The organism is Roseomonas sp. SRI_022 (genome assembly GCF_057586215.1).
Genome location: NZ_JBYCZL010000001.1, coordinates 56,610 through 114,280, shown reverse-complemented (window position 1 = coordinate 114,280; position 57,671 = coordinate 56,610). Strand labels below are relative to the sequence as shown.

The 57,671-nt window shown below is 68.7% G+C and carries 46 protein-coding genes (2 of these 46 cut by a window edge); 17 read left to right on the top strand and 29 right to left on the bottom strand.

Features of this window, described 5'->3' with window-relative positions; all coding sequences use genetic code 11:
* Both AC2YHJ_RS00465 and AC2YHJ_RS00460 read right to left on the bottom strand, forming a co-directional pair.
* A protein-coding gene (locus AC2YHJ_RS00465; protein WP_487393331.1) for an LLM class flavin-dependent oxidoreductase crosses the window boundary here: on the bottom strand, window positions 1-588 show its start. 759 nt of this gene lie to the left of the window's left edge; the window shows 588 of its 1,347 coding nt (coding positions 1-588); its start codon is at window positions 586-588; its stop codon lies beyond the left edge, outside the window.
* 142 nt (window positions 589-730) lie between these two features.
* Window positions 731-1,474, bottom strand: a complete 744-nt coding sequence (locus tag AC2YHJ_RS00460; protein WP_487393330.1) for a TetR/AcrR family transcriptional regulator — start codon at window positions 1,472-1,474, stop codon at window positions 731-733.
* Between the two features lie 185 nt (window positions 1,475-1,659).
* Here AC2YHJ_RS00460 and AC2YHJ_RS00455 point away from each other — a divergent pair, with 185 nt between their 5' ends.
* Together AC2YHJ_RS00455 and AC2YHJ_RS00450 are read left to right on the top strand one after the other, a co-directional pair.
* Window positions 1,660-3,237, top strand: a complete 1,578-nt coding sequence (locus AC2YHJ_RS00455; RefSeq protein ID WP_487393329.1) for an ABC transporter substrate-binding protein — start codon at window positions 1,660-1,662, stop codon at window positions 3,235-3,237.
* Window positions 3,234-5,534 (top strand): penicillin acylase family protein, encoded by a 2,301-nt coding sequence (locus tag AC2YHJ_RS00450; protein ID WP_487393328.1) that lies wholly within the window; start codon window positions 3,234-3,236, stop codon window positions 5,532-5,534. Before AC2YHJ_RS00455 ends, AC2YHJ_RS00450 begins: the two co-directional genes overlap by 4 nt.
* Before the next feature lie 3 nt (window positions 5,535-5,537).
* On the opposite strand, the gene AC2YHJ_RS00445 is transcribed toward AC2YHJ_RS00450, so the two are convergent.
* A complete protein-coding gene (locus AC2YHJ_RS00445) occupies window positions 5,538-6,770 on the bottom strand; it encodes an aminotransferase class III-fold pyridoxal phosphate-dependent enzyme (protein WP_487393327.1) in 1,233 nt (410 codons plus the stop codon).
* A 119-nt stretch (window positions 6,771-6,889) separates the two neighbouring features.
* Between AC2YHJ_RS00445 and AC2YHJ_RS00440 the strand changes: the two genes are divergently transcribed.
* Window positions 6,890-8,335 carry an amidase gene (locus AC2YHJ_RS00440; protein ID WP_487393326.1) on the top strand — a complete coding sequence of 482 codons (1,446 nt, stop codon included), beginning with the start codon at window positions 6,890-6,892 and terminating at the stop codon, window positions 8,333-8,335.
* A 2-nt stretch (window positions 8,336-8,337) separates the two neighbouring features.
* Here the strand turns inward: AC2YHJ_RS00440 and AC2YHJ_RS00435 are convergent, their stop codons facing one another.
* The 4 genes from AC2YHJ_RS00435 to AC2YHJ_RS00420 all read right to left on the bottom strand — a co-directional run bounded on the left by AC2YHJ_RS00435 (window position 8,338) and on the right by AC2YHJ_RS00420 (window position 14,442).
* Window positions 8,338-10,437: a hydantoinase/oxoprolinase family protein gene (locus tag AC2YHJ_RS00435; protein WP_487393325.1), complete on the bottom strand. Its 2,100-nt coding sequence runs from the start codon at window positions 10,435-10,437 to the stop codon at window positions 8,338-8,340.
* 5 nt (window positions 10,438-10,442) lie between these two features.
* Entirely contained in the window at window positions 10,443-12,098 is a 1,656-nt protein-coding gene (locus AC2YHJ_RS00430; protein ID WP_487393324.1) for a hydantoinase B/oxoprolinase family protein, read from the bottom strand.
* 115 nt (window positions 12,099-12,213) lie between these two features.
* Window positions 12,214-12,978 (bottom strand): citryl-CoA lyase, encoded by a 765-nt coding sequence (locus AC2YHJ_RS00425; RefSeq protein WP_487393323.1) that lies wholly within the window; start codon window positions 12,976-12,978, stop codon window positions 12,214-12,216.
* Window positions 12,979-13,050: 72 nt separating this feature from the next.
* The gene (locus AC2YHJ_RS00420) at window positions 13,051-14,442 is read right to left on the bottom strand and encodes an amidase (protein WP_487393322.1); all 1,392 of its coding nucleotides are present in this window, start codon (window positions 14,440-14,442) and stop codon (window positions 13,051-13,053) included.
* Window positions 14,443-14,680: 238 nt separating this feature from the next.
* Here AC2YHJ_RS00420 and AC2YHJ_RS00415 point away from each other — a divergent pair, with 238 nt between their 5' ends.
* From AC2YHJ_RS00415 to AC2YHJ_RS00375, 9 genes are all read left to right on the top strand, one after another.
* Complete coding sequence (locus AC2YHJ_RS00415; protein ID WP_487393321.1) at window positions 14,681-16,078, top strand: efflux transporter outer membrane subunit; 1,398 nt, start codon at window positions 14,681-14,683, stop codon at window positions 16,076-16,078.
* Window positions 16,075-17,430 (top strand): efflux RND transporter periplasmic adaptor subunit, encoded by a 1,356-nt coding sequence (locus tag AC2YHJ_RS00410; RefSeq protein ID WP_487393320.1) that lies wholly within the window; start codon window positions 16,075-16,077, stop codon window positions 17,428-17,430. Before AC2YHJ_RS00415 ends, AC2YHJ_RS00410 begins: the two co-directional genes overlap by 4 nt.
* A gap of 10 nt (window positions 17,431-17,440) precedes the next feature.
* Entirely contained in the window at window positions 17,441-20,575 is a 3,135-nt protein-coding gene (locus tag AC2YHJ_RS00405; protein ID WP_487393319.1) for an efflux RND transporter permease subunit, read from the top strand.
* 4 nt (window positions 20,576-20,579) lie between these two features.
* A complete protein-coding gene (locus AC2YHJ_RS00400) occupies window positions 20,580-23,690 on the top strand; it encodes an efflux RND transporter permease subunit (RefSeq protein ID WP_487393318.1) in 3,111 nt (1,036 codons plus the stop codon).
* A 75-nt stretch (window positions 23,691-23,765) separates the two neighbouring features.
* Window positions 23,766-26,072, top strand: a complete 2,307-nt coding sequence (locus AC2YHJ_RS00395) for a xanthine dehydrogenase family protein molybdopterin-binding subunit (RefSeq protein ID WP_487393317.1) — start codon at window positions 23,766-23,768, stop codon at window positions 26,070-26,072.
* A 38-nt stretch (window positions 26,073-26,110) separates the two neighbouring features.
* Complete coding sequence (locus tag AC2YHJ_RS00390) at window positions 26,111-27,010, top strand: LysR substrate-binding domain-containing protein (RefSeq protein ID WP_487393316.1); 900 nt, start codon at window positions 26,111-26,113, stop codon at window positions 27,008-27,010.
* A gap of 128 nt (window positions 27,011-27,138) precedes the next feature.
* Window positions 27,139-28,053: an aminotransferase class IV gene (locus AC2YHJ_RS00385; RefSeq protein WP_487393315.1), complete on the top strand. Its 915-nt coding sequence runs from the start codon at window positions 27,139-27,141 to the stop codon at window positions 28,051-28,053.
* On the top strand, window positions 28,043-28,360 hold the full coding sequence (locus tag AC2YHJ_RS00380; protein WP_487393314.1) for a TetR family transcriptional regulator: 318 nt from the start codon (window positions 28,043-28,045) through the stop codon (window positions 28,358-28,360). The genes AC2YHJ_RS00385 and AC2YHJ_RS00380 overlap by 11 nt, the downstream gene beginning before the upstream one ends.
* Before the next feature lie 14 nt (window positions 28,361-28,374).
* Window positions 28,375-28,572 (top strand): hypothetical protein, encoded by a 198-nt coding sequence (locus tag AC2YHJ_RS00375; RefSeq protein WP_487393313.1) that lies wholly within the window; start codon window positions 28,375-28,377, stop codon window positions 28,570-28,572.
* Between the two features lie 40 nt (window positions 28,573-28,612).
* Here AC2YHJ_RS00375 and AC2YHJ_RS00370 read toward each other — a convergent pair whose 3' ends face one another.
* From AC2YHJ_RS00370 to AC2YHJ_RS00325, 10 genes are all read right to left on the bottom strand, one after another.
* Window positions 28,613-29,803 (bottom strand): CaiB/BaiF CoA transferase family protein, encoded by a 1,191-nt coding sequence (locus tag AC2YHJ_RS00370; protein WP_487393312.1) that lies wholly within the window; start codon window positions 29,801-29,803, stop codon window positions 28,613-28,615.
* A 7-nt stretch (window positions 29,804-29,810) separates the two neighbouring features.
* On the bottom strand, window positions 29,811-30,776 hold the full coding sequence (locus AC2YHJ_RS00365; RefSeq protein WP_487393311.1) for a Bug family tripartite tricarboxylate transporter substrate binding protein: 966 nt from the start codon (window positions 30,774-30,776) through the stop codon (window positions 29,811-29,813).
* Window positions 30,777-30,842: 66 nt separating this feature from the next.
* Window positions 30,843-31,826: a Bug family tripartite tricarboxylate transporter substrate binding protein gene (locus AC2YHJ_RS00360; RefSeq protein WP_487393310.1), complete on the bottom strand. Its 984-nt coding sequence runs from the start codon at window positions 31,824-31,826 to the stop codon at window positions 30,843-30,845.
* 40 nt (window positions 31,827-31,866) lie between these two features.
* Entirely contained in the window at window positions 31,867-33,387 is a 1,521-nt protein-coding gene (locus AC2YHJ_RS00355; protein WP_487393309.1) for an acyl-CoA synthetase, read from the bottom strand.
* Complete coding sequence (locus AC2YHJ_RS00350) at window positions 33,384-34,247, bottom strand: MaoC/PaaZ C-terminal domain-containing protein (protein WP_487393308.1); 864 nt, start codon at window positions 34,245-34,247, stop codon at window positions 33,384-33,386. Before AC2YHJ_RS00350 ends, AC2YHJ_RS00355 begins: the two co-directional genes overlap by 4 nt.
* A gap of 15 nt (window positions 34,248-34,262) precedes the next feature.
* The gene (locus AC2YHJ_RS00345) at window positions 34,263-35,144 is read right to left on the bottom strand and encodes an HpcH/HpaI aldolase/citrate lyase family protein (RefSeq protein ID WP_487393307.1); all 882 of its coding nucleotides are present in this window, start codon (window positions 35,142-35,144) and stop codon (window positions 34,263-34,265) included.
* Window positions 35,141-35,593, bottom strand: coding sequence for a MaoC family dehydratase (locus AC2YHJ_RS00340; RefSeq protein WP_487393306.1), 453 nt, complete (start codon window positions 35,591-35,593; stop codon window positions 35,141-35,143). The genes AC2YHJ_RS00345 and AC2YHJ_RS00340 overlap by 4 nt, the downstream gene beginning before the upstream one ends.
* Before the next feature lie 10 nt (window positions 35,594-35,603).
* Complete coding sequence (locus tag AC2YHJ_RS00335) at window positions 35,604-36,038, bottom strand: Zn-ribbon domain-containing OB-fold protein (protein ID WP_487393305.1); 435 nt, start codon at window positions 36,036-36,038, stop codon at window positions 35,604-35,606.
* Window positions 36,035-37,219, bottom strand: a complete 1,185-nt coding sequence (locus AC2YHJ_RS00330) for a thiolase C-terminal domain-containing protein (RefSeq protein WP_487393304.1) — start codon at window positions 37,217-37,219, stop codon at window positions 36,035-36,037. The genes AC2YHJ_RS00335 and AC2YHJ_RS00330 overlap by 4 nt, the downstream gene beginning before the upstream one ends.
* A 28-nt stretch (window positions 37,220-37,247) precedes the next feature.
* The gene (locus tag AC2YHJ_RS00325) at window positions 37,248-38,405 is read right to left on the bottom strand and encodes an acyl-CoA dehydrogenase family protein (RefSeq protein WP_487393303.1); all 1,158 of its coding nucleotides are present in this window, start codon (window positions 38,403-38,405) and stop codon (window positions 37,248-37,250) included.
* A gap of 42 nt (window positions 38,406-38,447) precedes the next feature.
* On the opposite strand from AC2YHJ_RS00325, the gene AC2YHJ_RS00320 reads away from it, so the two are divergent.
* The 4 genes from AC2YHJ_RS00320 to AC2YHJ_RS00305 are packed head-to-tail and all read left to right on the top strand — an operon-like array spanning window position 38,448 to window position 42,310.
* Entirely contained in the window at window positions 38,448-39,653 is a 1,206-nt protein-coding gene (locus AC2YHJ_RS00320; RefSeq protein ID WP_487393302.1) for an acyl-CoA dehydrogenase family protein, read from the top strand.
* 2 nt (window positions 39,654-39,655) lie between these two features.
* Window positions 39,656-40,846, top strand: a complete 1,191-nt coding sequence (locus AC2YHJ_RS00315) for a CaiB/BaiF CoA transferase family protein (RefSeq protein ID WP_487393301.1) — start codon at window positions 39,656-39,658, stop codon at window positions 40,844-40,846.
* Between the two features lie 13 nt (window positions 40,847-40,859).
* Complete coding sequence (locus tag AC2YHJ_RS00310; RefSeq protein ID WP_487393300.1) at window positions 40,860-41,822, top strand: Bug family tripartite tricarboxylate transporter substrate binding protein; 963 nt, start codon at window positions 40,860-40,862, stop codon at window positions 41,820-41,822.
* Entirely contained in the window at window positions 41,819-42,310 is a 492-nt protein-coding gene (locus AC2YHJ_RS00305; RefSeq protein ID WP_487393299.1) for a MarR family winged helix-turn-helix transcriptional regulator, read from the top strand. The genes AC2YHJ_RS00310 and AC2YHJ_RS00305 overlap by 4 nt, the downstream gene beginning before the upstream one ends.
* Window positions 42,311-42,355: 45 nt before the next feature.
* On the opposite strand, the gene AC2YHJ_RS00300 is transcribed toward AC2YHJ_RS00305, so the two are convergent.
* Window positions 42,356-43,306: an NAD(P)H-dependent flavin oxidoreductase gene (locus tag AC2YHJ_RS00300; protein WP_487393298.1), complete on the bottom strand. Its 951-nt coding sequence runs from the start codon at window positions 43,304-43,306 to the stop codon at window positions 42,356-42,358.
* Between the two features lie 461 nt (window positions 43,307-43,767).
* Here AC2YHJ_RS00300 and AC2YHJ_RS00295 point away from each other — a divergent pair, with 461 nt between their 5' ends.
* Window positions 43,768-44,631: an isocitrate lyase/PEP mutase family protein gene (locus tag AC2YHJ_RS00295; RefSeq protein WP_487393297.1), complete on the top strand. Its 864-nt coding sequence runs from the start codon at window positions 43,768-43,770 to the stop codon at window positions 44,629-44,631.
* 53 nt (window positions 44,632-44,684) lie between these two features.
* Here the strand turns inward: AC2YHJ_RS00295 and AC2YHJ_RS00290 are convergent, their stop codons facing one another.
* The 11 genes from AC2YHJ_RS00290 to AC2YHJ_RS00240 form a co-directional block, all read right to left on the bottom strand.
* Complete coding sequence (locus AC2YHJ_RS00290; protein WP_487393296.1) at window positions 44,685-46,355, bottom strand: hydantoinase B/oxoprolinase family protein; 1,671 nt, start codon at window positions 46,353-46,355, stop codon at window positions 44,685-44,687.
* Window positions 46,352-48,424, bottom strand: a complete 2,073-nt coding sequence (locus tag AC2YHJ_RS00285) for a hydantoinase/oxoprolinase family protein (RefSeq protein WP_487393295.1) — start codon at window positions 48,422-48,424, stop codon at window positions 46,352-46,354. The genes AC2YHJ_RS00290 and AC2YHJ_RS00285 overlap by 4 nt, the downstream gene beginning before the upstream one ends.
* A gap of 37 nt (window positions 48,425-48,461) precedes the next feature.
* Window positions 48,462-49,289: a helix-turn-helix domain-containing protein gene (locus AC2YHJ_RS00280; protein ID WP_487393294.1), complete on the bottom strand. Its 828-nt coding sequence runs from the start codon at window positions 49,287-49,289 to the stop codon at window positions 48,462-48,464.
* On the bottom strand, window positions 49,289-50,275 hold the full coding sequence (locus AC2YHJ_RS00275; protein ID WP_487393292.1) for a Bug family tripartite tricarboxylate transporter substrate binding protein: 987 nt from the start codon (window positions 50,273-50,275) through the stop codon (window positions 49,289-49,291). The genes AC2YHJ_RS00280 and AC2YHJ_RS00275 overlap by 1 nt, the downstream gene beginning before the upstream one ends.
* Window positions 50,276-50,407: 132 nt before the next feature.
* Window positions 50,408-52,111, bottom strand: coding sequence for a dipeptide ABC transporter ATP-binding protein (locus AC2YHJ_RS00270; RefSeq protein WP_487393291.1), 1,704 nt, complete (start codon window positions 52,109-52,111; stop codon window positions 50,408-50,410).
* On the bottom strand, window positions 52,108-53,253 hold the full coding sequence (locus tag AC2YHJ_RS00265; RefSeq protein WP_487393290.1) for an ABC transporter permease: 1,146 nt from the start codon (window positions 53,251-53,253) through the stop codon (window positions 52,108-52,110). The genes AC2YHJ_RS00270 and AC2YHJ_RS00265 overlap by 4 nt, the downstream gene beginning before the upstream one ends.
* Entirely contained in the window at window positions 53,253-54,239 is a 987-nt protein-coding gene (locus AC2YHJ_RS00260) for an ABC transporter permease (protein WP_487393289.1), read from the bottom strand. Before AC2YHJ_RS00260 ends, AC2YHJ_RS00265 begins: the two co-directional genes overlap by 1 nt.
* 6 nt (window positions 54,240-54,245) lie before the next feature.
* Window positions 54,246-56,183: an ABC transporter substrate-binding protein gene (locus AC2YHJ_RS00255; RefSeq protein ID WP_487393288.1), complete on the bottom strand. Its 1,938-nt coding sequence runs from the start codon at window positions 56,181-56,183 to the stop codon at window positions 54,246-54,248.
* A gap of 104 nt (window positions 56,184-56,287) precedes the next feature.
* On the bottom strand, window positions 56,288-56,875 hold the full coding sequence (locus tag AC2YHJ_RS00250; protein WP_487393287.1) for a thiamine pyrophosphate-dependent enzyme: 588 nt from the start codon (window positions 56,873-56,875) through the stop codon (window positions 56,288-56,290).
* Window positions 56,872-57,411 (bottom strand): thiamine pyrophosphate-binding protein, encoded by a 540-nt coding sequence (locus AC2YHJ_RS00245; RefSeq protein ID WP_487393286.1) that lies wholly within the window; start codon window positions 57,409-57,411, stop codon window positions 56,872-56,874. The genes AC2YHJ_RS00250 and AC2YHJ_RS00245 overlap by 4 nt, the downstream gene beginning before the upstream one ends.
* Window positions 57,412-57,584: 173 nt before the next feature.
* Window positions 57,585-57,671 carry the end of a 5-oxoprolinase subunit C family protein gene (locus AC2YHJ_RS00240; RefSeq protein ID WP_487393285.1) on the bottom strand. It continues 858 nt past the right edge of the window, so the window shows 87 of its 945 coding nt (coding positions 859-945); its start codon lies beyond the right edge, outside the window — the gene reads right to left on this strand; the stop codon is at window positions 57,585-57,587.

The window sequence follows — 57,671 nt, the reverse complement described above, 5'->3', positions numbered from 1 at the left end:
ATGGTTCAGCACATGCATCCGCGACGGATCCCAGAAGATGCCGCTGTCCACGTCGCGGATGAAGGCATCGTCGGCGAAGCTGTCCCACAGGCCAGTGACGACATCGTAGAACTCGCGGGCGCGCTTGTAGCGTTCCCCATGCGCCATGTGCTCGTCATGGCCGAAATTCATCGCCGCGTCGGGATTGGCGGTGGTGACGACATTCCACCCCGCGCGGCCTTCCGAGATGTGGTCGAGCGAGGCGAACTTCCGCGCCACGTGATACGGGTCGTTATAGGTGGTCGAGGCGGTGGCGATCAGCCCGATGCGTTCCGTCACGGCGGCGAGCGCAGGCAACAGCGTCAGCGGGTCGAAGGAGGTGACGGTGTGGCTGCGCCGCAGCGCCTCGATCGGCATGTTCAGCAGCGCCAGGTGATCGGCCATGAAGAACGCGTCGAACTTCCCCGCCTCCAGCCGCTGGATCAGATGCTTCAGGCGCGGGAAGCTGAAATTGGCGTCCGGCCAGGCGCCGGGATAGCGCCAGGCGCCGGTGTGGATCGACACGGGCCGCATGAAGGCGCCCAGATGCAAGCGGCGACGGCTGGACATGGGAAGGCTCCTGTTCAGGCGCCGGCCGCTGGCGGCGGCGCCCCGCATGGCTTCGGGTATGGTGGCCGATAGGCCCTTGCGGCAGGAGGTGGGGTCGCCGCGCGCCCGCGCAACGGTGCCGGGGCGCCCCGCGGGGCCGGCGCTACGGCCGTGCCCGGCCTTGGTTCGGCAGCATGAGGATGCCGCTCAGCATCATGTCGCAGAAGCGCTCCGCGATGTCCGCCGCCGGCAGCTCGCCCTTCGGGTCGTACCAATGCGACATCCAGTTGATCGCGCCGAGAATCATGCGTCCGGCCACTGGCACGTCGATGTCGCGGATCTCGCCGGCGGCGACGCCGGCCGCAAGGATCTCGCGCGCCAGCTGTTCGTATCGGTCGCGCCAGGCAATCCGCTCGCGGCGGGCGCGGATCTGCGGATCGTTCCAGAAGCTTGTGGAGGAAGCGATCCAGGCCCAGCGGTGGCGTTCGAAGAAGCGCGCCGTCTCGCCAACGTATCGCCGCAACCGTTCGGACGCACTGAGCGACGGATCGTCGAGCTGCGCGACATACAGGTACAGCGCCTTGGACACGCCCATCGCCAAGGGACGCAGCAGCGAATCCTTGTCGGGGAAGTAGTGATAGAGCGTGGCCTTGGAGATCCCGCATTCCTGCGCGATGTCGCGCATCGACACGCCGTCGAAGCCCTTCACTGCGAAGAGTCGGCAGGCCACCTCGAAGATCTGTACGACGCGCCCTTGGGCCGGCTGCCCGTGGCCGCCGAGTTCCAGCAGCGAGACCAGCCCTTCCGTCTGCATGGCGGCGGCACTTCGCGCCCGCGGCTTCGCCACGGCACCGGTCGTCGCGGTGGCCTTGTCGTCGGGTTTCGGCTTCGGCGCGGAGCGTGCCACCGCGTTCCTCCGGCGTGTTGCAGGTCGGCAGGCTGCATCCTCTCACGCCGCGCGGGATCGGCAAGCCTCCCTTGCCGATGGCAGGCCGGTGTCCCGACCGTTCGGTCGGCACGGCGTCCGGGGCCATTTCCACCTCCGTGGAAACCGCTCTAGGCTTCACCAAAACCAGGGTGAAGGAGACGGGCATGCTGCAACAGGGCACGGGCCGGCGGGCCATCCTTGCTGGAGGGGCGGCACTCGCGACCACCGGCATCATCCGCCCGCGCGAGGCCCGCGCCGCCGGCACGCTCGACATCGTGCTGGAATCGGAGGTGGTGATCCTCGACCCGCATGTGATCACCGCCGCGATCACCCGCACCTTCGCAACCCATATCTTCGACACGCTGTTCGCCATGGACGATCGCGGACAGATCCGTCCGCAGATGGTCGAGGCGTGGGAGACCTCACCCGATCGCCTGACCTGGCGCTTCCGGCTGCGTGACGGGCTGACATGGCATGACGGCGCGCCGGTGACCGCGGCCGAATGCGTCCTGTCGCTGAAGCGCTGGGCGCCGCGCGATCCGCTGGGCCGCATGCTGGACGCCGCGACGGCGTCGCTGGAAGCGACCGATGCGCGGACCTTCGTGCTGACGCTGAAGGAACCCTTCCCGCTGCTGCTGCAGGTCCTCGGCAAGCCTAACGCGCCGCTGCCGGTGATGATGCCCGAACGGCTCGCACGCGTACCGGGTACGCAGCGGATCACCGAGATCATCGGCTCGGGCCCCTTCCGCTTCCGTGCAGATATCTGGCGCCCCGGCAGCCTGATGGTGCTGGAACGCTTCCCCGGCTACGTGCCGCGGCAGGAGCCGCCGGATTTCCTCGCCGGCGGCAAGGTGGTGAAGGTCGACCAGCTCAACCTGCGGGTCATGCCGGACCAGACCACCGGCGCGAACGCCCTGATGCAGGGCGAGATCCACTACATGCAGTACCTGCCCTTCGACCTGCTGCCGCGCCTGGAACGCGCGCGGGGGGTGCAGTTGCTCGGCCTCGGCGGGCTGCACCAGTTCCAGGGCAATTTCCGGCTGAACCACGCGGCGCCGCCGTTCGACAATCCCGCGGTGCGGCGCGTGCTGTGGAAGCTGGCCGACCAGGGCGCGATCCTGACCGCGATCGGCGTGCCGGAACGCTTCCGCGCGCCGCAATGCCCGTCCTTCTGGATGTGTGATGCGCCCTATTCCACTGATGCGGGTGGTGCCGGGGCACGAGTGGACATCGCGGCCGCGCGCGCCGAGCTCCGCGCCTCCGGGTATCGCGGCGAGCCGGTCATCGCGATGGAGGTGGCGGGATCGATCAGCCAGACCGCCTCCATGGTGCTGGTGCAGAACATGAAGGAAGCCGGCTTCACCGTGGACCAGCAAGTCATGGACTGGGGCACGGTGCTCGCACGTCGCGTGCGGCGCGACGGGTGGTCGATGTTCTCCGTCTATTCGAACGGCACGGACATGTTTTCCCCGCTGACGCATTTCTACGTCGCCTCCACCTGCGCGGATTTCCCGGGCTGGTCCTGCGACGATCGCATCCCTCGCCTGCTGCAGGCCTTCGCGAAGGCCGAGGACGAGGCTGCGCGCGCCCGCGTCGCCGCTGAGATTCAGACCATCTCCTACGATCTCACCCCGGCGGTGATGTGGGGGCAGTTCACCATCCCGGCCGGCTACCGGACGTCCCTGCGCAACCTGGTACGATCCTCCTACCCGATGTTCTGGAATGTGGAGTTGGCCGCTTGACGCCCGAGACGCTGCGCGCGGCGCTGCCCCCAACCGACGGGACGCTGCGCGTCGCCGGGCTTGCCGGACCGGTCGAGGTGCTGCGCGATCCGGAGGGCGTGCCGCATATCCGCGCGCGCAGCCAGGATGACGCCTTCCTGGCGCAGGGCTTCGTCCATGCGCAGGACCGGCTGTTCCAGATGGAGCTGAACCTGCGGCGTGCGCTGGGGCGGAGCGCCGAATGGCTTGGCGCGCCGGCCTTCGAGATGGACGCACTGTGTCGTCGCCTCGGCATGGAGGCGGCGTGCCGGCGGGACTTCGCGGCACTCGGCGACGAGGCGCGCGCGATGCTCGAATCCTATGTCGCCGGTGTGAATGCGTTCCTGGGGTCCGGCGCGCCGCTGCCGGTGGAGTACGGCCTGCTGGATGCGACGCCGCTACACTGGGAGGCGTGGCACCCGATCGCGGTGATGCGCCGGCTCGGGCTGCTGATGGGCTCCGTCTGGTTCAAGCTGTGGCGTGCCGCTGCATTGCCGCGCATCGGCGCTGCGCAGGCGGCGAAGCTGCGGTACGAGGATGGCGGCATCGACCTGCTCTGCATCCCACCCGGCGTCGAGGCGGCCCGCTGGACGGCGACGCTCGGTGACCTCGCGCCGTCGGTCGAGGCGTTGCTTGGGCAGGCCGCGCCCGATGCCGCAGGTGGCGGCAGCAACAACTGGGCGCTGTCAGCCGCGCGCAGCGCCACCGGGCGACCCTTCCTGTCCGGCGATCCGCATCGCGTCTTCGAGATCCCGAACATGTACGCGCAGGGTCATCTCGCCTGCGATGCCTTCGACGTCATCGGCCTGACGGTGCCGGGCGTGCCGGCCTTCCCGCATTTCGCGCATAGCGACCGCGTGGCGTACTGCGTGACCCACGCCTTCGTGGACATCCATGACCTCTTCATCGAACGCTTCGACGCGGGGGCCGCGCATCATCGCTTCCGCGACGCCTGGCTGTCGGTGGCGCGACGGCGCGAGACCATCGCCATCCGCGGCGCGGCGCCGCACGAGATCGAGGTGGTCGAGACGTCGCACGGCCCGGTGATCGCAGGCGATCCGGCGCGTGGGCACGCCATCGCCCTGCGGTCCGTACAGTTTGCCGAGACCGACCTGTCCTTCGACTGCCTGCCGCGCATGCTGCGCGCCGGCAGCGTCCCCGCGCTGTTCGAGGCGACGCGCGGCTGGGGCCTGATCGACCACAACCTCGTCGCCGCTGATACTGATGGACGCATCGGCCATCTGGTGCGCGCGATGGTGCCACGCAGGCCGCGCGAGAATGGCTGGCTGCCGGTGCCCGGCTGGACCGGCGAGCATGAATGGGATGGCTGGATCCCCTTCGAGGCCATGCCACGGCAGATCGATCCGGCGGGCGGCATCATCGTCACCGCCAACAACCGCGTCGTCGCCGATGGCGGCCCGGATTATCTCTGCACCGACTGCCATCCGCCCAACCGCGCGCGGCGGATCATGGAGATGCTGTCGCTGCCGCCCACGGATGCGGAAGCGCAATCCGCGGCGATCCATGGCGACACGCTCTCGGTCAATGCGCTGCTGCTGCGGGATCGCCTCGCGGCGCTGCCGGTGCCGGCGGATGCGGGTGCCGCCGCACTGCGCGAACGCCTGCTCGGCTGGGATGGGCGGATGGCGGCGGGCAGTGTCGCGGCTGGCGGCTACATCGCTCTGCGCCTGGCGCTGACGCGCATCCTGGCGGAACGTAGTGGCCTCGGCGGGCTCGCGGGTGATCCCTTGCTCGCCGTGCCGCCCGGCGTGGTGCCGCTGAACCAGTTGTGGTGGACCTTGCCGGCGCTGCTGCGCGCGGATGATGCCTCGCTGCTCGGCGGCTGGGGTTGGACGCAGGCGATCGGGGCGGCGCTTGCCGTTGCCGCGACCGATCCCGTCGCCGCTCAGCCCTGGGGGGAGGCGCATCGCCCGCGCTTCGCCCATCCGCTCTCCGCGCTGTTCCCGGAGGCGGCCGCGCTGCTGGACCCGACCGCGCAGGCCATCGGCGGCGATGGCGACACGGTCTTCGCCAACGGGTTGCTGCCGGCATCCGGCCCGCGCGCGACCTATGGCGCGCTGGCGCGCTACGCCTTCGATGTGGGCGCGTGGGAGAATTCGCGCTGGACGGTCTTCCACGGCGCCTCCGGCCATCCCGGCAGCCCGCACTACGCGGACCAGCATCAGGCCTGGGCGGAAGCGCGCATGGTGCCGATGCGCTACGGCTGGGAGGGCATCGGCGCAGCGGCAACCGCGCGCCAGGCCCTCATGCCGGGCTGACCATCAGCCCATCCGCGCGACGGCAGCGAGGCCCGCATCGGCCGCCTGCAGCGCAAGGTCGATATCGGCCGGCTGATGCGCGAAGGAGAGGAACATGTTGTGCCGCGGGTGGAAATACGCGCCGGCCCGCAGCGCGGCCGCGCAGAAGGCGTTGCCCTTGCGCATGTCCGTATCGTCCTCGAACAGCACCAGCGGCATCTGCGCCGGGCCGGATTGGCGGATCCCGACGCCATGGCGCGCGGCGAGCGCATCGAGCCCGACGCGGAACCGTTCCCCCATCGCCCGCATATGCGCAGGTCCGTCGATGCGTCGCAATTCGTTGACCGTCGCGACCGCCGCCGCCATCGACACCGCCGCGCACCAGAAGGAGCCCGTGGTGTAGATGCGCGTCGCACCTCCCCGGAATCGCTCGGTGCCCGTCACGGCGGCAAGCGCGTGCCCATTGGCGATCGCCTTGCTGTAGGCCGCGAGGTCCGGCCGCACGCCGATCCATTCCCAGGATCCGCCCAGGTCCAGCCGAAACCCCGCGCGCACATCATCGAGGATCAGCGCGGCGCCGGTCGCGTCGCAGATCTCGCGCGCCGCCCGGCCGAAGGCGGGATCGGGCAGTTCCAGGTCGCGGCCCATGTCGTGACGGAAGGCGGTGACGATGACCGCGGCGAGGTCGCCCTTCGCCTGGTCCGCCGCCGCCTGCAGCGACGCTGCGTCGTTGTAGTCGAAATGCAGTAGATGGGCGCGGTCTTCCACCGTCACGCCGGCGAGGGAGGGCGTGCACCACGGCGCGGCACCGTGATACGACCCGCGCGCTACCAGCACCTTGCGCCGCCCCGTGCCGGCGCGTGCGATGGTGACGCAGGCCGTGGTCGCATCGGTGCCGTTCTTCTGGAACAGGCACCAATCGGCGTGTGGGATCATGCCGACCAGTGTTTCCGCAAGTTCGACCAGCACAGGCGCCGGGCCGTTCATCGCGTCGCCCTGCGCGGCCTGGCGGCGCACGGCTTCCTCGACCACCGGGTTGCGGTAGCCGAGCACCATCGGACCCCAGCCGCACATGAAGTCGATGAACTCGCGGCCATCAGCGTCGCGCAGGCGACAACCCTCGGCGGAGACGAAGAATTGCGGATAGCCATCCGGCAGGTTGGCGGCGTTGAGATGCCCCCACAGCCCGCCCGGAATGACCCGGCGCGCCCGCGCGCGCAGCATCGCATCGGGGCTGTTGGCAAGGTCGTTCGGCATCGCGGAGGCTCCATCAGGCGCGATGAAGCCTATCGCCGCCGCGCGCGGCGCGCCAACCGTGCGGTCGATTGCCGAAATGCGCGCCATGCGCTGTGCTGTCACAGTTCCGGAGGATGTCCATGTCCACTGACGACCTGCTGTTCATGTCAGCCACGCGTGCCGCCGCGCTGATCCGCCGCGGTGATCTCTCGCCCGTCGCCTACGTCGATACGGTGCTCGCGGCGATCGCGCGCGCGCAGCCCTTGCTGAATTGCTTCGCCATCGTGGATGAGGAAGGCGCCCGCCGCGACGCCGTCGCGGCCGAGAGCGCCGTTGCCTCTGGCGTGCCGCTTGGCCCACTTCATGGCGTGCCCGTTCACATCAAGGACCTGATCGACGTGGCTGGGCTGCGCACGCGGCACGGATCCGCGATCTACGCCGATGCCGCGCCGGCGGCGCAGGACAATATATTGGTCGCGCGGCTGCGTGCGGCCGGGGCGATCATTGTCGGCAAGACGACCACGCCGGAATTCGGCGTGAAGGGCCTGACGGACGGGCCTGCCTTCGGCACCACGCGCAATCCGTGGAATCTCGAACGCACCTCGGGCGGGTCCTCGGGCGGCGCAGCAGCGGCCGTGGCGGCGGGGCTTGGGCCGATCGGGCTCGGCACGGATGGCGCGGGGTCGATCCGCGGGCCGGCAGCCTGCTGCGGATTGGTGGGGCTGAAACCGACGCTTGGCGCGGTGCCGGCGGATACGGCTCGCGACGCCTTCGCCAACAACACCTATGCCGGGCCTCTGGCGCGCACGGTGACGGATGCCGCGGTGATGCATGCGGTCCTCACCGGCCCGAGCGCGCAGGATCCGTGGAGCCTCGGTGGGGCGGGCGCGGCGCGCCCGTTGTCGCCGACGCTGATGGGCGATGACCTGTCTGGCCTGCGCATCGGCTACATCCCCCGCTGCGCCAATCCACGCGTCGCCGCGGATGTCGCGGCGAATACCCGCGCCGCGCTCGACGCCTGGGCAGCGATGGGCGCGGTGGTGGAGGAAGTGACCGAGGCAATCGACTGGATCGAGTATGAGGGGCGCGTGCTCTACCAGGCGAATTTCGCTGTCTTCTGCGCGCCGCACCTGCCGCAATGGCGCGACCGCATGGATCCCGTAACGGTCGCCTTCATGGAACGCGGCGCGGGCTTCACCCTCGCCGATTTCCGCAACGCCGAGTTCGCGCGCACGCGACTGTTCCGTGCCATCCAGGCGCTGTTCGGCCGCTACGACATGCTGGTGACGCCGACCATGGCGCGCACTGCACTGCCCGCGGCCTTCGATGCCGCCAATGACGACGTCATCATCGACGGCATCAAGTGCGGCATCACCCGGCAGGGTTGGACCTCTCCGCAATATCCCTTCAACCTGACCGGCCATCCCGCGGCGACACTGCCATCCGGCTTCGGCGATGACGGCCTGCCGACCGGCGTGCAGGTGGTCGGGCGCTGGGGCGCGGAGGCGGATATCCTGCGCGTGGGCGCGCTGCTGGAAACCGCGCGCCCCTGGGTGGACCGCCGGCCCGTGCTGCCGGTGGCCTGACGTCAGGGCAGGTCGATGACGAGGTTCAGGAAGTCATCGACCACCACACCGCTGTCCGGGCCGACGACGCAGGTGGATTCGCGTTCCTCGATCAGGACCGGGCCCTGCAGCCGGGCGCCAGTGCGCAAGGCGTAGCGGTCATAGACCGGGCAATCCTGCCAGCCCGCGCCCTCGAACAGCACGCGCCGGTGGGTACGCGGCGCCAGCGTCGCGGAGGCGTCGGTGCGCGGCACGGCGCCGGCCAGGTCGATGGTCCAGCCGGGCGCGGCGCAGGACAGGCGCCAGCTCAGCGCCTCGATCGGGCTCTCCTCGACCACGCGTTCGAAGCGGTCGCGGTAGATATCGAAGAAGGCGGTACGGATCGCGGGGACATCGGCATCCGAGAGTTCCAGGCCCGGCAGCGGCACCGGCACCTCGAAGCCCTGGCCGACATGGCGCATCTCGGCGACGGGGCGGAAGGTGATGGTATCGGCCTTCGCGCCGGCTTCGGTCAGCAACTGCGTGCCGATCTGCTTCATCTCGGCGAAGAGCCCGTTGACCCGCGCCCAGTCGATACGTTCCAGCCGCGCGACATAGGACCGCACCATGTCGGTCGCCGGTGGCGCCACCAGGAAGCCAAGCGCGGAGGCAACGCCCGCGCCCAGCGGCACGACCAGCCGCTTGATCTTCAGCAGCCGCGCGAGGTTCCAGGCATGCACCGGCCCCGCGCCGCCGAAGGCAATCATGGTGTAGCGGCGCGGATCCTTGCCTTTCTCAGCAAGGTGCATGCGCGTCGCGGAGGCCATGGTCTCATCGACGATGCGCTGCACGCCGAGCGCGGCCTGTTCGACATCGATGCCGGTCTCGGCGGTGATGCGCGCCTCGAACGCGCGGCGAACCGGATCGAGGTTCAGCGCCATCTCGCCGCCGAGAAAGTAAGCGGGATCGAGCCGGCCGAGCACGAGGTCGGCATCCGTCACCGCCGGCTCCGTACCGCCGCGCCCGTAGCAGACCGGCCCGGGCTTCGCGCCCGCGCTGCGCGGACCGACCTTCATAAGCCCCGAGCCGGGATCGATACGCGCGAGGGACCCGCCGCCCGCACCGATCTCGATCATGTCCACCACCGAGACCTTCAGCGGCAGGCCCGATCCCTTCTGGAAGCGGCGCACGCGACCGGCCTCGAAGTCGAATTTGTGGTTGGGCTCGTGGTGGTCGACCAAGCACATCTTCGCGGTGGTGCCGCCCATGTCGAAGGACACGACATGTTCGAGCCCGGCGAGGCGCGAGATGAAGGCGGAGGCCATCGCGCCCGCCGCCGGGCCGGATTCGATCAGGCGGATCGGGAAGTCCTTCGCCTCCCGGACGGTGGTGATGCCGCCGCCCGAGAGCATGATGTAGAGATTGCCGCGGAAGCCCGTCGCTTCCAGCGAGGACTGCACGCGGTCGAGGTAACGCGCCATCAGCGGCTGCACATAGGCATTGGCGCAGGCGGTCGAGGTGCGTTCGAACTCGCGGATTTCCGGTGCCACTTCCGCAGACAACGAAATCGGCAGCGACGGATAAAGGCTGCGAATGATCTCGCCCGCACGCTTTTCATGCTGCGGGGCGTGGTAGGAATGCAGGAAGCCGACGGCGATGGCCTCGGCCCCTTCGGCTTCCACGAGCTGCCTCGCGGCGGTCGCGACGGCCGCCTCGTCCAGCGGCTTCAACACGCGACCATCGGCGGCGATGCGTTCTGGGATTTCGAGGCGCAGCGCGCGCGGCACCAGCAGCGCCGGGGTTTCCAGGAACAAATCGTAGAGGTCGTAGCGCGTCTCGCGCCCGATCTCGATGCTGTCGCGGAAGCCGTCGGTGGTCAGCAGACCGACCGTCGCACCGGTGCGCTCGATGATGGTGTTGGTCACCAGCGTCGTGCCGTGAATGACGCTGTGCACATCCCCGGGCTGGAGGCCGGCCTCGCGCAGGATGCGCGCAATGCCGGCGAGGATCGCCTCGGAAGGGTCGTCCGGCGTGGTGAGCAGCTTGCCGGTGCGCACGATATTGCGGACGGGATCGTGCAGCACCAGGTCAGTGAAGGTGCCGCCGACATCGACGCCGACGCGCGCGGAAGCGGTGGTGGTCATGCGCGTCACTCCACGCCGTAGATGGTCTTGGCCGCCGCGGCGGTGATGTAGCCGTGGCGAAGGTCGTCCTTCACCGCCTCGCGCGACCGCTTCCTCGGGTCGCCGTATCCGCCGCCGCCGGCATAGAGCAGCAGCACCGACTGGCGTGGCTCGATGGAGGTGCGCGACTTTGGATGCGGCTTTGTTCCGTCGCCGAAGGTGATCACCGAAGGTCCGCCGGCCAGGCCGCCCAGGATGCCGCCGGCCGGATTGTCGTGGCGATCGGACAGCAGCGAGAGCCGCGCCGCCGTGTCCGTGTCGAGTTCGAGCTCGATCTCCTGCCCCAGCCCACCGCGGAACGTGCCGGGGCCGCCGGAATCCACGCGCAGGCGTTTCCTGCGCACGATGATGGGCGCGACCGATTCATAGGCCTCGATCGACCCCGCGCCGACATTGGTCGGGAAGGCGGTGGCCGACATGCCGTCCTTGTGCGGGCAGGCGCCCATGCCGCCGGAGGCGAACAGCACCTGGGAGAAGCTGTCCCCATCCGGCTTGGTGCCGCTGAACAGCGCACGCATGGTTGGCGCGCCGCCGCAATCGGCGATGACTTTGTTCGGGATGATCTGCGCCAGCGCCTGATAGATTGCGCCCGCGAGCAGATGACCGGTCAATTGCCGCGCGCTGACCGGCGCGGGATAGAGCGGGTTCAGGATCGAGCGCTCAGGCGCGGCCACCGTGATCGCCTGGTACGACCCCTCGTTCCGCGGCGTGAAGGGGTCGAGCGCGCATTTCACCGGATAGACCGAGTAGGCATGCGTGTAGTTCATCACGCAATTGATGCCGCGATCGATCTGCGGCGAGGTTCCGGCGTAGTCGATATGCATCGTCTCGCCCTTCACCGTCACGGTGCAGACGATGCGAGTGTGCTTGTCGTCGAAGCCGTCGGCGGTGATCTCGGAGTGCCAGGTGCCGTCGGGGACTTCCGCGATGGCGCGGCGCATCGCGCGATCGGCGCGCTCGGACAGCGCGGCGGACAGCTCCTGCAGGTCGGGCAGGCCGGTATCCTCGAGGAATTCCGCGACGCGGCGCGCGCCGACTTCGGCCGCGACCACCTGCGCCTGCAGATCGCCGAGCACCTGGCGCGGCACGCGCACATTGCCGAGCAGGATGTCGAGCAGCTGCTGGTTCCACTGTCCTTCCCGCAGCAGACGCGCGGGCGGGATGCGGATGCCTTCCTCGAAGATCTCGCGGCAATCGGCCGACCACAGGGACCCGCCGACATCGGGCGAATGGGAGATGGACCCCGAGAAACCGACCAGTCGACCGCGATGGAAGATGCCGGTCACCACCGTGAAGTCCGGCAGGTGGCCCGTCGCGAGCCAGGGGTCGTTGGTGACCACGGTGTCGCCCGGCTTCCAGGCGTCGGCCGGGAAGCGCTTCAGGAAATCCTTCGTGGTGCGCGGCAGGATGCAGGAGAAGGAGGCAAGGCCGCCGGTGTTCTCGCTGACGGAATCGCCGTTGCGATCCATCAGCACCGTGGCGAAGTCGTTGGATTCCCGAACGATGGTCGAAAAAGCGGTGCGCAGGAGGCCGGTGGCGGCCTCGTCGGCCGCGGAGATCAGCCGGTTCCAGTAGATCTCCAGGGTGATGGGGTCGAGGGCGGCCGCCTGCGGTTCTGACATCGCATCCATCCGGTCATGCTGCTGTGCGATGTCAATCTTAGGGATGGCTGGCCGCGCCTCGCCAATATGACTTACGTTGGTATCCAGATGTTCTGCGAATGAATGAGACCCAGCGCTACTCGGCCGGCGGGTCGCGATAACGCACATTCTGCTTGGCGAGCTTCTCGACCAGCCGCGCCGACCCGCTCTGCCTCTCCTCCGCGATATGCGCGACCAGCCCGCCGCTGCGCGAAACCACGGCCAGGCCGCGCATCACATCCGGCGCGAAGCCGATGTCGGAGAAGGCCGCACCGATCGCCCCCGTGGCATTGATCGTGATGTGCTTGCCGGCGGCGCGGTCCACCTCCTCCGCCAGGATGCGCAGCATGGCGATGTGTGGCCCGGCGGCGCCCGCCTCCTCGGCGATCTGGAACAGGCGCGCGGACCGCGGGTCATCCGGCTTGTGGAAGCGATGGCCGAAGCCGGGCACGGCCTTCTTCTCAGCACGGTGCTTCGCGACGACCTCGGCACAGTAAGCACGCGGATCGCCGCCCGCCTTCACCCCAGCCTGCAGGATACGCGCGCAGCCTTCCATGGTGCCCATGAAGGTGTCGCCGATGGTCATCAGGGACGCCCCCATCGCCACCTGCATCTGGTCGGGCACCGCGCTGGCGACGAAGCGCGCCGTCAGGGTGTTCAACGTCAGCCCGTGCTCCATCAGGATCACCAGGCAGGCATCCAGCACGCGGGTTTCCGCGGCACTCGGCACGCGGCCGCGCAGCAGGAAGAACACCATCTCCGTATAGGTCAGGTGGCCGACCAGCTCGTTCACCAGGTCTTTGCCGCGGATGGTGATCGATGTCTCGTCGGTTGTGCAGAGATAGGTCGTGTCGCTGTCCATGGCGTTCCCCCGTATCGGTCGTCGTCGGGCAGTCTCGGCCCGCCCCGCTGCATCGACAACCCGCGCCGAGCGTCAGGTCGACGCGAAGGGCACCGTCTCGAGCATCCAGCGCGCGATCGCCGTCACCGCGGCATCGGAATGCGGATGGCCCATCACCTGGATGCCCATCGGCATGCCGCCCACCGCCGTCATCGGCACCGTCACCACCGGCGCGCCGAGTGCCGAGCTCGGCGTGTTGTAGACGGCATCGCCGGTCGGCCGCTTCACCTGCGGCTTGCCCGGCACGTCGCCGGCCCAAAGCGGCGCCGGACCGGGCGAGGCAGGGGCGATGAGGGCGTCAACCATGGGCGCCAGAGCCTCATGGCTGCGACGCATTTCCTCGCGCTTCAGGATGGCGGTACGATAATCGTCGGGCGTCTGCTTCTCCGCCGCGGCGAGCACCGCCTTGGTCCGCGCGCTGACGCCATCGGGGTTGTTCGCGACCAGGTTGCGGATGCCCCAATGGTTCTCCCAGCCGGTGATGACGCTGGTCAGCGCCTGCACGCCCTCCAGCGCCTGCTCGAAGGATTCGACCAGCGGATGGTCGGCGCGGCGCAGCACGGTCACACCCTGCGCGCGCAGCCCTGCCACGATCTCTTCGAACGCGGCACGGCTGGCGTCGTCCATCACGCGCCATCCTTCCGCCTCCATCACCGCGAGCGTCATCGGCCGGCGCGCCGGCGGCGGGCTCGCCGGCCCGAACAGGCCGAGCCGGCCGGGATCGCCGCCGGCGCGCCGCGCGATCTCGATGGCGAGCAACCACATATCCTCGATCGAGCCGGCATGCGGGCCATGCGTGCTCATGCTGGTGGCTTGGCGCTCGCCGCGGTTGATCGCGCCCTGGGTCGGCTTCAGCGCGAAATTGCCGCAGTAGCTCGCGGGTCGGATGATCGACCCGCCCACCTGGGTGCCGATCGCCGCCGGCACCATGCGTGCCCCGACCGCCGCCGCCGAGCCGGAGGAGGACCCGCCCGGCGTGCGCCCCTGGTCGAAGGGGTTGGTGGTCGGGCCGGGATGCGCGCCGCCGAGTTCGGTCGTCACGGTCTTGCCCAGCACCACCGCGCCGGCGCCGCGGAGCGCCCAGACGGCGGCGTTGTCGCGCTTCGGGAAATTGCCGCGCCAGGCCTCGCAGCCCATCTGCGTCGGCATGTCGCGTGTCTCCAGCAGGTCCTTGATGCCGACCGGCATGCCATCGATGGCCGACAAAGGCCGGCCGGACTTCCAGCGCGCCGTGCTGGCATCCGCCGCCTCCCGCGCGCCGGGCTGGTTCATCACGACCCAGGCGCGCACCACGGATTCGCGCTGCGCAATGGTCTCCAGGCAGCGTTCGAGAAATGCGCGGGGCGTGTCGGTGCCGTCGGCAAAGCGCGACGTGGCATCGTGGAAGGTCAGCGCGCGGAAATCCGCGGGCGAATACGTGGTCATGGCGCGTCGGCCCCCTCATGGTCGCGGCATTGATGCGCGGCGGGCGGGCCGCGTCCAGCCGGGGACCGGCCCTGCAACACCCGGTTGCCATTCGATACTGGCGGTGCGGGCCGCGCCGGGCCAAGAAGGACACGAAGGGGTGTGCCCATGGACGCGTCGCAGCCTGATGTTTCGTTCCGCGAGTTCCGTTTCGTTGCCACCGAGCCTGGGCCCTTCGGGCTGCGCGGTCCTGCTGGCCGTGGCCCTCGCCGCCTGCGCGCTGCCCATCGAACCGGCTGAATCCGGCGTCGTTGCCCCGGAACGTTTCGTCGCAGGCGCCGCAGCGCCGGTGGCCGCACCCGCGCCCGATCCGGGCTGGTGGCGAGAGTTCGGCGCGCCGGACCTCGACCGCCTCATGGCCGCGGCGATGGACGGCAATCTCGACCTCGCCGCAGCGACCGCCCGCCTGCGCCAGGCGGATGAGACGCTGCGCATCGCCGGGGCGCAGCTTTTGCCGCTGGTCGAGGGCAGCGTCTCGGTCGGCCGCGCCCGCGGAACCTCCGCAACGCCCGGCACGCCCGCCAATGCGGGGCGGTTCTACGGCGCCACCCTCCAGGCCAGCTACCAGGTCGATTTCTGGGGCGGGCTGAGCGCACAGGAACAGGCCGCCCGCGACAGCGTTACCGCTGCTGCCTTCGGCATCGGCACCGTTACCCTCGCCACGCAATCGGCCGTGGCCACCACCCTGTTCGACCTGCTCGGTGCGCAGGAGCAGCTGGCGACGCAGCGCGACAACCTGCGTATCGCCGAACGCACGCTCGGCATCCTGCGCCAGCGGCTGGCGGTCGGCACCGCGACCGGCCTTGACGTCGCGCAGCAGGAAGCCGTGGTCGCGCAGCAACGTGCGCAGATCCCGCCACTGCAGCAGACGGTCGAGGCAAATACCTTCGCCCTGGCGACCCTGGCCGGGCTGCGGCCGGCGGAGATCATCGTGAACGGGCAGCGCCTCGCCGCGATCCGTGTGCCGGAGATCGCGCCCGGCCTGCCCTCCGCCGTGCTGGTCCGGCGGCCGGATGTGCGTCAGGCAGAGGCCAACCTCGCCGCCGGCAGCGCCGACGTGACCGCCGCCCGAGCCGCGCTGTTCCCCACCATCGCCCTGACCGCCGAGGGTGGTTTGCAGAGCATCGCTTTGCAGACCCTGCTGCGCCCTGGTGCGACGATCTACAGCATCGCCGTCGGGCTGACCCAGACACTGTTCGATGGCGGTGCGCTGCGGGCACAACTGGCGCTGACTCGCGCAAGACGGGAAGAATTACTGGCGAATTATCGCCGCGCGATCCTTTCCGCGCTTCAGGATGCTGAAACCAGCCTGTCGGCGCTGCAGCGCAACAGAGAACTGGTCACCTTGCAGACGGCCCGCGTGGAAGCCGCGCAACGCGCCTATACTGTTGCCGAGGCGCAGTTCCGCGCCGGCACGATCGACCTGCTGACGGTGCTCAACACGCAGACGACCCTGTTCAATGCCCGGCTCGCGCTGGCGCAGGCCCAGGCATCGCGGCTCCAGGCAGCCGCCGCGCTGTTCACCGCCCTCGGCGGCGGCTGGACGGTCGAAAGCCTGCGCGCCGCCCAGGCCGCCGCCGGGGGTCCCGCGCCATGAACGAATTGCCGCGCCCGCCGGTGCCCGAGGCGCCGCGCACACTGGAGACGCCGGCCGCGCCGCGCCGCCGTCGCGCCTGGCGCTGGCTGTTCCTGCTGGCGCTCCTTGGCGGTGGGGGCTGGTATGCTTGGCAGCGCGGCTGGTTGCCTTGGCTGCCGCAGCCGCAGCCTGCCGCGACAACGCAGCCGGCGGGCTTCGGCCCATCTGGCGGCCCGCGCGGACGCGGCGGACTTGCCGTGCCGGTCAGCGCGGCGGAGGCATCCGTCGCCAACGTGCCGATCGTGCTCGACGCGCTCGGCACCGTGCAGGCGTTCAACACCATCGCCATCGTGCCGCAGGTGACCGGGCGAATCACGGAAATCGCCTTCACCGAAGGTCAGGATGTGAAGGCCGGGGATGTGCTGGTGCGGCTGGATCCGCGCGCCTTCCAGGCGGCGCTGGACCAGGCGGTCGCGACCAAGGCGCAGCGGGAGGCGCAGCTCGCCAATGCGCGGCTCGACCTGCAGCGCTACATGACGCTGGTGCGTGGCCAGGGGGCATCGCAGCAGACGCTCGACACGCAGCGCGCGGCCGTCGCGCAGCTCGAAGCCCAGGTGCAGTACGACCAGGCGACCATCGAGAATGCGCAGGTGCAGCTTGACTACACCGTCATCCGCGCGCCGGTGGATGGCCGCGTCGGGCTGCGGCAGGTCGATATCGGCAATCTGGTGCAATCCAGTTCCAGCGGCATCGTCACCGTCACGCAGATCCGCCCGATCAGCGTCACTTTCACCCTGCCGCAGCAGGCGCTGCCGCAGGTCATGCAGGCGATCGCCGCCGGCCCCGTATCGGTTGAGGCGCGCCTGCCCGACCCGGCGATCCCGCGCCAGGACGGCGCGGCAGCGCCCGCCAATCCGGTCGGCACGCTGGTCACGCTGGACAACCAGGTGGACCAGGCAACCGGCACGATCCGGCTCAAGGCCACCTTCGCCAATGACGACCGGCGCCTGTGGCCCGGCGCCTTCGTGAATGTGCGGCTCCAGGTGGCGATGCTGACCGGCGTCACCACCGTTCCGCTGGTGGCGGTGCAGCGCGGGCCGGACGGACCCTTCGCCTTCGTGGTGAAGGCTGACAGCACGGTGGAACAGCGCCCGCTCGTGCTCGGCATCGTCTCGGGCACCCAGGCCGTGGTGCAGCGCGGGCTGCAGCCCGGTGAACGGGTGGTGACCTCTGGCGCGCTGCGGCTGACGGCCGGGGCAGCGGTGCAGGTGGCCGAACCGGTCCGCCCGCCGGCCGGGGGCACGCAGCCGCAGCGGCGGCGGCAGCAGCAACAGACGCCGCAGGGCGCCGCGCCGCCGCCACCGCCGCGGTGAGCCGCGGCGCATGAACATCTCCGCCCCCTTCATCGCGCGGCCGATCGCCACCTCATTGCTCGCGATCGCCGTGCTGCTGGCAGGTCTCTATGGCTATTTGCGCCTGCCGGTCTCCTCGCTGCCGGAGGTCGATTTCCCGACTATCCAGGTGACGACGCAGCTGCCCGGGGCCTCGCCGGACACCATCGCCGTGCTGGTCACCGCCTCGCTTGAACGGCAATTGGCGCAGATCTCCGGGTTGAACGAGATCGTCTCGGTCAGCGGGCCGGGGGTGAGCCGCATCACGCTGCAGTTCAATCTCGGCCGGGACATCGACGACGCAGCACAGGACGTGCAGGCGGCGATCAACGCGGCGCGCGGCACGCTGCCGTCGTCCCTGCCCTACCCGCCGACCTACGCCAAGGTGAACCCGGCGGACCCGCCGATCCTGACGCTCGCGCTGACATCCGACACGCTGCCGGTGGCACGACTGTCGGATGCCGTCGATACGCTGTTGGCGCAGCGGCTGGCGCAGGTGGGCGGCGTCGGGCGGGTGGCGGTGCAGGGCAACATGCGGCCCGCCGTGCGGCTCCAGGTCGATCCGCGCCGGCTGGCCGCCTACAACCTTGGGCTCGACGATGTGCGGACCGCCATCGTCGCTGCGAATGTGGCCGGGCCGAAGGGCTCGGTCGATGGGCCGCAGCAGGCTTCCGCGGTCATGGCCAATGACCAGCTCACGGCGCCGGCATCCTTCGAGAATGTCGTTGTCGCCTGGCGCGGCGACGCGCCGGTACGGCTCCGCGACGTCGGCACGGCGGTCGAGGGCCTGGAGAACACCCTGACCGCCGCCTGGTACAACGGACGGCCGGCCGTTCTGGTGGATGTGCAGCGCCAGCCCGGGGCGAACATCGTCGCCACCGTCGCGGCGCTGCGCGCGCAGTTGCAGTCCTTGGAACGCGCCCTGCCGGCTGGGACGACGCTGTCCATCGTCGCCGACCGCACCGAGATGATCCGTGCCTCGGTCGAGGAAGTGCAGCTGACGCTGATCATCGCGATCGTGCTGGTGGTCCTGGTGATCTTCCTGTTCCTGCGCACGGCGCGCGCCACGATCGTGCCGGGTATCGCCCTGCCGCTGTCCATTGTCGGCACCTTCGGGGTGATGGCGTTGTGCGGCTATACCATCGACAACCTGTCGCTGATGGCGCTGGTCATCGCCACCGGCTTCATCGTCGACGACGCCATCGTGATGATCGAGAACGTCGTCCGACTGGTGGAGAAGGGCCTGCCGCCACTGGAAGCCGCCTTCGAGGGCGCGCGGCAGATCGGCTTCACCATCGTCTCGCTGACCGTCTCGCTGATCGCGGTGTTCATCCCGCTGCTGTTCATGGAAGGCGTGGTCGGGCGTCTGTTCCGCGAATTCGCCATCGTGCTGTCGGTGTCCGTGCTGGTGTCGATGGTCATCTCCCTGACGCTGACGCCGATGATGTGCGGCTATCTGCTGCGTCCCGCCGCGGAGGAGAAGCCCGGCGTCATCAACCACGCCTTCGAGGCCGGTTTCGAGGCGCTGCGTCGCGGCTATGCGGTGACACTGGCCTGGGCGCTGCGGCGGGAAGGGCTGATGCTGCTGCTCGCGGCACTGACGCTGGGCGGCACGGTCTGGCTCTATGTCGCCATGCCCAAGGGCTTCCTGCCGCTGCAGGACACCGGGATCATCGCCATCACGACGGAGGCGCCGCAGGATGTCTCCTTCCGGCGCATGTCGGCGTTGCAACGCGGTGTCGCCGAGATCGTGGCGCGCGATCCGGAGGTCGCCGCCGTCACTTCCGTGGTCGGCGCGGGCACGATCAACCAGGCGCAGAACAGCGGCCGGCTGACCGTCGTGCTACGTCCACGCGCCGAACGGCGGGACGACACCCAGGCGGTGCTCGACCGGCTGGCGCCGCAGCTGGCTGCGCTGCCCGGCATCGTCGCCTATCCGCAGCCGGTGCAGGACATCCAGATCGGCACGCGGGCCTCGAGCACACAATACCAGTACACGGTGATGGATTCCTCTGCCGTCGAGTTGGCGACCTGGGCGCCGCGTTTGCTCGATGCGTTGCGCGCCCTGCCCGAGCTGCGCGACGTCGCGACCGACCAGCGGGAGGACGGGCTGCGTTTGTCGCTCAATGTCGATCGCGGGCGCGCCGCCCGGCTCGGCGTGTCGATGCAGGCGATCGACGACGCGCTTTACAGCGCCTTCGGCCAACGCCAGATCAGCACCATCTATGGCCAATCCAACCAGTATCGCGTGGTGCTGGAGATCGACCCGGCGCTGGCCGGCGACCCCACGGTGATCGGGCAGTTGCGCGTGCCCGGCAGCACCTCGGTCACGGTGAATGGCAATACGACAACCACGGCAGCGCAGGTCCCGCTCGCCGAGCTTGCAACCATCACCCGCGTGCCCGGGCCGCTGACAGTGACGCGGCAGGACCAGTTCCCCGCGGTGACGCTCAGCTTCAACCTCGCCCCTGGCGTGTCTCTGGGGGAGGCCGTCGCGGCCATCGCGCGCGCCGAGCGGCTGCTGAGCATGCCCGACACCATGGTTGGCAGCTATGGCGGCGACGCGGCGGAATTCATGCGTTCCCTGGCCGGACAGGGCTGGCTGATCCTCGCCGCCATCATCGTCATCTACATCGTGCTCGGCGTGCTCTATGAGAGCGTGATCCACCCGATCACCATCCTCTCGACCCTGCCCTCGGCGGGCATTGGCGCGCTGCTGGCGCTGCGGCTGTTCGGCCTGGACCTGAACGTGGTTGGGCTGATCGGCATTGTGCTGCTGATGGGCATCGTCAAGAAGAACGCCATCATGATGATCGACTTCGCGATCGAGGCGCAGCGCGAGCACGGCATGACCCCGCGCGAGGCGATTACCGAAGCCTCCATCCTGCGCTTCCGTCCGATCATGATGACGACCATGGCCGCGCTGCTCGGCGCCGTGCCGCTGGTGATCGGCCATGGTGCGGGCAGCGAGCTGCGCCTGCCACTCGGCATCTCGGTGATCGGCGGGCTGCTGCTGAGCCAGGTGATCACGCTCTACACCACGCCGGTCATCTACCTGGCGATGGAGGCGCTGCGCGCCCGCGTCACAGCCCTCACCCACCGCCCGCGGCCGCAGCCGGCCGAGTAGCGCCATGGCGATCTCCGCCCCCTTCATCGCACGACCGATCGGCACCTCGCTGCTGGCGATCGGCCTCGCGCTGGCGGGGTTCGTCGCCTATTTCAACCTGCCGGTCGCGCCGCTGCCCAAGGTGGATTTCCCCACCATCGCGGTCAGCGCCAACCAGCCCGGCGCCGACCCGGTCATCATGGCATCCTCCGTCGCCGCGCCGCTGGAACGGCGCCTCGGCGAAATACCGGGCGTCACCGAGCTCACCTCCACCTCGAGCCTCGGTACGACGAACATCATCGTGCAGTTCGACCTGTCGCGCTCGATCGCCTCCGCCGCGCGGGACGTGCAGGCCGCGATCAACGCGGCAGGGCCGGATTTGCCATCGGGCCTGACGGCGCCGCCGTCCTTCCGCAAGCTGAACCCGGCCGATGCGCCGGTGCTGATCCTGGCCCTGACCTCGGCGACGGTGGCGCCGGGCGCGATATACGATGCAGCCGACAGCATCCTCGGCCCGCGCATCGCGCAGGTGCCGGGCACCGCCCAGGTCAGCCTGGCCGGCGCCGAGCAGCCGGCCATCCGCGTCGCCGTGGACCCCGCTGCCGCCACCGCGGCCGGGGTGTCCTTCGACCAGATCCGCACCGCCATCACCGGCGCCAACGTCACCCAGGCGACCGGCCTGATCGACGGGGAGGAACAGGCGGCGACCATCGCGGTGAACGACCGCTTGACCACACCGGGCGAGTTCGGCGCCGTGGTGGTTCGCAGGTCGGGCGACGCACTCGTCCGTCTGGACGGTGTCGCCCGCGTCGAACAAGGGCCGCGCGACCGCCGCCAAGCTGGGCTCTACAACGGGCGGCCCGCCGTCATCGTGACGGTCTACAAGCAATCCGACGCCAATGTGCTGGAGGTCGTGGACAGCATCCGCGAGTTGCTGCCGGACCTGCAGCGCTGGATGCCGGCGGGTATCGACGTCACCATCATGCGCGACCGCTCCCAGACCATCCGCGCCAGCGTGAAGGAAGTGGAGCACGCCCTTCTCATCAGCATCGCGCTGGTCGTCCTGGTCGTCGCCGCCTTCCTGCGGCGCAAATCAGCGATCTTCGCCGCTGGCGTGGCGGTGCCGCTGTCGCTGCTCGGCACACTCGGCTGCATGTGGCTGGCGGGCTTCTCGCTCAACAACTTCACGCTGATGGCGCTGACCATCTCGGTCGGCTTCGTGGTGGACGACGCCATCGTCATGATCGAGAACATGGCCCGCTTCACCGAGCGCGGCATGAAGCCGATGCAGGCCGCGCTGGAAGGGGCGCGCCAGATCGGCTTCACCGTGGTCTCGATCAGCCTGTCGCTGGTCGCGGTGTTCATCCCGCTGCTGTTCATGGGCGGACTGGTGGGGCGCATGTTCCGCGAATTCGCGGCGACCCTGACCATCGCGGTTGCCATATCGGCGGTGATCTCGCTGACCGTCACGCCGATGCTCGCCGCGCATCTCGCCAGCGCCACGCCAAGGCCGCCCGGCTGGTTCGGCCGATTGTTCGAGGCAGGGATGGATCGCCTGATCGCGGGCTATATGCGCAGCCTCGCGGTCGCGCTGCGCTGGCGGCGATCCATGCTGACGCTGACCCTCGGACTGATCGGGCTGACGGTGTGGCTCTATACGGTAGTGCCGCGGGGCTTCTTCCCGGACCAGGACAGCGGCCTGATCTTCGGCTTCGTGCAGGCGCAGCCCGATACGTCCTTCCAGCAGATGACCGTTTACCAGCAGCGGGTGATGGATGTGATCCGCGCCGACCCGGCGGTGGAAAACGTCTCCGCCGCGGTCGGCGGCGGTGGCTTCTTCGGCTCCTCGGCCTCGGTGCGGCTGCAGATGACGCTGGTGCCGCAGGACCGACGCCCGGGGATCAAGGCGAACGACGTCATCAACCGCCTGCGCCGGCCACTCGCCGGCGTGACGGGCGTGCAGACCTTCATGCGGCCGGTGTCCGACATCGTTGTCGGCGGGCGACAGGGCAATGCCTCCTATCAATATGTGCTGCTGACGCCAGACATCGATGAGCTGTTCACCTGGAGCGAGGCTCTGGTGCGCCAGCTACGCACCGTTCCGCAGGTCGAGGACGTGTCGAGCGACCAGCAGCGCACGGGGCTCGTATCGCGGCTGATCATCGACCGCGACGCGGCGGCGCGGCTCGGGATTTCCGTGCAGGCGCTGGATGCCGCGCTGAACAACGCCTTCGCGCAGCGCCAGGTCTCGACTATCTACCGCCCGCGCAACCAGTATCGCGTGGTGCTGGAGGTCGATCCGGTCCTGACCGAGGCGCCGGAGAACCTCGACCGCATCTTCCTCGCCGGCCGCGACGGACCGGTGCCGCTCGGCGCGGTGACGCGCCTGGAACGCGGCATCTCGCCGCGAAGTATCACGCATCAGGGCATGTTCCCCGCGGCCACCATCACCTTCAACCTCGCCGAGGGCGTCTCGCTCGGCGAAGCGGCGGCGGCGATCGAGAAGGCGGCGCTCGACATCCAGATGCCGGCCTCGGTGCGCGGCGAGTTCGCCGGCAATGCGCGCGCCTTCCAATCCTTCCAGTCCGGCCTGCCGCTGCTGATCCTGGCCGCGGTGCTGGCAATCTACATCGTGCTCGGCGTGCTGTATGAAAGCCTGATCCATCCACTGACGATCATCTCGACGCTGCCGACGGCGGGGATCGGGGCGCTGATCGCGCTGCTCGCCACCGGCCTGTCCTTCACGCTGATCGCGCTGATCGGCGTCATCCTGCTGATGGGCATCGTGAAGAAGAACGCCATCATGATGGTGGATTTCGCGTTGGAGCACGAACGGGCTGGCGGCGAGGGCGGCATGCAGGCGATCCTGGAGGCCTGCCGCGAGCGCTTCCGCCCCATCCTGATGACCACCCTGGCAGCGCTGTTCGGCGCCATCCCGCTGGCCTTCGCGACCGGTCCGGGGGCGGAGCTGCGCTCGCCACTCGGCGTCACCATCATCGGCGGGATGCTGCTGTCGCAGGTGCTGACGCTGTACACGACGCCGGTCGTCTATCTCGCGCTGGAACGGCTCGCCACGACGCGGCGAGCGCCGCTGCGCCGGCTACCCCGCAGCAACGCAGGCCATCAGGGCGTCTGATTGCCGCGCCCCGCCCGGGATATCGATCCCGGCGCCAGCCCGTGCGACACTGGCCGACCAGGCGAGAGAGGCACGATGACGGCGCGAGCGACGGAAGGCGGGACGTCCCGCCGGCGAATCGAGGATGATCGCTTCCTGCGCGGTGCCGGCCGCTTCGTGGACGACATCGCGGCACCGGGTGCGCTGCACGGCTTCGTCCTGCGGTCGCCGCACGCCCATGCGCGGATCACCGCCATCGACACCGCCGCCGCCACTGCGATGCCCGGCGTGCACGCGGTCCTCACCGAGGCCGACCTGCGGGCGGAGGGCATCGGCCCGCTGCCCTGCATCGCCAAGGTGGCAACCGTCGCGCCGCTGATCATTCCGGTGCGGCCCGCCCTGGCCGATGGCGTCGTCCGCCATGTGGGCGACCCCGTCGCTTTCATCGTCGCCGAGACCCCGGCCCAGGCGCGCGACGCGGCCGAGGTGATCGCCATCGACTACGATCCGCTGCCCGCGATCACCGATGGTGCGGCGGCGCTGTCGCCGAACGCGCCCCAGCTCTGGCCGGAAGCGCCGGGCAACCTCGCCTTCCGCTTCCGCAAGGGCGACGCCGCGGCCGTGGAAGCGGCGCTGGCCGCCGCGGCGACGATCGTCACGCTGGATCTCGTGAACAATCGCGTCACCGCCGCCCCGATGGAACCGCGCGCGGCGATCGGTTGGCATGATGCGGCGACCGGCGCCTTCCTGCTGGAGGTCAGCGGCCAGGGCGTGCACGGCATCCGCGACCAGCTCGCCGATCATATCTTCCACCTGCCGCGCGACCAGGTGCAGGTGGTAGCACCCGATGTCGGCGGCGGTTTCGGCGCGAAGAACTTCCTGTTCCCCGAGTATGCGCTGCTGCTCGTCGCCGCGCGCCGGCTCGGCCGGCCCGTACGCTGGGTGTCGGAGCGGATGGAGGATTTTCTCAGCACCGCGCATGGCCGCGACAACCGCACGCGGGCTCGGCTCGGCCTCGATGCCGATGGCCGCTTCCTTGGCCTGCACGTCGACACCGTCGCGAATATGGGCGCCTATCTCTCGACCAGCGGGCCGGGCAGCTCGACCAATGCGCCGGGCACCGCCATGGGCGGCCTCTATGACATTCCGGCCGTCCACATGGATGTGCGCGGCGCCTTCACCAACACCGTGCCAATCGATGCCTATCGCGGCGCGGGCAAGCCCGAGGCGAACTACGTCATCGAGCGACTGATCGACCTTGCCGCGCGGCAGACGGGCCGCGATCCGGTGGAGTTGCGCCGGCGTAACCTGATCGGTGGCTTTCCCTACCGCACCGCGATGGGGATGACGATCGACTGCGGCACCTTCCAGGCCAATCTCGACGGCGCGCTGGTCGCGGCCGATGTCGCGGGATTCGGCAGGCGGCGTGATGCGGCACGCGCGCGGGGAACGCTGCGCGGGCTTGGCGTCGCCTGCTTCCTGGAGACCTCACGCGGAGCGCCAGGCGAATGGGCCGCGGTGCGGTTCGAGGCCGATGGCCGCGTCGCGCTGGCAGTTGGCACGCAGTCGAACGGCCAGGGTCACGAGACGAGCTTCCCGCAATTCGCCTCCGATCTGCTTGGCCTGCCGGTCGAGACCTTCCGCCTGGTTCAGGCCGATACGCGGCATGTCGCGCGCGGCCACGGCCATGGCGGCGCGCGGTCCCTCCATATGGGCGGCGAGGCGCTGGTGCGCGCGATGGACGCGGCATTGGCGAAGGCCCGCACATGGGCCGCGCAGTTGCTGCAATGCCCCGAAGCAGCGCTGGACTTCGCCGAGGGCCGCTTCAGCCTGGCCGGCGACACTGCGGGTCGCGGCATCGGTCTGCTGGACGTGGCGCGGGCGGCGCGCGAGGCCGGCGGGTCGATCGATGCCGAGGTGGACAGCGACCTCGACCTAGTCACCTTCCCCAATGGCTGCCAGGTGGCGGAAGTCGAGATCGATCCCGACACCGGTGCCCTGCGGCTAGAACGCTATGTCGCGGTCGATGACTATGGCCGGCTGATCAATCCGATGCTGACGATCGGCCAGGTGCAGGGCGGGCTGGCGCAGGGCATCGGCCAGGCGCTGTTCGAGGAAGTGTCCTACGACGCGGCATCGGGACAGATCCTCGCTGCCTCGCTGATGGATTACTGCCTGCCGCGGGCGGAGGACCTGCCGCCGCTTGAGGTCACCTGCGTCGAGGTGCCAACCGCCTCCAACAGGCTGGGCGTGAAGGGATCGGGCCAGGCGGGCTGCATCGGCGCGCCGCAGACGGTGATGAATGCCGTGCTCGACGCCCTCACGCCGCTCGGCATCCAGGCGATCGACATGCCCGCCACGCCAGTCAAGATCTGGCAGGCCATCCAGGATGCCAGGCGGTGACCACCAGGCGCTGACATCCCCATTCGACGAAGGGCGCCATGGAACTCCGCCATCTCCGCTATTTCGTCGTGGTGGCCGAGGAGCTGCATTTCAGCCGCGCGGCGGAACGCCTCGGCATCTCGCAGCCACCACTCAGCCAGCAGATCCGTGCGCTGGAGGAGGAGTTGCAGGTACGGCTGCTCGACCGGACCAGCCGCACCGTGGCATTGACGGAGGCGGGCCGGCTGTTCCTCGAGGAAGCGCGCGCCACGCTCGACCAGGCCGACCGGGCGCGGCTGACCGCGACGCGGGCGCATCGGGGGGAGATCGGCGAGCTGACCGTCGGGCTATTCCCCTCCGCGCTTCTGGCCGAACCGGTCGCTTTGGCCGTCCTGGGTTTCCGGCGCAGGCACCCGCGCGTGCGCCTGGTGCTGCGGGAACGCGCCGTCTACGCGGCGGTACGCGAACTGGCGGCGGGCAGCATGGAGATCGCCTACCTGCGCTATGCCACGCGGCCGGAGGTGCCACCCGGCTTCGCGCTGACGGAGGTGATGCGCGAGCCGATGATGCTGGTGGTCCATCGCGACCACCGACTTGCACGCAGCAAGGACCCAGTGCCGCTCGAGGAACTCGCGCAGGAGCCCTTCATCCATTTCTCGCCGCGATCGGACAGCGCCATGCACGAGCATGTCGCCGCGCTCTGCTCCACCGCCGGCTTCGAACCGCGGATCGAGCAGGAGGCGAACCAGAACGGCTCCATCCTCGCGCTGATCGGCACTGGGATCGGCTTGTCGATCCTGCCGCGCTCGCTCTGCCGGCTGAGCCTGCCCGAGTTGCGCGTGCTGCCGATCGCGAGCCCCGGCGCGATGTCCCGGATCTGGATGGCGCATCGGCGGCGCGGCGGAGGGCCGCTGCTGCAGACCCTGGTCGAGTTGGCGCTTGCACAGCGCCCGGCGTGATGCGACGGCTTCGGCCGCATCGGCCGCGGCAATCGACCTGCCCAGCATGCTGGCGCAGCAAGGCATACTGTCGCGCTCGGCGTCGCCGGCGCGCTGGCAGGCTTCGAAGGCAGGGAGACCACGACAGCATGAATGCGATGGACGAAATGGCCGCGGCGCAGGGCGTCGCCTATATGGATGGGCGCTTCATGCCGCTGGCCGAGGCCAGCATCCCGATCCTCGACCGCGGCTTCCTGCGCTCGGACGTCACCTATGACGCGCTGCATGTCTGGAAGGGCCGCTTCTTCCGCATGCAGGACCATATCGACCGCTTCCGCGCTTCGATCGCCGGATTGCGGATGTCGCTGCCGCATACCGATGAGGAACTGCGCGACATCCTGATGGAATGCGTTCGCCGCACCGGATACCGCGACGCCTTCGTGATGGTGATGTGCTCGCGCGGCGTGCAGCCGCCAGGGACGCGCGACCCTCGGCTGTGCCGCAACCGGCTCTATGCCTATGTTACGCCCTTCCTGTGGATCGCCAATGAGGAACAGCGGCGCGATGGGCTCAAGCTGATCCTCGCGAAGACGCAGCGCATCCCGCCCGAATCGCTCGACCAGAGGATCAAGAACTTCCACTGGCTGGACCTGACGATGAGTCTCTTCGAGGCCTACGACCAGGATGCGCATACCACCGTGCTGCCGCTGGCGGACGGCACCGTCACGGAAGGTCCCGGCTACAACATCTTCCTGGTGAAGGAAGGCGCGCTCGCCACGCCCGATCGCGGGATGTTCGAGGGCATCACGCGCCGCACCGTCACCGAAATCGCCGCCGACCTCCAGATGCGCTGCGAGATCCGGCCCGTCCGCGTCGAGGAACTCGCCGAAGCAGAGGAGATGTTCACGAGCACCACGGCGGGCGGCATCACGCCAGTCACCTGGTATGACGGCAAGCCGATCGGCGATGGCAAGCCGGGGCCGATCACGCGGCGCATCCTCGATCTCTACTGGCGCCAGCATGAGGATGAGGCCTTCACCACGCCTGTCACATATGACGACTGACGGCGAATCGGCGGCGTTGCGGAAGGCCACCGGCCCGCATCGCCAGGCGCGCGGCCGGCTGCGGATCGAGGCGATCCGCGACGCCGCGGACCGGGTGATCCGGCGGCAGGACGGCATCGATGTCAGCCTGCAGGAGGTCGCGCAGGAAGCCGGGCTTACGACCGCCTCGCTCTACCACTACTTCTCGGCCTGCCAGTCGCCGCTGATGGCGCTGGCCACGCGCTACCATGCGGCGTTCGAGGTGCTGGCGGCGCGGCGGATCTCGCGACCAACCGGCGCATCGGCAGCGTCTATTGCCGCAAGCTGATCCAGCACTTCGTGGTGGCCGAGAGTGAGATGCCGGAGGATGCCTTCGACGTCTCGGTGACGATATCGGATGCCATCCGGGCGCTATCCTTCGCCCGCAGTGGCACGGTTGAACCCATCGTGGCGGCTGAGGCATTGCGCGCGCGGCTCGCCCATCTGCGGCTCTATGTGGGTGATTACGTGGAAAAGCGCGCGACGCCCCTCGACGATTGAGGACTGGCACCCACCTTCCCCCTCACGGAAGGCTCGGGAACTAACCCGGCTTGCCGAATGCGCCACCCGAACGGAGGGCGTCGATCTCGTTCGGCCCGTAGCCGAGCATCTGCATGATCGGTTCGGAATCCGCACCCAGCGCAGGTGCCGGTCGGTCGGGCTGCGGCGCAACGCCAGGATAGAGTATCGGCTGACGCGCGGATCGTGCGAGGCCGCTGCCGTTGGGTGCAAAGAAGTCCACATCCTGCAGATGCGGATCCGTCAGAAGGTCCTCCAGGCGGTTGACCCGCGCATGGGGGATGTCGAGCTCCTCGAGCGCCTGGAGCCATTCGTCCGTACCGCGCCGCGCCATTTCCTCGGCCAGCACGGAATAGAGTTCGGCGATGCGCGCGCTGCGTTCGCCCGGATCCGCGAACCATGGCATCGCCAGCACATCCTGCCGGCCGGTGAATTCCAGCAGGCGGCGCCATTGCTGTTCTGTGTAGGGCAATGCGGCAATCCAGCCGTCACGAGTGCGGTAGGGCCGCCGGTCCGGCGCGAACATGCGATGATAGCCGGCAACATCCGGCGTGCCGCCGAAGGCAGCGGCAGCCAGATGTTCGTTCAGCACGAAGGCGGCGACGGATTCGAACATCGCCGCCTCGACCTCGATCGGCCCCTTCATGCCGCGGCCGCGTGCGGCGATCGCCGCCATGACGCCATAGGTCGCGGTCAGCGCCGCCACCTTGTCCGCCATGACACCCGGCACATAGGCAGGGTCCTGCCCGCGATAGGACGGTAGCGCGGCAATACCCCCGGCAGCTTGGATCACATCGTCGAAGGCCGGACGCCCGGCATAGCGGCCGCCGCTGCCGAAGCCGACGGCAGCGCAGTAGATGATGTCCGGGTTGATCGCCGCAACCGATGCGAAGCCGAAGCCCAGACGATCGATCGCCGCAGGACGCATGTTGTGGACGAAGACCTCCGCCCATCGGAGCAGGCGCGTGAAGGCCTCCCTCCCCGCTTCGGTCTTGAGGTCCAGCACAAGGCTGCGCTTGTTGCGGTTGTTGCAGACGAACATCGCGCTGTCGCCCTGCGGGCCGCGCGGCTGGATGGCGCGGGCGAGGTCGCCTTCAGGGCCTTCCACCTTGATGACGTCGGCACCGAGGTCGCCAAGCACCTGGCCGATCAGCGGCCCGTAGATGACGGTGGTGAGATCGAGGACCTTGAGGCCCGGAAGCAGCGGAATCATGCGCGCGTCACTCTGGTCTGATGCCGGCCTCGCCGACGACCTGGCGCCAGAGAGGCAATTCACGGCGCAAGCGCTCGGTCAGTTCCGCCGGCCCGGAGAGCAGCAACCGTCCCCCATCAGCCGCCATCCGCTCACCAAGCGCCGACCCGCTGCGCAGTGGTGCGAGTTCCGCGACAAGGCGTGCCGCCGCATCCGGAGGGAAGTTGCGCGGAGCGAACAGCGCGAACCAGATGGTCATGCCGGTGCCCGGCACGATCTCGGCAATCGAAGGCACGTCAGGCACCACCGGCACGCGCTCGGGCGCGGTGACGCCGAGCAGGACACCGCGCCCTTCGCGCATATGCGGCAGCAGCGTCGCGAGGTCGCCGCTCATGATGTCCACGTCGCCGGCCAGGAAGCCGCTGATCAACTGTCCGCCGCCGCGATAGGGCACGTGCTGCCAGGTAATGCCCGCGCGCGCGCCGAACAGCGCAGCCGCCATGTGGGTGGTGGTGCCGTTGCCCGAGGATCCATAGGTGATACGTCCGGGTGCCGCCTTCGCCGCGGCGATCAGGCCCGGCAGGTCGCGGAAGGTCGCATTGGGCCGGACCATGAAACCGATGCTCGATTCCGAGACCAGTGAGATCGGCGTCAGATCGTTCACCGGATCATAGCCGATGTCCGGCTGCACGGCGGGCTGGATGGCGACGGCACCGGTGACCATCAGCAGCGTGTGCTGGTCGGTTGCAGTGATCACCTGCTTGGTTCCCAGCGCGCCACCGGCGCCGGGCCGCGTTTCCACCACGAAGGGCTGTCCGAGCCGCGCGGCGAGATGTTCGGCGAGAAAGCGCCCAGGAATCTCGACCGGCCCGCCCGCCGCGTAGGGTATGACGATGCGTACCGGGCGATTCGGCCAGGCACGCGTCTGCGCCACAGCCGCAACCGGCAGGGCCAGGGCGGCGGCGGCAAGGGCGCTGCGGCGCGTGATCGGCACGGTGTTTCCTCCCTGGTCCCGCGCACAGGCTACGTCCGCGCGGCACCGGCCGTCCATCTGCGGTGGCTATTCCGGGGTGATGCCGGCGCGGCGCACCAGGTCCGCATTGTCCGCCAGGTCCTTCGCCACCTGCTCTCGCATCGCCCTCGCGCCGGTCGGCGCCGCGGTGATGCCGAGCGGTTCGAGCCGCGCGAGCAATGCCTCGTCCGAGAAGGTTTGCGCGAGCGCTCCTTCGATCTGGCCGGCGACCGCATCGGGCAACCCAGCCGGCGCGGCGACACCGGTCCAGTTGGGCACGACGAAGTCAGGAAAACCCTGTTCCGCCACTGTCGGCAGGTTGGGAAGCGGACGGAAGCGCTGCGTCGTTCCGATGCCCAGCGCGCGCACGCGGCCGGCTTCCATATGCGGCTTCGCCGGCGCCAACGTGCTGAGCATGAAGTCCACCCGCCCGCCCGAGACATCGATGAGTGCCGCGGCCGTACCGTTATAGGGCACGTGGATCATCTCCACACCCGCCCGCCGCGCCAAGTCGAAGGTGCCGAGATGCGCCGAGGACCCGACGCCCCAGGTCGCGTAGCTGATCTCGTTCGGCCGGCGCTTCGCTGCGGCCAGGAGCTGCTCCAGGCTTTCCCAGCGTGGATGGGCGACGAAAAGGTAGACGGCGATGCCCGTCATGCCGAGCCAGGTGAAGTCCTTCGCCGAATCATAGCCCGCACTGCGCAGGACGAAGGGCGTGATGGTGAAGGTGGCATTGCCAGCGAAGACCATGGTGTAGCCGTCAGGCCGCGCGCGTGCGGCAAGGCGCGTGCCGAGCGTCGTGCTCGCGCCCGGCTTGTGGTCCATGACGAAGGTGCCGCCGAGGCGTTCCTGCAGACCTTGGTTGATCGCATTCCCGAACACGTCCGGGATGCCCCCCGCGGCATAGGGTATGATGAGGCTGGCTGGCCGGTTGCCCGGAAAGGCCACCTGTGCGCGCGACAAGCGCGGGGCAAGAAGCGGCGCGAATCCCGCAGCGAGCAACCCGCGGCGTGGGATGGTGATGCGGTTCATGCTGGACCTCCCTTCTCGCGCGTTGCCGGCGCGATCGTCGTCAGATCGCGCGGCCAGCCCCTTGCCAGTAGGGCTCGCGCAGCTTGCGCTTGAGCAGTTTGCCGGAATCGTCGCGCGGTAGTTCCTCGTGGAATTCGATCACTCGCGGAACCTTGAAATTCGCGAGCTTCGCCTTCAACGACTCACGGATCTCCGACTCCGTCGTGCCCGGTGCCGCGCGGATCGCGGCGCAGAGAGATTCCCCATATTCCGCATCCGGGATGCCGAAGACGGCACAGTCGAGCACGCCGGGGATGCCGATCATCACCGCCTCGATCTCCGCGGGATAGATGTTGACGCCGCCCGAGATGACCATGTCGCGCTTCCGGTCGCAGAGGAACAGGTAGCCGTCCTCATCGAAGTAGCCGACATCGCCGACGGTGATCAGGCCATCGCTTTCGACCGCGCGGCGTTCGCTATCGCGCTTGTTGTAGGTGAAGTCCGGCATGTACGTGACATGCGCGAAGATCTCGCCGGGCACGCCGACGGGGCATTCCGCGCCATTGTCGTCGAGGATCCTGATCGTAGCACCTTCCGTCAGCGTGCCGACGCTGCCGGGCTTCGCGAGCCACTGCTCGCTGGTGCAGGCGGTGGGCGCGCCGAGGTCGGTGGCGCCGTAGAACTCATGGATGACCGGCCCCCACCATTCGATCATCGCGCGCTTCACCTCGGGCGGGCAGGGTGCGGCGGCATGGGTTGCATGGCGAAGCGAGGAGAGATCGTAGCGACGCTTCACATCCTCCGGCAGGCGCAGCAGGCGTATCATCATCGTCGGCACGAGGAAGACGGTGGTGATGCGGTGACGCTCGATCAGTGCCAGCAGTTCCTCCGGGTCGAAGCGCGGCATCAGCACCAGCACCTCGGACAACGGCACGGCACGCAAGCCGAAACCATTCGGGGCGGAGTGATACATCGGGCCGGGCACGAGCGCGCGGATGCCCGGGACAAGCCCATAGATCTGCGCACGATTACGCGCAGTGGCGGCGGCCTGTTCCGGCGTCGGCGGCTGGCGGCGGACCCCCTTCGGCCGGCCGGTGGTGCCGGAGGTATAGATCATGCTCTCCCGCGCCGGCTGCGGCAGACTGTCCCTTTCGGCATGGCGGGCGATGAAGTGGTCCCAGTTCTCGCCCGCCACGGTGCTGGTCGTGGGCGGGATGTCGTACGCGGAGGCGGCCTCCGGTGGCGTGGGGACGACGAGGATCGTCAGCCCTTCCGGCGCCTCCGACAGAAGATGCAGAAGGTCGTGATGCACGACGACGACACGTGCCTCGCAATCGCGCAATAGATAGGCCACCTCGTCCGGCTTCCAGTGCCAGTTGACCGGCACCGCATAGCCGCCGAGCGTCGTCGCGGCGAGGCTCGCTTCCAGGAAAGAGAAGTCATTGCGCAGCAGCAGCGCGACGCAATCGCCCGGCCCGACGCCAAGCGCCGCGACGCCGGTCGCCGCGCGGCGCACGCGCGCCATCATGGCGTCGCGGGTGACCTGGCGGTCACCACTGATGATGATCGCCGGCGTCGTCATGGAAGGTATTCCGCGCGGCCGTTGTTGAGCGCAATGACGTCGCGCGCGGGCACGCGCAGGCGGAACGCGGCCACGCCTGGTCCCTGCTTCCAGACTTCCGTGCGCAGCGTCTCGCCCGGATAGACCGGCGACGTGAAGCGCAGGTCGAAGCGCCGCAGCCGTGACGCATCGCCGTCGCAGAGCAGGTTCGTCACCGCCCAGCCCGCGACGCCATAGGAGCAGAGCCCATGCAGGATCGGTTGCGCGAAGCCGCCCTTGGCCGCGGCCTTGGGGTCGGCATGCACCGGGTTGTAGTCCCCGTTCAGGCGGTACAGCAGCGCCGCATGGCGGCCCACCGTCCAGTCGAAGGTCGCATCGGGCGTACCTTCCGGCACCGGATGCGGCTGGCGGATCGGGCCGCTCGGCCCGCCGAAGCCGCCATCGCCACGCAGGAAGGAGGTGCTGGTCAGGCTGCACAATGTCTCGCCACCCGCGGCGTCGCGCAGCTCGCGCGTCGTGTACATCAGCGCGCCCTTGCCGGCGCCTTTGTCGATGATCTCGTCGATACGGAACTTGCTGATGACGCGGCCCTTCGCCGGCAGCGGCTTGTGGATGGTCAGTCCCTGTTCGCCATGCAGGACCTTGGGCCAGTCCACGCCGGTATCGGGTTCCTTCACCCAGAAGCCGGGCGTCGCCAGCACGACACCCATGGTCGGCAGGGCAGTGAGGTCTTCCTCATAGACATGGCGAAGCTGCTTCGGGTCCATCGGATCCTGGCCGAGGCCAAGGCCGAGCGCGTAGAGCATCGTATCCTTGGCACCGTAGGCGACCTCGATGTCGGCGAAATGGCGGTTCTTCAGCTTCTCGTAGTCGATGGCCATGCGTCGTCTTCCCCGTCAGTCCTGGAACGCCGCCTCGGCGGCAAGCACGCGCTGCGCCTGGCGCAGATGCGGCATGTCGATCATCTTCCCATCGAGTCCGACGGTGCCGATGCCCGGGTTCGCCTCGAAGGCCGCAACGATGCGACGGGCGTGGGCGACTTCCTCCGCAGTCGGGCGGAAGCCTTCGTTGATGGGACCGACCTGCGCGGGGTGGATCGCGATCTTGCCGGTGAAGCCCTGCTTGCGGCCGTCGGCACAAGCGGCGCGCAGCGCTGCCTCGTCCCGGAAATCGACCTCCAGCGTGTCGATGGGCTGCACATTGGCCGCCACCGCGGCCAGCAGGCAGGCGGACCGAGCCAGTCGATAGGTCAACGCATAGCCACCCGCCGGATCCTGGTTGGTGCTGGCACCGAGGGCAGCCGGCAGATCCTCCGCGCCCCAGGTCATCGCGGCGAGACGTGGCACCGCGACCTGCGCGTACTCGGACAGGCGCAGCACCGCCGCGGCGGTCTCCGTCGCTACCGCCAGCAGCTTGATCCCGCCAGGCGTCAGGCCGTCGCGCGCTTCCAGCGCATCGAGCCAATGCGACAGGCGCAGCAACTCATCCGGGCCATTCACCTTCGGCACCACGAGGCCGTCCGGCGCGGCACGCACCACGGCGGCCGCGTCGGTCAGGCCCTCACCGTCAAGCGGATTGATGCGCACCCAGAGCTGTGGGCGGCGCCCGGCGCCGGCATGCGCGGTCAGGTAATCCACAACCATCCCGCGCGCGACGGGCCGCCGTGCCGCGGCGACGGAATCCTCCAGGTCGAGGATCAGTGCATCCGCGCCGCTCTCACCGCCCTTGGCAAGCTTCCGCTCGCTGTCGGCCGGCACGAAGAGCCAGGAACGGATCATGCCGGCTTGCCGAGCATCAGCGCCTGACGACGGCAGTGCCCGACCAACACGTCATGCTGGTTGAAGGCCCGGTGCATGAACTCGACAATGCCCTGGCCGGGGCGGGACTTGCTCGGGCGCTTGGACAGCACTTCCGATTCCACATGGATGGTGTCGCCGTGGAACAGCGGCTTCGGGAAGCGGACCTCGTCCCAGCCGAGATTGGCGACCGTGGTGCCAAGCGTCGTGTCAGTCACCGAGATGCCTACCATCAACCCCAGCGTGAAGCAGGAATTGACGATCCGCGTGCCGAACTCGGTGGACTTGGCGTATTCCTCGTCGAGATGCAACGCGGCCGGATTGTGCGTGATCGCAGAGAACCAGACGTTGTCGGTCTCCGTGATCGTCCGGCGAATCGCATGCCGGAACACCTGTCCGACCTCGAATTCCTCGAAGTAAAGTCCCGCCATGGTCGTGTCCTCAGCCCTTCACGCGCCACTGGACCAGCGTGTAGGGCGGGTCCGCCTCATCATGCGGTTCGAAGACCGCCTCGACCTCCGTTCCGATCTCGACCGGTGCGGTCGGTTCGCAGAGCAGATTGCCGACCATGCGAACGTTGCCGGCATGGGGCAGTTCCACCAGCACGATGGTGTAGGGGCCGAAGCCGTTCAGCGCCGGATGCACGGGATGGTGCGGGCGCTGCCACGACCAGATGCGGCCGCGGGGCGCCACTTCGTCCCACCCCAGATCGAAGGAGTGGCAACGATGACAGACCCATTCCGGGCCCCATTGATGCGCGCCGCAGCCCTTGCAGCGCTGGATCACCAGCTTGCCGGCGCGCGTGCCTTCCCAATAGGGCTTGGCGACGGGCTCCTGCGCTGGCGCGGGCAGGCCGGGGGGAAGGGCGTTGCTCACAGGGTCGCCTCCGTGCCGAGGACCAAGCTGCTGACAGGTGTCACCATCGGGCCGCCGAGGACGGCGACGACGTCCGCGCCAGCAACCTGATTGCTCGCGGTACCGCGGAGCTGGCGGACGGCCTCATTCACCATCTCGAGGCCGTGCATGTAGCATTCGGCCAGGTTCCCGCCGCTGGTGTTCATCGGCATCTTGCCGCTGGGTGCAAGCAGGTTCTCGAGGACGAGGAACTCGTTGGCCTTCTTCGGATCGACGAAGCCATGCTCGACGAGCGAAAGCAGCACGCCGCCGGTGAAGTTCTCATAAGCCTGCACGACATCGACATCCTGCGGGCCGAGCTTCGCCATGGCCCACATGTTTTTCGCGACCGTCGGGAAATGTGCCGACGCGTAGTCCGGCGCGTTGTGCACCGGCGCCGCGCTGCGATGATGCCCGCCCTGCGCCGTGCCGAGCAGGTAGGTCGGCTTGTGCGGCAGGTCCTTCGCGCGATCCGCCGGCACGACCAGCACCGCGCCCGCGCCGTCATTCTCCTGGCAGCAATCGAAGAGGCGATGGAACGGCTCGACGATCCAGCGGGAGGCGTCGTACTTCTCCTCCGTCAGCGGCCTTCCGTACATCACTGCGCGGGGGTTGGTCTGCGCGTGGTGGTAGGACGCCATGGCAATGCTGCGCAGGGCTTCATGCCCGATGCCGTGCTCGGTCATGAAGCGCGTGATCTTCATGGCGAAGCGCTGCGCCGGCGACATCAAGCCGTAGGGGAAGAGGAAGGCATCGTCCCCGGCCGCCGCCGCGACCGCCGCGCCGCGCCCATAGCGGGCGAACTGCCCTTGCGCGAGGGAACGAAAGGCGATGACGCAATTCGCCATGCCCGAATGCACCGCCGCCGCCGCATTGGCGACGGACGCCGCCACGCCGCCGCCACCGCCACCCCAATGCATGTTGGAGAAGCGCAGTTCCTTGATGCCGAGCGCGGCGGCAAGGCGCACCGCCTCCGACCGGTCGTTGCCATAGGAGGCAAAGCCATCGACCTCCTTCGGGTCGATGCCGGCATCGCGGCAGGCGGCGAGAACCGCCTCCAGCGCCAGCTTGAATTCCGCATCGGGCGAATGCCCATGCTTGTAGTAGGTGGTCTCGCCGATACCGGCGATCGCCACCTTGCCGCGCAGCGTGCGCTCGCTCATCGGCGCTGTGTCCCTTCCTGGCCGCCCATCACCCGGCGCCCTGGAACAGGCGCCGGCCGATGATCTCCTTCATCACTTCCGCAGCGCCACCGGCGATGCGCGTCACGCGCGCATCCGCCCAGGCCCGCGCGATTGGCGTTTCCACCACGTAGCCGGTGCCGCCGAACAGCTGCAGGCAACGATCCAGCACCTCGCATTGCAAGTCGGTGCAGAAGAGCTTCGCCATGCCAGCCTCGACAGGATCGAGCGCGCCCTGCATCTGCAGCGCGATCAGCCCGTCCGTCATCGCCCGCGCAGCCACTGTCTTCGTCGCGAGTTCCGCCAGCACGAAGCGCGTGTTCTGGAAATCCGCGATGGTGCGCCCGAAGGCCTTGCGCTCGCGCGTATGGGCGATGGTCCAGCGGATGGCTTCCTCCGCCAGCACCGTGCCGCGCACCGCCTGCACCAGGCGTTCGCGCGCCAGGTTCGTCATCAGCATGCCGAAGCCCTGGCCTTCCGCGCCAAGGCGATTGCCCATCGGCACGCGCACCTCATCGAAGAACAACTCCGAGGTGTCCTGGGCCTTCATCCCGATCTTGGCGAGGTTGCGGCCGCGCCGAAAGCCAGGCGTCGAGGCCTCCACGACGATCAGACTGACGCCATGCGCGCCAGCATTCGCGTCCGTCTTGCAGGCGGTGATGATGATGTCGGCGTTCTGGCCGTTGGAGATGAAGGTCTTCTGGCCACGAATGACGTAGTGGTCGCCATCGGCGACGGCGCGGGTGCGGATGCCCTTCAGGTCGCTACCCGCATCCGGTTCCGTCATGGCAATGGCGCCAATCAGGGTGCCATCCACCATCCCTGGCAGCCAGCGCCGCTTCTGCTCGTCAGAGCCGAACTTCGCGAGATAGGTCGCGACCATGTCCGAATGCACGACGAAGCCGGGGCCCGAGAGATTGGCGCGGGCCAGTTCCTCGGTGACCACCGCGCAATGGCCGAAATCACCCCCTGGCCCGCCATATTCCGGCGCCACGTCGCAGCAGAGCAGGCCTGCCTCGCCCGCCTTGCGCCAAGCCTGGCGCGGGACGATGCCCGCTTCCTCCCAGGCCATGGTGTGCGGAACGAGTTCCGCCTCCACGAAGCGACGCACGGAGGTTCGGAAGATTTCGTGTTCCTGGCTCAGCACCGTGCGTGGCCGGTCCAGCATGCCGTTTCCTCGATCGTTCTCGTTCTCTTGCAAATGGTAAGCATGCGTACGATCATCGTGCAAGCAGCCGCGGAGGAACGCATGGATTTCGGCCTATCGCCCGAACAGGAGGCGATCATCGAGGGCGTGTCCGCCGTCTGCCGGCGTTTCGGCGACGAGTACTGGCGGTCCTGCGATGATGAGGCACGCTTCCCGCGCGAGTTCCACCGCGCCATGGCCGAGGGCGGTTGGCTTGGCATCACCATGCCGGAGGAGCATGGCGGTGCCGGCCTCGGCGTCACGGAAGCGGCGCTCGTGATGCACACCGTCGCGCGGCACGGCGGGGCGATGGCCGCCGCGTCGTCCATTCACATCAACATGTTCGGCCCGCATCCGATTGTGGTGCACGGCACGCCCGAGCAGAAGGCGCGTTGGATCCCACCGCTGATCGCGGGTACCCACCAGGCCTGCTTTGGTGTGACGGAGCCCAATGCCGGCCTCGACACGACTTCCATCACCACCTTCGCGACCAAGGTGCCCGGCGGATACCGCGTGAATGGCCGGAAGATGTGGACTTCGACGGGACAGGTCGCGAACAAGATCCTGCTGCTGACGCGCACCACGAAGAAGGAAGATGTGCGCAGGCCCACCGAGGGCATCACGCTGTTCTACACGGAGATCGACCGGAGCAAGGTCGAGATCAAGCGCATCCCGAAGATGGGCCGCGCTGCGGTCGATTCGAACATGACCTTCATCGACGACCTCTTCATCCCGGATGAGGACCGTATCGGTGAGGAGGGGAAGGGCTTCTCCTACATCCTCGACAGCCTGAATCCCGAACGCGTGCTGGTCGCCTCGGAAGCCGTGGCCATCGGGCAGGACGCGCTGCAACGCGCCGCGCGCTATGGCCAGGACCGGACGGTCTTCGGCCGGCCGATCGGGCAGAACCAGGCGATCCAGCATCCGCTGGCGGAATGCTGGACTGCGCTCGAATCCGCCTGGCTGATGGCGCAGAAGGCTGCCTGGCTCTACGACAGCGGCAGGCCCTGCGGGGCGGAGGCGAATGCCGCGAAGCTTCTCGCCGGCCGCGCCGGGCACAATGCCTGCCTCCAGGCCGTGCTGACCCATGGCGGCATGGGCTATGCCAAGGAATACGTCGTCGAACGCCTGCTGCGGGAGGTGCTGATCTGCCGCATCGCGCCGGTCTCCGAGCAGATGGTGCTCTCCTTCATCGCCGAGCGCGTGCTCGGCCAACCGAAATCCTACTGAGCATGACACCGCTTGCCGGGCTCCGTGTGCTCGACTTCTCGAAGGTGTTGGCCGGGCCGCTCTGCGCGCAGTGGCTCGGGGACCTTGGCGCGGAGGTGACGAAGATCGAACCGCCCAAGGGCGGCGATGACACGCGCGGCTGGCCGCCCTTCCGCGGTGGGGTCGGTGCGGTGTTCCTCAGCGCCAACCGCAACAAGAAGTCGCTGACGCTGGACCTCAAGACCGAGGCGGCGCGCGCGGCCGCGCGGCGCATGGTCGAGCAGGCCGATGTGCTGATCGAATCCTACGCCACCGGCGTGGCAGATCGCCTCGGCATCGGCGCGGAGGAGATGCGCTCGCTGAATCCGCGCCTGGTCTATTGTTCCATATCCGGCTTCGGCCGCACCGGTCCACTGAAGGATGGACTCGGCTACGACGTCATCCTCCAGGCCTTCAGCGGCATCATGGCGATGACCGGCGAGCGCGGCGGCGGCCCGGCGCGCAGCCCCTTCTCGCCGATTGACCAGTCCACGGGAATGAACGCCTTCTCGGGCATTCTCGCCGCACTGCTGGAACGCAACCGGACGGGCCAGGGTTGCCGGCTGGAAGTGTCCCTGTTCGAGACCGCGGCAGCATTGCTCGGCTACAATTTCCAGATCTTCTGGGAGAAGGGATCGCTGCCCGAGAAATGCGGTTCCGGCCATGAATCGCTCTGCCCCTACCAAGCCTTCGACGCCTCGGACCGCCCGGTTCTGATCGGCATCGCCAACGACAACCTCTGGCGCCGCTTCACCGCCGGCATCGGGCAGCCCGAGCTGGGCGAGGACCCGCGGTTCCGCACCAATGCCGATCGCGTGGCGCGCTTCGCTGAGACGGTGGCGCTGGTGCAGGCCATCGTCGCGACGCGCACGGCGGATGAGTGGGTGGAGTTCTGCCTGCGCATCGGGATTCCGTGCGCCGCGGTGAACACCATCGCCGACATGCTCGCCCATCCGCATATGGCGGCGCGAGGCATGGTGATGGACTACGAGCATCCGCAACTGGGGCCGCTGAAGACCATGGCTCAGCCCATCCAGTTCGATGGCGAGACACGGCGCATCGCCTCCCCGCCGCCAATGCTCGGTGAACACACGGAGGAAGCATTGGCCGGCTATGCCTTCACCGCGGAGGAGATCGCCGGCCTGCGGGCAGCCGGGGCACTCGGCCCGGCGTGAGAGGGGGATTCCGATGATCGGTCGCAGGCTCATTCTCGCGACACCGCTGCTACCCCTCGCCGCAAGGGCCCAGGGTAGCGACGGATTTCCCACGCGCCCGCTGCGCGCCATCGTGCCCTTCCCGCCAGGAAGCGCGACCGACGGCATCGCGCGCTTCGTGGGCGAACGCATTTCCCGCAGCCTCGGTCAGCCCGTGGTGGTGGAGAACGTCACCGGCGGCAACGGGGCCATCGCCGCGCGCCAGGCTGCGCGCGCCGCGCCGGACGGGCATGCCTTCATGTTCGCGACCAATTCGACCCATGCCGCCGCGGTCCACCTGATGAAGGAACCGGGCTACGATCCGGTGCGCGACTTCGCGCCGGTTACGCTGACCAGCACTGCCCCGCTCGTGCTGATGGTCCGCGCTGATTTCCCGGCCCGCAACGTGACGGAGTTCATCGCCGAGGCCAAGGCGCGTACAGGCGGGTTGAACTACGGTACGGGCAATATCGGCAGTCTCGCGGCCGCCCAGTTGCTCATCAGCATCACCGGCATCAGCGCCGAGCGGATCTCCTATCGCGGCACGCCGGCGGCGGTGACGGATCTCCTGGCCGGACGGTTACATTTCATGGTCAGTGACCTCGCCTCGGCGGGGGAGCATGTGCGGGCCAGCACTTTGCGTGCCCTCGCCGTCACGCCGGCGCAGCGCATCCCGATGCTGCCGGATGTGCCGACACTGCAGGAAGCGGGTGTGCCAGGCTACGACTTCGCCTCCTGGGTTGCCGTCTTCCTGCCGGCGCGCAGCCCGCAAGTGGCCGTGGCGCGGCTGAACCGGGAGATCCGCGCCGTCCTCGACAGCGAAGAAGGCCAGCGATACTCGCTGAGCCTCGGCGTGGTGTCCTCGACCGGTACGCCGGAGGATCTCGCTCGCTTCCAGGCGCGCGAGATCGAACAGTGGGGCCGCATCGCCCAGGCCGCCAATCTGCCGCGCGAATGACAGCATCGACGGACCGGCGCCCGAAAGGCGCCTCGCGCGGTGGCAGCGAGTTCCGCATCGGCTTCCTCGTGCACGACGTCTCGCGCCTTCGCCAAACCCTGTTCGACCACGCGATGAAGCCGCATGGCGTGACGCATGCCCAGTGGTGGGCGCTGGCACAGCTCACCCGCCACGACCCTGCGGGCGGGATGACGCAAGTGGAACTCGCGCGCTTGCTTGGCCTGGGGAAAGTCGCCACAGGCGCGATGATCGTGCGCCTCGAGGCCGCAGGGTTGGTGTCGCGGCGGGCGGATGCGTCTGACCGTCGCCTGAATCGCGTTTACGTCACCGGCCGTGGGCAGCGCGTGCGCGAACGCATGATCGCCGTAGGGCGCGAGCTCAACGAAACGCTCCTGAAGGGCCTGGCGCGAGAGGATCTGGAGGCGGCCGACCGTGTCCTCACTGTGTTGAGGAACCGGCTCGGCACGACGCTGCGCGGAGACGAGTAGCACCGACGTCCAGGGGCGTGGACACGCCACGCCCCTGCATCGGGGCTACGCGGCGACCAGGTCGAGCGACGCCGTCGCCTCGCGCAGCGTGGCGCGGTATTCCTCGGCGAGGCGCGCGATAAGATCAGCAATGCCCGGCGTGTCGTGGATCGAGCCGACGCCCTGCCCGGCCGACCAGATGTTCTTCCACGGACGCTTGTCGTGGTCGCCGACATGCGCGCCGGCAGCCTCCGGCAGCTTGTCGGGATCGAGGCCGGCGGCCTCGATGCTGGCGCGCAGGAAATTCGCGTGCACACCGCTGATGGCCGGCGTGTAGACGATGTCGGCGGCGGTCGCCCTGATCACCATGTCCTTGTGCGCATCCACGGCCATGCTTTCCCGCGCGGCGATGAAACGCGTGCCCATATAGGCCATGTCAGCGCCCAGCATCAGCGCGGCGGCGATGTGCCGCCCGGTCGATATCGCGCCGCCCATCAGCAGCGGGCCCTGGTAGAGCGCGCGCAGTTCCGGCAGCAGGGCGAAGGGGCTCAGACGGCCCGCATGCCCGCCGGCGCCCGCACAGACCGCGATCAATCCATCGACGCCGCCTTCGATGGCCTTGACCGCGTGACGCACATTGGTGACGTCGTGAAATACCAGTCCGCCATAGGACTGCACGGCGGAGATGACCTCCGGCACAATCCCGAGCGAGGTGATCACCAGCGGCACCTTGTGCCGCACCGTCGCCGCCAGGTCGTCATGCAGCCGGGCATTCGAGCGGTGAACGATCAGGTTCACGCCGAAGGGTGCCGCGGACGACGCCGCCGCGAGGCGTTCCGCGATCTGTTCAAGCCAGGCAGCATAACCTTCCGTGCTGCGCTGGTTCAGGGCGGGAAAGGTGCCGACCACGCCGGCGCGACAAGCCTCGACGACATAGTCCAGCCCGGAGACAAGGAATTGTGGCGAGGCGACGACGGGCACCGATAGGCGCCCCTGAAAGATCGTGGGTATCGGCATGGGTGTTCCCCCTTTCCTGGAGCGGCGTTTCGGCCAGTGTGGTCGATGTCCTGTAGCGAGCATAGCTGCAGGGGCGCCAATTGCGGCCAAGCCGAGATGCGTCTGCCTGCCTTGCTGGTTGCGCATGGCAGGACAATCGTGAAGCAGTGACCGTCCAAGGCACAGACCCTCGACGCGCCGCGCACGGCCAAGACACGATCGTGCAGAGTCGCGACCCGCAATATGCCGGACGTTCTGGCATCGCGTCCGTCAGGGACGTGCCCGTGCTTCAGCACCGCGCCCGCAACGGCCTGCATCTCCGCACGCCGCCAATCGGACACCGGGACCCTTGACGATACTGCGCGGATTGGAATGCATTTCCGTCATTCGCAGTCGAAACCACTTGGCTGGCCCTGTTCGCGTCGGCCGCGCGGCGGCATGCTGGCGCCCGCGCCATCATCATTGACCGGAAGGAACTCCGAATGACCCCGCCCGAAAGAATGCGTGCACTGCTCGCGAAGCCGGACTTCGTGACCATGCCGGCCATCTGGGACGGCTTGACTGCGAAGCTGACGCGCGAAGCCGGCTTCCAGACCGCCTTCCTGTCAGGCTCCTGCGTCGCCGCAAGCCGCCTCGGCGGTCCAGACCTGGACCTGATCTCCTTCGCTGAGATGCTGAACAGCCTCGAGATGGCGCGCGGAGCCGCGCCCGACCTGCTGATCCTGGCCGACGGCGACCATGGCTACGGCAATGCGATGAACGTGCAGCGGACCGTGCGCGCCTATGGTCGCGCCGGCGCGGCTGCCATCCTGGTCGAGGACAAGATCACCCCCCGCGCGCTGACCTCCGCCGGCAAGCCCTGCCTGCCGCGTGACGAGGTGCGCATGAAGGTCCGCGCCGCCGTCGAGGCCGCCAAGGACAGCGGCATCCTGGTGATGGCGCGCACCGACTGCCGGCCCACCGCCGGCATCGAGGAAGCCGTGGCCCGCATCGAAATGTATGTCGAGGAAGGCGCCGACATCCTCTTCCTCGACAGCCCGAAGGATGAGGATGAGGTGAAGCGCGCCGTCGCTGCCTCGAAAGGGCGGCCGCATTTCGCGGTGCTGTCCCCGGGTGCGGATCGCGAGACGCCGACCCAGGGGCGCGCGGCCGAGCTTGGCCTCAAGATCGGCACCTTCCCGACCGGCACGCTCTCGCCGGCGATGGCGGGGATGAAGGCGGGCCTCGCGGCACTCGCCGCCGGCCACTCGGCGGCGGACAGCGCCATGGCGCCGGCCGAATTCCGCAAGGCGCTCGGTTATGCCGACTACGAAGCGGCCGCGAAGCCCTTCGTCCTGCCGGGCTGACCCGGTTCCATCCGCCCGGCGCGGCGCAACAAGGCCTCGCCGGGCATCGGCCGCTACGTTCGCGTCGCCAGATCGTCCAGGCTGACGCCGTGGTCGCGCAGCGCAGCGCCGGGCGAGACGAGGCCGCGCCGCACGTCGTCCGCCACGCGCTCCGGCGCGCGTTGGCGGGGATCGCCGTAGCCGCCGCCGCCGGGTGTCTCCACGATCAGGCTGTCGCCTGCGGGGATCGGCTGCCGGCCGGCCGCCTTGAACGGCTTGCCGGAGGACAGGCGCACCATGCCCGGCGCGCCGTCCTGCCCGCCCTGCCGCCCGCGCGCGGGTGTCAGGACGCGCTGGAAGCTCGCCCCGACCTCAACGGGCGAGCCATCGCGCGGAGCGACTTCGATCACCTGGCCGAGACCCCCGCGCCATGTCCCGGCACCGCCGGAATCCGGCCGCAGCGCACGCCGGCGGTACAGGATCGGCGCGGCGCGTTCGCTGACCTCGACGGGGATGGCCTGCACGCCGCTGGGGTAGGCGGTCGCCGCCAGCCCATCCTGCGACGGCCGCGCGCCGCCGCCGCCGCTGTGGAAGCAGAGGATGTTGAACGGCCGCGGGCCCTCGCCGCGCGCAAGCCGCAGGTTCCACAGCGTGCCGCTGTGCTCGGCCGGCACGCGCTCCGGCGCTGCAGCGGCAAGACAGCCCAGCGCAAGATCCGCCATCATGTGCCCGAGGATGTGGCGCGAGGCGACCGGCGCGGGGAAGGTCGCATTCAGGATGGACCCCTCGGGCGCCGAGATCCGCACCGCATCCAGCGACGCCGCGTTGTTCGGAATGTCCGGCCCGACGATGCAGCGCACGCCGAAGGCGGCATAGGCCTCCGTGTAGCAGAAGGGCACGTTGACGCCGCGCGGATGTGGCGTGAGCTCGCCGCCGAAATCGAGCGAGATCGTCCCGCCCGCCACCGTCATGGTTGCCGTCACCTCGATCGGTTCGCCGATCAGGTCGATGCGCATCGCGGTCTCGAAACGGCCTTCCGGCAAGGATGCGACGGCTGCGCGCATGCCCGCCGCGGAACGCTCGAAGATAAAGGTCGCGAGGGTCTTGAGGTCGTCCAGCGCGAACTCGTCGCACATGCGCAGCAACGCGCGGCAGCCACCCTCATTCGCCGCGATCAGGGCGAAGAGCTCGCCCATCAACTGGTCCGGGAAGCGGACATTGGCGCGCAGGATCTGCTCGACATGCGCGTCCGGCCTGCCCTGGCGCAGGAAGCGCAGCACGGGGATGCGGATGCCCTCATGGAACACGTCGCGCCCGTCGAAGCCGATGCCCTGGCCACCGACATCGACGATATGCGTCGTGCTGGCAAAGAAGCCAACCAGCCGGCCGCGTCGGAAGACCGGCGTGACAACGCAGAAGTCGTTGAGATGACCGGTGCCGATCCAGGGGTCGTTGGTGATGGCGACGTCGCCTTCGTTCCAATCCTCGACAGGAATCGCGGCGAGGAAATGCCCGACCGAACGTGCCATCGCATTCACATGCCCCGGCGTGCCGGTGACGGCCTGCGCCATCATCAGCCCGTCCGGCGTGAAGATACCGGCCGAAAGATCCCCGGCATCGCGCGTGACCGGGCTGAAGGAAGTGCGGATCAGCGTCTGCGCCTGTTCCTCCACCACGCTGAGCAGCCGGCCCCACATGACCTGCATGGCGATCGCCTGGCGCGTGGTGAGAACCTGCCCGGTCATGCGGTGTGTCCTTCGTTGCGCAGGAAGACGAAGCCCTCGGCATCGCAGCGCGCCGTCATACCGGATGGGATGACCAGGGTGGTGTGGTCCTCGACGAGCAGCGCGGGACCATGGAGGTCACCGCCGGGTCTCAGCGCCGCGCGTTCGACGAGGCTCGCTGCGCGGGCGTCGCCGGTTTCGAGGTCATAGAGCCGCGCCTCGCCGGCATCCTGCACCGCGCCGTCGCGCGGCGGTGCCGCCAGCACCTCGGTTGGTTCGGCGCGCAGAGTGACGGTCAGGCTCCAGGCTGCGACCTCGATCGGTACGCCCTGCGGCAGCAGGCCGAGGCGACGCAGGTATTCGGCCTCGAAGGTATCGCCCAGGCGCTCGGCCAGGGTTGCGATCGGATCGGGTTCGAGCGGCAGCGTGATCTCGGTGCCCTGGCCGGTGTAGCGAAGGTCCACGGTCCAGGTCTCCTCGGCGTCGTCCAGGTTGCCGAGGCCCTGCAGCATCGCCTGCGCCTCCTCCCGCATCGATTGACGGATCGCCGCGACGCTGACCGGCGACAACAGCGCGAGCGGCGCGAATGCGCTGCGCTTCACGGTGAACGCCGCGGGCGCCACCAGGAAGCCGATCGCCGAGCCGACCCCGGCATTGGGCGGCAGGACGATCTCCCCGATGCCAAGCCGCCGCGCCACGCCCGCCGCGTGCAGCCCTGCCGCACCACCGAAGGCGAGCAACGTCCACCCTTCGAGGTCGCTGCCCTTCTCGGCAGCATAGGTGCGCGCGGCCGAAGCCATCGCCTCCTCCACAACCTCGGCCACCGCCGCAGCGGATGCATCGCCGGGCAGGCCGAGTGCGCCAGAAAGCGTCCCGCCTATCGCTTGCGCCGCCGCGTCGCGGTCGAGCGCCAGGCGACCGCCCGCGAAGCGCGCCGGGGTGATGCGGCCGAGCAGCAGGTCCGCGTCCGTGACCGTCGGCCGGTTCCCGCCGCGCCCGTAGCAGGCCGGGCCGGGATCGGCACCGGCGCTCTCCGGGCCGACCAGCAGGCGGCCGGCCCCGTCCACACGCGCGATGGACCCGCCACCCGCGCCGATCTCCACCAATTCCACGACCGGAATGCGCAGCGGCAGGCCGCTGCCCTTCTTGAAGCGGTAGACGCGGTCGGCCTCGAAGCTGCTCTCCTGCGTTGGGCGGCCGTTCTCGATCAGACAGATCTTCGCCGTGGTGCCACCCATGTCGAACGCGACGAGGCGATCGCGGCCGAGCCGCCGTGCCACTGCCGCCGCGAGCATCGCGCCCCCGGCCGGGCCGCTTTCGATCAACCGCACCGGCAGCCGCGCGGCTGTCTCGACCGAGGCGAGCGCCCCTTCCGACATCATCACCAGCACCGGCGCGGCGATACCGAGGCCGCGCAGCCCGTCCTGCATGCGTGCGAGGTAGGAGGCGACGAGCGGCTGCACATAGGCATTCGCGCAGGTGGTCGAGCAGCGTTCATACTCGCCGATCAGCGGCGACACGCGGCAGGACAGCGAGACCCGCACGCCCGGCAGCAGTCGCGCCAAGCCCGCGGCAAGTTGCTCCTCATGCGCCGGGTTGGCGTAGCTGTGCAGCAGGCAGACCGCGACGGCGGTCGCCCCGCTGTCGCGCAGCAGCCCGGCGATGCGCGCGACCTCACCTTCGGCCAGCGGCTCCACCACGCCGCCATCGGCGTCGATGCGTTCGCGCAGCCCGAAGCGGCGTTCGCGCGGCACCAGTGGCGCCGGCTTCTCGAGATAGAGATTGTACTGGTCGAAGCGATGTTCGCGGCCGATCTCGGGGGTGTCGGTGAAGCCTTCAGTCATGACCAGGGCCGTGCGCGCGCCCTTGCGCTCGATCACCGCATTAGTGGCGAGCGTCGTACCGTGCAGGAAAAGTCCAACCTCACCGGGCGCGACGCCGGCCTCGGCGAGCAGCTGCCGCACACCCTGCAATACGCCTTGCTCTGGCGCGGCAGGCGTGGTCAGCACCTTCCCCGTGACGAGTCTACCCCCAGCATCGAGGGCAATGTCGGTAAAGGTTCCGCCGATATCGGTGGCGATGCGGATCATGCCTGTCTTCGCAGCCTCTGCCATGTCGTCGTCATGGTCAGGCGTCGGCAGCGCCCTGGCCAGCGGCAACGGGGGGATTGTCCGCAGGGTGAGCAGCGGCCACCGATCCGTGCAGCGTCGCGAATGCGGCGGAAAGTGCGGACGCGGCCTCACGCAACGGGATGAGGCATCGCGCCGCGATGCGCTCGACCGGCTCCACGCGTGGCAGGAAGACGAGGTCGAGCACGCAGGCCACCGAAGCGCCAAGCATCACCGGCACGGCAATGGCGCCGACCGGCGGCTTTAGCGACACGTCCCGCATCCCGTAGCCCCGGCGGCGTGTCGCCTCGAGCTCCCGCACCACGGCGCGTTCCTGCGCCCGCGGCACGCAGAGGGCCAGCAGGCGCCGTCGCTCCGCCTCCGGGCACCAGGCAAGATAGGCGCGGCCAGAGGCGGATTGCGCCAGGGGCGAGCGCATGCCCTGGAAGTTGGCCTCGATGGCCACGCCGCATTGCGGGCGGTTGGAGGCACGGACGTGGATCTCGGTGCCGCCCAGCATCATCACATCGCTCGGCCAGCCGACCTTGCCTAGGAGCTCGACGAGGATCGGCGCGGAGGTCGCCGCGAGCCAGGTGTCGAAGTTGAAACCGGAGGCAAGGCGCGCGACACGCGGCGTCACCTCCCATCGCCGCCCCAGCGGCGCGCGGAGCACGTAGCCGGCGTCGGCCAGCGTCGCGAGCAATCGCAGGACGGTTGGGCGCGGGATTCCGCTGTCGCGCACGAGTTCCGGCACTGTCGCGCCACGCGATGCGTTGATCGTCGCCAGCAGGTCGAGCGCGCGCCGGACGGCACGGACATTGTCGTCGCGCCGCGGCGGCGACGCCATCAGTTCACGCGCGCGCCGGAGATCTCGACCAGGCGCTGATACATGGGCGAGGTCTCGCGCAGGTAGGCGGTGAACTCGGCCGGCGTGCTCAGCACCGGCTCGGTTCCCATCTCGATGAAGCGCTGACGCACGTCGGAATTGTTCACCGCCTTCACCACCGCGCCATAGATGCGGTCGAGCACCGCTGGCGGCAGGCCGGCCGGGCCGAACAGCGCCTGGTACGACTCGACGCGGAAATCCGGCAGCGTGCCTTCGGTGATGTTGGGCACATCCGGCAGCAGGGAGGAACGGCCACGGCTGCCGGCGATGACGATGGGCCGCAGCCTTCCGGCCTGGATCAGCGGCAGCATGGCAGTGATCTGGTCGATGACGATCGGGATCTGGCCCGCCGCGGCATCCTGCTGCGCGAGGTTGCCGCCGCGATAGGCGACATGGTTGAGCTGGAGGTCGAACTGCCGGCTGAGATATTCGCCCGCCAAATGGTTCGAGGTGCCGACGCCACTGGTTCCATAGGCCGCGCCGCGATTGCGCCGCGCCCATTCGATCAGTTCAGGCATCGTGCGGATTGGTAGGGCGGGATTCACCGCGAGCACGTTCGGCTGGAAGCCGAGATTGGTGATGTGGGTGAAGTCGCGGATCGCATCCCAGGTCAGCCCCTGCTGGAGATGCGGGATGATGGAATGCGTCGTGGTCGATCCGAAGCAGAGCGTATAGCCATCCGCCGGCGCGCGGGCGCAGGCCTCCGTACCGATCACGCCGCCGCCGCCTGCGCGGTTCTCCACCACCACCGGCTGGCCGAGTTCGCGCGCGAGCGGCACGGCGAGCAGGCGCGCCATGATGTCGGCGCCGCCACCAGGGGCGAAGGAAACGATGATACGCACCGGCCGGGTGGGATAGGCGTCCTGCGCCTGCGTCGGGCCGCTGAAGACAAGAAGGCTGCCCAGGGCCGCCAGGGTGGTCGTGATACGCCGGGACAACTGCATCATCGGATCGATCCCCTGAAGCAGCGGAGGCAGCCGCCGCAGACTGGAACGCTATGATGGGCGGGGCTTGCCGGACCAGGGGGCACTGCCGGCGATGCTCGCCTGGCGGACAGTTCCGCCGCGGCGAAGTCGGCGCTACCCCTCCGTGTAGCGATGCCGCAGATGCATGCGCCGCGCGGCCGGGTCGGGCCGCGGTACGGCCGAGAGCAAGGCCCGCGTATAGGCATGCTGCGGATCGTCGCAGACCTGCAGCGTCTCGCCGGTCTCCACCACCCGGCCGCGATGCATCACGGCCACCCGGTCGCACATGTAGCGGATCACCGAGATGTCGTGGCTGATCAGGATCAGCGCGAGATCGAGCTCATCCTGCAATTCCAGCAACAGGTCGAGCGTCCGCGCGCGGATCGACACGTCAAGCGCCGAGGTCGGTTCGTCGGCGACGATCACGCGCGGCGACAGCGCCAGGGCACGAGCGATGCCGATGCGCTGCCGCTGGCCACCGGAGAAGGCATGCGGGTAGCGCTCCGCCGAGCGGGGATCGATGCCGACCCGACCGAGCAGGGACGCAACCTTGTCCTGCAACGCCGCGCCGCGCGCCAACCCGTTCACCAGCAGTGGCTCGCCGACGATCTGCGCGACCGTCATTCGGGGATTGAGGCTCGCGAAGGGATCCTGGAACACCATGCGGATCTCGCGCCGGGCCGCGCGCAGCACGCCGTCGCGCGCCGTCACGAGGTCGATCACCGAGCCATCCTGCCTGCGGTAGTCGATTTTCCCGCCCGTCGGGTCCAGCACGCGCAGGATACAACGGCCCAGCGTCGTCTTTCCCGAACCGCTTTCCCCGACCACGCCGAGCGTCTCACCGGCGCTCACATCGAGAGAGATGCCATCCACCGCGCGGACCTCCCTCGTCTTGCGGCGGAACAGGCCCTTGGCGCTGGAGAAGCGCATCTCGACGTCGCGCAGGCTCAGCACCGGCGGCCCAACGGGACGCGACCGCCGCGCGAGCCGGATGGAAGATGGGCTTTCAAGCTTCGTCACGTTGCCGAGCAGCATGTGGGTGTAGGGGTCGCGCGGGTCCGCAAACACGTCATGCACCGTGCCGCGTTCGCGCACCTGGCCGCGTTCCATGACGACCACGTCATGCGCGATCTCAGCCACCACGCCCATGTCGTGGGTGATGAACATCATGGTCATGCCGCTGGCATCCTGAAGGCGGCGCAGCAGGTCCAGGATCTCTGCCTGGGTGGTGACATCAAGCGCGGTGGTGGGTTCGTCGGCGATCAGCACCGACGGGTTGCAGGCCAGCGCCATGGCGATCATTGCCCGCTGTCGCATCCCACCGGAGAACTCGAAGGTGTAGCGATCGACCGCGTTCTTCGGGTCCGGGATCTCCACCTGCGCCAGCAAATCCACCGCGCGAGCAAGCGCCTCGCGCCGTGACACGCCTAGGTGCAGCCGGACGGCCTCGCCGATCTGGTCCCCGATGCGATGCACGGGCGAGAGGGAGGACATCGGCTCCTGGAAGATCATCGCGATGTCATGGCCGCGCAGTTCGCGGATGGCGCGGCTGCGCGGGTGCAGCGCGGCGATGTCGAGCTCCGGCAGGTCCGGTCGGCGCAGCAGGATGCGTCCCGCGGTGATCCGCCCCGGTGGATCGACGATCTGCAGGATGGCGCGGGCCGTCACGCTTTTGCCCGAGCCGGATTCCCCGACGACGCAGGTGGTCTTGCCCCGCGCGAGTGACAGCGACACGCCGTCCACCGCCCGCACCAGCCCCGCGCGCGTTGGGAATGAAACGTGCAGATCCTGGATATCGAGCGCCAGGTCGTCGGTCATTTCTGGTACGGGTCCGCTGCGTCGCGCAGCCCGTCGCCCAGGAAGTTCAGTGCCAGCACTGCCAGCACCACCGCCCCGCCCGGCGCGAAGAGCCATGGCGCCGTCGCGATCGACCGGATGTTCTGCGCCTCGCGCAGCAGCACGCCCCAGGAGATGACCGGCGGCTGCAAGCCGAGGCCAAGGAAGGACAGCGCCGTCTCGGCCAGGATCATCGCCGGAATGGCAAGCGTGACGGAGGCGATGATGTGGGAGGCGAAGGAGGGCAGCATGTGGCGGAAGATGATGCGCTTTTCCGACACGCCATCGAGCCGCGCGGCGGTGACGAAATCCTCGGTCCGCAGCGACAGGAAGCGGCCCCGCACGACGCGGGCGAGCTGCGCCCAGCCCACCAGGCTGAGGATGATCGTGATGGTGAGATAGATGCGTTCGGGCGGCCAGTTCTGCGGCAGCGCTGCGGCCAATGCCAGCCAGATCGGGATGGTTGGCAGCGACAGGACGAACTCGATCACCCGCTGCACCGCGAAGTCGACCCGACCGCCGTAATAGCCCGATATGCCGCCCAAGATCAGACCGATGACGAGTGAGAGGAACACGCCCGCCAGGCCGATCACCAGCGAGGTCTGCGCTGCCACCATCATACGGCTGTACACGCAGCGCCCCAGCCGGTCGGCGCCGAGGAGATAGACCTGGTCGCGGGGGTTCTCCGGCGCCAGCAGATGCGTGCTGCTCGGGATCAGGCCGAAGAGGTGGTGTTCATATCCCTCGGTGAAGAAGGCCAGGTAGATCTTGCGATTGCCGTCGGGGCGGAAGCTCGGCGCCAGCGTCACGGGATCGCGGACCATGCGCATCGCCTGGACATGGGGCCGGAAACGCCGGGACCCGTCCTCCGCGGTGTCGATCCAGTGCAGCGCCTGCGGGGGATGGAACACGGCGCGGGCATTCTGCCGGCCGGGCTCGTTGATGGCGAAGAAGCCTGGAATGGCAGCCACAAGATAGAGGAACAGGACGATGACGCCGCCGATCATCGCCAGGCGGTGCCGGCGGAAGCTCCACCACATCAGTCGCCATTGCGAGGCGACCGCGAGACGCTGATCGGCAGGCTGCGGTTCCGGCGGCGCCGCCGTCGTGATCGGCTGGTCCATCAGTCGAACCGGATGCGCGGATCGATCACGGCGAGCAGGATGTCGGAGAGCAGCATCCCCACCAGCGTCAGCGTGCACATCAGCAGCAGGAAGGCGCCGGCGAGGTACATGTCCTGCGCCAACAGCGCCTGCAGCAGCAGGGGACCGGCGATCGGCAGGCTCATCACCACGGCGACGATGGTGGCCCCCGAGATCAGTTGCGGCAGCATCCAGCCGATGGTGGACACCAGCGGGTTGATCGCCAGCCGGACCGGGTACTTCACCAGCAGCCGGAATTCCGACAGGCCCTTGGCGCGCGCGGTGACGACATAGGGACGGTGCAGCTCATCCAGCATGTTGGCGCGCATGATGCGGATCAGCCCCGCCGTGCCGTTCACGGCGAGGATGGTGACCGGCACCCAGAGATGCGCCAGCAGGTCCTGCACCTTGGCGAGCGACCATGGCGCTGTCTGGTAGGCCTCGCTGAACAGCCCGGAGACATCCTGCCCGAGATGGACGACGGCCACGTACATGAGCACGAGGGCGAGCAGGAAGGAGGGTATGGCGAGGCCAAGGAAGGCGATGAAGGTGAAGACGTAGTCCGCGAGGCTGTACTGCCTCACCGCCGAGAGCACGCCGATCGGCAGGGCGATGGCCCAGGTCAGCAGTAATGTCGAACTAGTCAGCAGCAGCGTCAGGCCCATCCGTTCCCAGATCAGCCCGGAGACCGGCTGCTGCCATTCGAAAGACAGGCCGAAATCGCCACGCAGCAGGATGCCGCTGATCCACAGCCAGTACTGCACGATGAAGGGTTGGTTCAGCCCGAAGCGCTCGCGAAGTTCCGCCGCGGTCCGCTGGTCCACGATCTCGTTGGATGCCGCCAAGGTCGCGACATAGGTGGTGACGTAGTCCCCTGGTGGCAGTTGGATCAGGAAGAAGGCGAGGAAACTCACCGCCAGCAGCGACGGGATCATCCACAGCACGCGGCGGAGGATGAAGCGGGCCATCCCCGTTCAGGACGTGAAGAAGAACTGCTGCGGCATGGATGGCCCCGGATGCGGCCAGGACCAGCTGTTCGGCATGCTGGCCGGCACCCCTCGCAGGCGGTTCGACGCCACGCCGAAGGTATTCGGCGCCATTGCCACGCCGAGGCACTCGAACTGCTCGGCGGCGATGTCGAAGACCTGCTTCATCAGCCGGCCCTGCTCCGCCGTATCCGGCGTCGAACGCGCCGCGTCATACAGCCGCATCCGCTCCTTCTGATGATCCGGCGGCTCAGCGCCTTCCTTGCCACCCGACGCGTACCAGACGGCCCAGGGAATGGCGTAGCGCGTGCCCTGCGGGTGCTGCGCGAAATAGTCGCGCGGGTCGAGCATCGGCTCCAGCCCGCCCGGCCCCGGCCAGACCGCCATGTCCGGATCGTTGTTGTCGCCGCGCGTGTAGTACAGTGAACGGTCGATGGCGTTGATCTTCAGGTCGATCCCGATCTCGGCCCAGTGGCGCTTGACCAGTTCCAGCGCATCATTGTTGTCCGGGTAGAGCGCGGTGATCACGTCGATGGTCAGGAACACGCGCTGCCCGTCCGGGCGCAGGCGGAAGCGTTGCGTGTCGCGGCGGTTGTAGCCCAGGCGGTCCAGGATGCGGTTCGCCTCGGCTGGATCGTGATCGGTGAACTGGCGCGCCAGTTTCTCGTGATACCAGGGATGCGTCGGGCGGGGTCCGACCTGCCAGGGTTCGCTCTGGCCGAGATAGACGATATCCACGATCTCCGCCCGGTTGAGCCCGAGCGAGAGTGCGCGTCGGAAATCCTTGTTCCCGAGCATCTCCCGCATCTTCGGATCCTTGTGGGTGATATTCGGGTAGATGGTCATGGAATTCGACAGCGAGGCCACCGTCTCGAACATCCGGTAGCCGCCACGCTGCTGGTTCTGCGAGACGACCGGCTTGTTGGCGAGCGTGTCGATGTGGCGTTCCTGCAGATCCAGCCGGCCGCCGATGACGTCGAGCATCAGGCTCTCGACATCCTGGTAGATCTGGAAGTTCAGCCGATCGACATAGGGCAGTTGCCGGCCTTCCGTATCCACCTGCCAGAAGAACGGGTTGCGCCGCATCGTCACCCGCGTCGCACCGCCCTGGTAGGGTTCCTCAATCACCCAAGGTTCGAGCGTGGGCTTCTCCGGGTTCGACCAACGGGACGGAATCTCGATATCGCCGCAGCGCTGGCGGAACAGCTGCGCCCAGTCGGAGACATTCGCCGCGCGCAGTGCCGCCGGCAGCTCCGGGTTGAAGCGCGGATGGAAGCGGGAACAGTAATGCTTGGCGAACAGTGTCGGGTGCTGGCCGAGCGGTGTCGCCATCTGCTGCAGGAACAGCCCATAGGGTCCGGCGAAGGTGAAGCGCACCGTGGTGTCGTCCACCTTCTCGCAGCGCACCGGCTGGCCGTCGATCACCCACAGGCTGGGTGGTGACCGGTAGAGTTCGGTGTTCAGGATACAGTCATTCACCGAGAACAGGATGTCGTCCGCGGTGAAGGGCGCGCCGTCGGACCAGCGCATTCCGGGACGCAGCTTGAAGGTGAAGACCTTGCTATCGGGGCTGACCTCCCAGGACTGGGCAACGCCCGGCAGCACATCCGTGAACTGCATGTTCCAGCGGGTCAGGCCCTGATTGCCGACCAGACGCAGGATCCCGTTATGGTCCGACCCACCGCGCAGGCCGCGGCGGAGCGTGCCGCCATAGCGCGGATTGGGCTCATTCGGCGTGACGAGCAGCGGCGCGGTGCCGACACGTTCGGCGAGCGGCGGTAGCCGGTTCTGTTGCACGAGTGCCGTGAGATCCGGCGCTTCCCGCGGCGTCGCTTGCGCCACTGCAACCGCTGGCAGGCTGCCGGCAAGGGTAACGGCCGCCGCACCTTGAAGCATGCGACGGCGATTGAGACTGATCTCGTCCATTTCCGCTCGCTCCCACCGTGATTTGTGCCGGCAAAGGCCGATTTTTTACGACTCTGGCACGGTGGGAGCCGGCGCGGCAAGCAGGTGGGGCGGTCCGCCGGACGTCAGGCCGGCTTGAAACCGAGCGCCAGACGGAAGCGGTTCTTTACATGCACGCCATCGCGCGGTGGCAGCGCGCGGGGAAGGTTCTTCGCCTCGATCTTCACCACCGCGAGGTTCAGGCTTGCCCTCGCATGGATCCGGCGGCGCAGCGGCTCGATGCCCTGGCGTTCGGTCACCAGGTCGGTGACCGGGAAGCCACAGGCTTCTGCCACGCGATGGAGTTCGATGCCCTGCCCGGCATGGCTCGGCTGCATGCCGGTCTCGCCGAAATGGCCATTGTCGAGGATGACGATGGACAGGTTGCGCGGCTTGCGGATGCCGGTGGTGGCGAGCGCACCGAAGCCCATCAGCGCCTCCCCATCGCCTGTCAGCACAAGCACCGGGCGATCCGGCCGCGCGGTGGCGAGGCCGAGGCCAACCATCACGGCACTGCCCATCGCACCCCATAGGTAGTAGTTCAGGTCATGATCCCCTGCCGCCATGACATCGTAGGAGGGAGAACCAAGGCCCGTGACCACCAGAAGGTCGCCGCGGTCCCGGAGCAGATCGGCAACCACGGCCCGCCGATCGAGATGCCCGCCGATGCTCACTTCACCCACTCCTTCTCACCGATCAGCCTTTGCCCAAGCAGCAGCGCACAGGCGCCTTCGCCTTCGAAGGCCATGGTCGCCGCGCCACGCAGCAGCGGCGCGACCTGCTGTGGCTCGTCCGCGCGCCAGGTCATCACGCCCATGAGCCGCAGCGCCGCCTCGGTCGCCTGGCCCATCGGGTTCTGCCACGGGTTGAACTCCGCCCAGTCGCCACGCATCGTCACCACGGTCAGGAAGGGGAAGCGCGCGGTCTGGACCAAGCTCAGGGTATTGATGCAGTTGCCCGCGCCGGAGGACTGCATCAGCAAGGCCCCGCGCTCACCGCCAAGCCAGGCGCCGGCGAGGTAGCCGATGCCTTCTTCCTCGGTCGTCAGCACCACCGCCGTGATGTCGGGATCGGCCTCGGCGAGGCGGATCGCGGTGGAATGGCCGGCATCGGGCACATAGGCGATGTGCCTGACACCCGCTTGCTTGAGCACATCGAACACATCCCGGCGCCAATCGGGCGCGGTATCGCTTGTCCTGTCGGACGACATGGGGTCCTCCCGCTCGGCCGGGGATTCCGGCGTTCGGCGGGGGAGTTACGTCGGCTGCAGGCCCCGCGAAAATAGATTGTTGGAGGATCAGCTATACCACAATTCTATCGTTCGATGGGGCCGCGACCGCTGAACGGCTTCCTTTGCTCCAGGCACCGTGCCAGCCGCAGGTTTCAGAAACACCCATGCGCGGCGAGATATTGCTGCAGCGCTCCGCGACGCGTTCGCGCCGCCGACACTGCCTGGTCCGGCGTCACGGC

What these genes read in the sequence shown, in the direction of transcription:
- AC2YHJ_RS00330 (WP_487393304.1), bottom strand. Translation starts at nt 37,219, where the DNA reads ATGAGCGAGCGCACGCTGCGCGGCAAGGTGGCGATCGCCGGTATCGGC.
- AC2YHJ_RS00420 (WP_487393322.1), bottom strand. Translation starts at nt 14,442, where the DNA reads ATGACCACGTATTCGCCCGCGGATTTCCGCGCGCTGACCTTCCACGAT.
- AC2YHJ_RS00270 (WP_487393291.1), bottom strand. Translation starts at nt 52,111, where the DNA reads ATGACCGACGACCTGGCGCTCGATATCCAGGATCTGCACGTTTCATTC.
- AC2YHJ_RS00295 (WP_487393297.1), top strand. Translation starts at nt 43,768, where the DNA reads ATGACCCCGCCCGAAAGAATGCGTGCACTGCTCGCGAAGCCGGACTTC.
- AC2YHJ_RS00390 (WP_487393316.1), top strand. Translation starts at nt 26,111, where the DNA reads ATGGAACTCCGCCATCTCCGCTATTTCGTCGTGGTGGCCGAGGAGCTG.
- AC2YHJ_RS00435 (WP_487393325.1), bottom strand. Translation starts at nt 10,437, where the DNA reads ATGACCACCACCGCTTCCGCGCGCGTCGGCGTCGATGTCGGCGGCACC.
- AC2YHJ_RS00400 (WP_487393318.1), top strand. Translation starts at nt 20,580, where the DNA reads ATGGCGATCTCCGCCCCCTTCATCGCACGACCGATCGGCACCTCGCTG.
- AC2YHJ_RS00405 (WP_487393319.1), top strand. Translation starts at nt 17,441, where the DNA reads ATGAACATCTCCGCCCCCTTCATCGCGCGGCCGATCGCCACCTCATTG.
- AC2YHJ_RS00280 (WP_487393294.1), bottom strand. Translation starts at nt 49,289, where the DNA reads ATGGCGTCGCCGCCGCGGCGCGACGACAATGTCCGTGCCGTCCGGCGC.
- AC2YHJ_RS00265 (WP_487393290.1), bottom strand. Translation starts at nt 53,253, where the DNA reads ATGGACCAGCCGATCACGACGGCGGCGCCGCCGGAACCGCAGCCTGCC.
- AC2YHJ_RS00260 (WP_487393289.1), bottom strand. Translation starts at nt 54,239, where the DNA reads ATGGCCCGCTTCATCCTCCGCCGCGTGCTGTGGATGATCCCGTCGCTG.
- AC2YHJ_RS00305 (WP_487393299.1), top strand. Translation starts at nt 41,819, where the DNA reads ATGACAGCATCGACGGACCGGCGCCCGAAAGGCGCCTCGCGCGGTGGC.
- AC2YHJ_RS00350 (WP_487393308.1), bottom strand. Translation starts at nt 34,247, where the DNA reads ATGGCCATCGACTACGAGAAGCTGAAGAACCGCCATTTCGCCGACATC.
- AC2YHJ_RS00425 (WP_487393323.1), bottom strand. Translation starts at nt 12,978, where the DNA reads ATGGACAGCGACACGACCTATCTCTGCACAACCGACGAGACATCGATC.
- AC2YHJ_RS00275 (WP_487393292.1), bottom strand. Translation starts at nt 50,275, where the DNA reads ATGATGCAGTTGTCCCGGCGTATCACGACCACCCTGGCGGCCCTGGGC.
- AC2YHJ_RS00325 (WP_487393303.1), bottom strand. Translation starts at nt 38,405, where the DNA reads ATGCTGGACCGGCCACGCACGGTGCTGAGCCAGGAACACGAAATCTTC.
- AC2YHJ_RS00385 (WP_487393315.1), top strand. Translation starts at nt 27,139, where the DNA reads ATGAATGCGATGGACGAAATGGCCGCGGCGCAGGGCGTCGCCTATATG.
- AC2YHJ_RS00345 (WP_487393307.1), bottom strand. Translation starts at nt 35,144, where the DNA reads ATGATCCGTTCCTGGCTCTTCGTGCCGGCCGACAGCGAGCGGAAGCTT.
- AC2YHJ_RS00310 (WP_487393300.1), top strand. Translation starts at nt 40,860, where the DNA reads ATGATCGGTCGCAGGCTCATTCTCGCGACACCGCTGCTACCCCTCGCC.
- AC2YHJ_RS00320 (WP_487393302.1), top strand. Translation starts at nt 38,448, where the DNA reads ATGCGTACGATCATCGTGCAAGCAGCCGCGGAGGAACGCATGGATTTC.
- AC2YHJ_RS00355 (WP_487393309.1), bottom strand. Translation starts at nt 33,387, where the DNA reads ATGACGACGCCGGCGATCATCATCAGTGGTGACCGCCAGGTCACCCGC.
- AC2YHJ_RS00380 (WP_487393314.1), top strand. Translation starts at nt 28,043, where the DNA reads ATGACGACTGACGGCGAATCGGCGGCGTTGCGGAAGGCCACCGGCCCG.
- AC2YHJ_RS00360 (WP_487393310.1), bottom strand. Translation starts at nt 31,826, where the DNA reads ATGAACCGCATCACCATCCCACGCCGCGGGTTGCTCGCTGCGGGATTC.
- AC2YHJ_RS00340 (WP_487393306.1), bottom strand. Translation starts at nt 35,593, where the DNA reads ATGGCGGGACTTTACTTCGAGGAATTCGAGGTCGGACAGGTGTTCCGG.
- AC2YHJ_RS00410 (WP_487393320.1), top strand. Translation starts at nt 16,075, where the DNA reads ATGAACGAATTGCCGCGCCCGCCGGTGCCCGAGGCGCCGCGCACACTG.
- AC2YHJ_RS00315 (WP_487393301.1), top strand. Translation starts at nt 39,656, where the DNA reads ATGACACCGCTTGCCGGGCTCCGTGTGCTCGACTTCTCGAAGGTGTTG.
- AC2YHJ_RS00445 (WP_487393327.1), bottom strand. Translation starts at nt 6,770, where the DNA reads ATGCCGAACGACCTTGCCAACAGCCCCGATGCGATGCTGCGCGCGCGG.
- AC2YHJ_RS00395 (WP_487393317.1), top strand. Translation starts at nt 23,766, where the DNA reads ATGACGGCGCGAGCGACGGAAGGCGGGACGTCCCGCCGGCGAATCGAG.
- AC2YHJ_RS00430 (WP_487393324.1), bottom strand. Translation starts at nt 12,098, where the DNA reads ATGTCAGAACCGCAGGCGGCCGCCCTCGACCCCATCACCCTGGAGATC.
- AC2YHJ_RS00455 (WP_487393329.1), top strand. Translation starts at nt 1,660, where the DNA reads ATGCTGCAACAGGGCACGGGCCGGCGGGCCATCCTTGCTGGAGGGGCG.
- AC2YHJ_RS00255 (WP_487393288.1), bottom strand. Translation starts at nt 56,183, where the DNA reads ATGGACGAGATCAGTCTCAATCGCCGTCGCATGCTTCAAGGTGCGGCG.
- AC2YHJ_RS00290 (WP_487393296.1), bottom strand. Translation starts at nt 46,355, where the DNA reads ATGACCGGGCAGGTTCTCACCACGCGCCAGGCGATCGCCATGCAGGTC.
- AC2YHJ_RS00245 (WP_487393286.1), bottom strand. Translation starts at nt 57,411, where the DNA reads ATGTCGTCCGACAGGACAAGCGATACCGCGCCCGATTGGCGCCGGGAT.
- AC2YHJ_RS00285 (WP_487393295.1), bottom strand. Translation starts at nt 48,424, where the DNA reads ATGATCCGCATCGCCACCGATATCGGCGGAACCTTTACCGACATTGCC.
- AC2YHJ_RS00440 (WP_487393326.1), top strand. Translation starts at nt 6,890, where the DNA reads ATGTCCACTGACGACCTGCTGTTCATGTCAGCCACGCGTGCCGCCGCG.
- AC2YHJ_RS00370 (WP_487393312.1), bottom strand. Translation starts at nt 29,803, where the DNA reads ATGATTCCGCTGCTTCCGGGCCTCAAGGTCCTCGATCTCACCACCGTC.
- AC2YHJ_RS00300 (WP_487393298.1), bottom strand. Translation starts at nt 43,306, where the DNA reads ATGCCGATACCCACGATCTTTCAGGGGCGCCTATCGGTGCCCGTCGTC.